Genomic DNA, 55972 nt, shown 5'->3' with positions numbered 1-55972 from the left:
GCCCCCCCAACCCCGGCGGGGGGGGGGCCCGGGGCCGCCCCCCCCCCCCCCCCCCCCGCGCCCGCGCGCGCCGCGGCGGCCGGGTCCCGCTGCTGCAGGGCGTGCTTCACGAGCGTGACGAGCACCTTCTTGCTGGAGTCCCGGTCCCGCGCGTCGCAGAACAGGATCGGGGTCTCCGGTCCCATCGCGGCGGCGGTGCGGACCTCCTCCTCCGTGTACGAGAACTCCGTGTTGTCGAAGCAGTTCACCGCCACGACGAACGGGATCCCGCGCCGTTCGAAGAAGTCGATGGACGGGAAGCCCATCGCCAGCCGCCGGGTGTCCAGCAGCACCACCGCACCGATGGCGCCGGTGGACAACTCCGTCCACAGCGAACCGAACCGCGCCTGCCCCGGGGTACCGAACAGGTACAGCACGATCTCCTGGGAGATCGTGATGCGCCCGAAGTCCAGCGCGACCGTGGTGGTGCGCTTGGTCTCGGTACCGGTGAGGTCGTCGACGCCGACGCTCGCCTCGGTCATTTCCTCTTCTGTGCTCAGCGGCGTGATCTCGCTGACCGACCCGATGAAGGTCGTCTTGCCGACGGCGAAGCCACCGGCGACGACGAGCTTCACCGAGTCCGGCATCACGGGCGTGGCGCCGTCAGAGCCTGTTGAGTCCGGCAAGCACTGCCTCCAAGATGTCGCGGTCGCGCGGCTGCACCATGCGGGAACGCGCGAGTGAGCCGTGTTCGAGCAGGTCGGAGCAGAGCACCCGGATGACGCCCAGCGGGAGGCCCAGCCCGGCGGACAGCTCCGCCATCGACTGCGGAGCGCCGCAGCGCTCCAGGATCGCCTCGTGCTCGGGCGTCGCGGCGGCGCTGCGGCCGGTGTCGGCCAGCGTCGCCACGACCTGGGTTGCCCGGTCCAGGTTGATGGCCGCGTCAGGGGTGCGGCCGCCGGTCAGCGCGTACGAACGCACCATCCGGCCAGCGTCGTCGTCGTACCACGCGTCGGGATCGGGGCCGGTCAATGCTTCTCCGCACCGATGGGGTTGCGCGCGCCCTTGCCGAGCCGCTCACCCACGTTCTTGATCAGGCGGCGCATCTCGTACTGCAGCTGTTCGGCGTCGACGCTGCGGCCCGCGACGACGAGCACGGAGTTCCGCGGGTCGACGGCCAGCACGTACATGGACATCGTCTCGGTGGCGAGCAGGTTCATGTCGATGTCCCCGCCCTCCAGCTCGTAGCTGAGCGCCTTGCTGGTGGCGCGCAGCGTGCCGCAGGCGGCCGAGATCTTGTCCGCCTGGTCCTGGTCGAGGTTCTTGGAGAACGCCGCCGGCAGGCCGTCATGGGTGAGCACCAGCGCGTGCAACGTGTCCGGCACGTTGTCCAGCATCTGATCGAGGAGCCAGGCCAGGTCCAGGTCCGGCTTCCGGGAGTTCATCAGTTCGTTCACGCTTTCCTCACTGCATGTCGTCGTCGGAATCGGGCTTGTTGCCGGACTCGTCGCGCGAGCGCCGGTCGGCGTTGAAGAAGGTCATCAAGCCCGGGGCGAACTCGGGAGCGCTCTGCCGGTCGGTCGGCTCGTCCTCGCCGAAGCCGACGGGCAGATCGGCGTAGGGAACCCGCTGCGGCAGCGGCGGTCGTTCCATGTCCTTGCCTTCCGTGCTCGCGCTGGGGGCCGCGTCGGGTTTCGGCTGCCGCACGGCCGGTTCGGCGACGGCGGTGCTCGCCGAGGCCGACGGCACCCGGGTGGGCAGCGGCTGCGCCGGAGCGCCCGCCTTGGCCACCGGCACGTCCCCGCTCCACGAGTCGCGGCGCTCCTCGTCCTCATCGGTGACGATGTGGGCCTGCGGGATGAAGATCTCGGCCCGCACGCCCTGGTAGATCGAGGTGCCGAACTCGACGACCCACTCGTTGCGCTCGGCGAGCTGGGCGACGGTGAACAGGCCGAGCTGCTCGCCGCGGTCACCGAGCTTCACCAGCGAGGCGAAGCCGGGCGGGTTCTTCATGGTCTCGTTGGCGTTGCTGCGCGCCTCCGGGGTCATGCCCACGCCGCGGTCGGAGATCTGCACGACGAGACCGCTGCCGACGGAGACTGCTTCGACGTGCACATCGGTGCCGGGCGGCGAGAACGACGCCGCGTTCGCGAACAGCTCCGCGAACATGCGCAGCATGTCGCCGATGACGCCCGGGGTGACGCTGACGTTGGGCACGTGGCCCAGCCGCAGCCGGTCGTGGTGCTTGGTCTCCGCGGCGGAGGCCCGGAGGATCTCGGTGAGGTCCCGCGGCCTGCTCCAGCGGCGGCCGGGGGCGGCACCGCAGAGCACCAGCTGGTTCTCCACGACGTGCCGGGCCTGCGTGACCGATTCGTCGAGCGCGAACAGGGCGCCGAGCCGGTCCGGGTCCTCCTCGTTCTGCAGCAGCGCGTCGAGGCGCTGCGGCAGCGGGCCGAGCGCGGACTGCACGCGCCGGGTCTGTCCGATGTAGAACGTGAGGGCGCCCTGCTGGGTGTCGGCCTCGTTCACCGCCGCCTGCAGCGCTTCCTGCTGGAACGCGCGGAAGGCGTCGGCGACCTGGCCGATCTCGTCGCCGCCGTAGCCCTGCAGCGAGGTGGACTCGACCTGGACCCGTTCGCCCGCGCGAACGCGGGACATCATCGAGGGCAGCGTCTTCTCGGCCAGTTCGCGGGCCTCCGCGCTGAGCCGCTGCAGACGCGGCAGCAGCGAGCCGTCGATGACGGAGCGGTACCGGCGACGCGTCCAGAAGAAGAAGCCGAGGGAGAACAGACCGGCGGCGATGGCACCGGCGACGGCGATCGTGATCGCCTGGTCACCGTTCTCGACGGTCTCCGCGGACAGCAGGTCGACCTGCTCGCTGGTGATCGAGGTGAGCTCGCGGTTGACCGCTTCGGTGAGCCGCTGCCACTCCTCCAGCGAGACGCCCGCTTCGGTGAGGTCGGCGCCCGGGCCGCCCTGCATGAGGGAGTTCTCGATCGAGACGAGCCGGGCCCAGTCCGGGTTCTCCGTGATGAGCTTCTGGTACCGCGCCTGCACCGAGGGCTTCAGGTACGCGACGTTGTTCTCGATCTCGGAGTGGTACGAACCGTTGAGGCGCAGCAGTTGCAGGTGCTGCTCCGGCGTCAGCTGCCCGGCGGTGAGGCCACTGGAGATCAGCGCCGCTTCCCGGGACATCAGGTCGGTCGAGCGGAACAGCGCGGTACCCGCGATGCCGCCCTGCGCCGTCGTCGAGTCCGGCACCAGTCGGGACTGGGTGTCGAACAGGTCGGTGGCGATGTCGAAGACGTTGTCGTAGTAGTCGGTGACCTCGCCGGCCGAGATCTGCCCGTTCGCGAGCCTGCCGCGGATCTGGTCGAGCTTGCCCAGCTCGCCGCTGAGCTCGTCGACCGGGCCGGCGATCTCCGCCGGGGCGGTGCTCATCGCGGCTTGGACGGCCTCGTTCATCCGGTCCAGCAGGACGTCGGTCCGGGCCTGCTGCTCGCTCAGCTCCGCCTGGTCGGTTGTCCCGCCGGAGGCCAGGTCCTGGCTCAGCCGCCGTTCGGACTGCAGCGCGTCGAGCGCGGCCACCGCGGGCAGGGAGACCTGCCGGACGCCGGAACCGATCACCCGGGTGTAGACGCCGTCGGTGACGAACGTCGCGCACCAGACCAGCCACAGCACCAGCACGACGATCCAGGGGATCGTGACCGCCAGCGTCAGGCTGGAGCGGATCGATCTTTCCGAGGTGCTCTGCGGCTCACCAGGTGGCTTGGTGACGTTGTCGGGATCTGTTGTACTCACAGCGCTCCACGTTGTCGGTCATCTGACGTGGTGTGTTGCGGGAACGCGCGCGTCCCGGCGGGCGCGGCCTGGGCCGCTGGACTCGTCCGCCCGGATGGCAACGGGCAGGAGGTCTCGCCGATGGATGGCCTGAACAGGCGTCTTCCCGGGGACACGGCTCCTTCCACACACCGTCGTCTTCCGCTCTTGCCGAGCACGAGCGGAAGTGCATTCCCCCCCTGCGCGAGACACTTTAACGGAAGATGATCAGGGCACCGGTGTTCGGCCCCGGAGTCGTCCACCATTTCCGCGCCGACCGACGTCACGCTCCGCTTTCGGTTGGCAGCGCGGCGAAAACCCCCTACCGCACCGGGCGCGCGAAAAGCGGTCCCGGACCCGTCGAGAACCCGGGACCACCACCCGGTCCGCGACCACCGTCGCTCGGCCCACCCTTCCGGCGGAGCCGGACACGGAATGCACATCCGGAAAGGAAGCGGGTCGTGCGGCCCATTTCCGCATTCGGCCCAACGGAATGCGTCCCACTATTTCACCCGTACGGCCGCAGCCGGCTTCGCACGATCGGTGGCAGGGAGCCGGCGCGCCGCCATTCCGCCACGGGCTCCGGCGCAGCGGCGCGCGCGGCAGCGGCGAGGTACCCGTCCGGACGAACCAGGAGCAGTCCGGGCCCCGCCGCGAGTTCGCGGACGGTCGCTGAATCGGTTCCGCGCCGCTCCGGCTCCACCGCGATCGCACCGCCGTCGACGGGCACGTGGTCGCAGATCTCCTGCAGCTTCCCGTTCTCCGGCGGGCGGCGCCCGCGCGGCATGGCCGGCTCCTCGGCACACGAGTCAACCGTTGGCGACTTGCTCCGCAGCCACGCCACCCGAACCAGGTCAACGCGCGGTGACTTAGGCTGGGGGCATGGCCGCACCGCGTTCCCGCAACGCCGAGCAGACCCGCGCCGAGCTGCTGGCCGCCGCCCGCGCCCGGTTCGCCGCCGACGGCTACGAGCGCACCACGCTGCGGGCGGTGGCCGCCGACGTCGGCATCGACCCGGCGCTGGTCATCCGGTACTTCGGCGGCAAGCAGGAACTGTTCGCGGCCGCCGCCGACTTCACCCTCGACCTGCCCGACCTCGCCGGCCTCGCCCCCGACGAGCTGGCCGGGGCGCTGCTGCCCCGGTTCTTCGCCGAGTGGGACCGGGACGGCACCTTCCTCGCGCTGCTGCGCGCCGCCACGACCAGCCCCACCGCCGCGGAGAAGATGCGCGAGGTCTTCACCGCGCAGGTGGCCCCGCGGCTGACCGCCATCGCCCCGGACCACCCGCGGCAGCGCGCCGGGCTGCTCGGCGTCTTCGTCATCGGGCTCGCCACCAGCCGCTACGTGCTGGCCGACCCGGGCGTCGCCGAGATGGGCCACGAGGAGCTCACCGCCTGGGCCGCGCCGATCGTGCGCCACGTCCTCACCGGCCCCGCGCCGGTCGGCTGATCGAGCGGGTACCCGCGGTCAGCGGCGGAAGGGCTGCACGTCCCACCAGGTGAAGCAGCGCCAGGCCCATTCGAGGGGTCCCTGCCGGAACCGCGCGAGCCAGAACCGGCTCCACAGCAGCTGGAGCAGCAGGATGCCGGTCGCCAGCAGCGCCATCGCCCCGTACGCGCTGGACCCGTGCAGCCCGGCCACCTGCCCCAGCGGGATCAGCAGCAAGGTCGCGGTCACGTAATTCGTCAGCGCCATCCGCCCGAGCGGCTCCAGCACCGCCCCCAGCACCCCGCGCAGCGGCGTGCGCAGCAGCAGGAGCAGCCCGGTCGCGTACGCGGTGGCCAGGCAGATCCCGGCCACGCCGGAGGGGGTGGCGAACCCGGCCATCAGCGGATCCCGCTCCTGCACCGGCAGCGCCACCGCCGCGCCGAGCACCGCGAGCGCGAACACGGCGCCGATCCACCCGCCGAGCCGCGGCAGCGCCTCCGGGACCCCGAGCTGGGCGAGGGCGAAACCGAGCACCAGCAGCCCCGGGATCAGCGGCAGGCCCCCGCCGAACAGCACCAGCGCGGTGCTCAGCCCGCCCAGGCCGAGCACCAGGTTCACCCACCGGTTCGCCCAGCTCAGCGGCAGCAGGAACACCAGCCCGAACAGCGCGTACGGCGTCAGCGCCTCCCCCGGGTGCAGCAGGGAGTGCAGCAGGCCGACGGCGAACAGCGCCAGCAGCCTGCGGACCAGCAGCAGCCGCGGCCGCGGGTGCCGGGAACCCGCGCCGCGCAGGAACAGCCCGAAGCCGACGCCGAACAGCAGCGAGAAGATCGGGAAGAACCGCTCCTGCACGAACAGGTCGAGGACGTGCCGCCCGGGCAGCACCTGCTGGTCGACGATGCCGCTCATCTCCATGATCGGCGGGATGTTCACGAAGAGGATCCCGCACAGCGCCAGGCCGCGCACCGCGTCGATCTCGCCGATCCGCCGGCGCGGCGCGGTGCTGGCAGGTGGGGCGGTGCGGGTGGGAGAGGACATCGTGGTTCGCCTTCGGGGTGCGCAGCGGGTGCCGGGAGACCCCGGCTCACCATCGAGCGTCACCCGGGCGTCCGGTCGGGCGGATCGGCCATCCGGGCCGGGGGGGGCGGGGGGGGGGCCGGGCCCCCCCCCCCCCGGGGCCGGCGTTGGGGAGGTGGTTATGGGGGGCGCCCCCCGGGGGGGGGCCCCCCCCCCCGGGGGGGGGGCCCCCCCGGCCCCCCCCGCGCCCCCCCCCGGGGGGGCGGGGGGGGGGCCGCGCCCCCCGGGGGGGGGGGCCGGGGGGGCCGCCGGAACCCCCCCGGCCCGGGAGCCGTCATTCCGATGTGGACTTCGGCGGCCTGCCGCGCTTGGCGGGCCCGCCCGCGTCGGAGGGCAGCCGGCCCGCGTCGGCGAGGGCGCGCCGCAGCAGGAACTCGATCTGCGCGTTGGTGCTGCGCAGCTCGTCCTGCGCCCAGCGGGCGAGCGCGTCGTGGATCGCCGGGTCCAGCCGGAGCAGGAAACCCTTGCGTGCGGCCATGTTCCCGCCTTCACCTCTCTCGCCCGTCCGAGGGTTCGGGCCGCACCGGCGGCCCCGCGCCCGATCAGTGGTAGAGCGAACCCGTGTTGACGACGGGCTGGGTGTCGCCGCAGAGCACGACCAGCAGGTTGCTGACCATGGCCGCCTTGCGCTCCTCGTCGAGCTCGACGACCTCGCGTTCGGACAGCCGCTGCAAGGCGAGGTCGACCATGCCGACGGCGCCTTCGACGATGCGCTGCCGGGCGGCGACGACGGCTCCGGCCTGCTGCCGCTGCAACATGGCCTGGGCGATCTCGGGGGCGTAGGCGAGGTGCGTGAGCCGGGACTCGACCACGTCGACCCCGGCGGCCCGCACCCGGGCCGCGATCTCGGCGGAGAGCTTGCCGGTGATCTCGTCGGCGTTGTCCCGCAGCGAGAAGGGCTGCTCCCCGTCGCCGTCGTAGGGGTAGCTGGTGGCGATGTGGCGCACGGCGGTCTCGGTCTGGGTCTCGACGAACTCGACGAAGCTGTCGACCGCGAAGGTGGCCTGCGCGGTGTCGGCGACCTGCCACACCACGACGGAGGCGATCTCGATCGGGTTGCCGTCGGAGTCGTTGACCTTCATGACGGCGGTCTCGTGGTTGCGGATCCGGGTGGAGACCTTCGTCTTGCTGCTGAACGGGTTCACCCAGTGCAGCCCGGCCGGGCGCACGGTGCCGGTGTAGCGGCCGAGGAACTGCAGCACCCGCGCCTCACCGGGCGCGACGGCGACGAGCCCGCCGGAGAGCACCAGCCCGACGACGCCGAGCACCACCCCAGTGGCGATCAGGGCGGCGGCTTCGTCCGCGAGCCCGGGGACCAGCACCCCGGCACCGCCGAGCACCAGCACGAGCGAGAGCACGGCCATCAGCACGCCGGGCAGCCGGAACGCCTGCTGTTCGACGACCGGGGATTCGGGCATCCGCACCGGCCTGGTCTCCGTCTCGCGGTCTTCGAGTTGAACGGTCATGAGTCCCCCTGACGTCGGTGATCGTTCTCCTGGCAACACGGTAGCACAGTGATATCACTTTTCACCGGCACGGGCCCCCGCCCGATCCGATCCACAATGGACGAACACCGGAATCCCCCATCCCCACGGGGATGCCCGAGACGGCCAGTTCCCGGGAGCGTCGTACCGGCTCTGCCTGCGGCGAAGCCGCTGAGCCGCCGACCACCCGATCAACCGGGCCGTCCGCGGGTTCTCAGCGAGGGCAGCGCCGCCGCCGAAGCGGAACCACCGCTGACAACGATCTCGCAGCGAGGAAGTGGCCTCAGCCCTCCAGGGCCAGCTTCGCCTCCGGACGGGGCGTGCTCCAGGCCTCCCACAGCCGCGCGTAGTGCCCGCCCGCGGCGAGCAGCTCGTCGTGCGCGCCGGACTCGACGACGCGCCCGTCGTCCATCACCAGCACCCGGTCGGCGATCGCGGCCTGCCGCAGCCGGTGCGCCACCACGAGCCCGGCGCGGTCGCGCAGCACCGCGGCCGCGGCGTCCTCCAGGCGGCCGGCTTCGCGGCTGCTCGCCTCGGCCGTCGCCTCGTCCAGCAGCACCACGGCCGGGTCGGCGAGCAGCGCGCGGGCCAGCGCCACCTGCGCGACCCGGTCCGGGCCGAGCGGGTGGCCGAGCTCGCCCACGGCGGTGTGCACGCCCTCGGGCAGCTCCTCGATCCAGTCGGCGCCGACGACGTCCAGCGCGTGCCGGACCTCCGCCTCCGTCGCGTCCTGCCGGGCCAGGCGCAGGTCCTCGATCAGCGGGCCGCTGAACACGTGCGCCTCCTGCGGCACCAGCAGCACCGCGCCCGTCCCGGCCACCGGGCTCCCGCCGAAGGTGACGGTGCCCTCGTCCGGCGCGACCAGTCCCGCCAGCAGCGTCGCCAGCGTGGACTTGCCCGCACCGCTCGCGCCGACCAGCGCGATCGTCTCCCCCGGCTCGATCCGCAGCGACACCTCGTGCAGCACCGGCTCCGCCGAACCCGGGTAGCGGTAGGTCACCCCGTCGGCGACGAGCGCGGCGGGCGCGCCGTCGTGGGTCCCGGCCGGCCGCTCGTGCGGGATGCCGAGGACGCCGACGATGCGCTGCAGGCTCGCGAACGCGGACTGGACCTGGTCGAAGCTGGCCACCAGCAGGCTCAGCGGGTTGAACAGCCGGTGGAAGTACAGCGCCGCCGCGGTGACCGCGCCGACGGTCGCCGCACCTACGTCGACCAGCACGAACCCGGCGACGACGATGGCGGACAACCCGACGAGCTCGGCGATGTTCATCCACTTGCCCCAGCGGGTGGAGAACCACACGACGCTGCGGGACAGCCCGCGCGCCCGGTCCGAGGACTGCTCCACGAGCCCGACGTGCTCGGCTTCGGCGCCGTAGGCGCGCAGCGTGGGCAGCCCCTCCAGCGCGGAGACCAGCGACTCCGCCCGGTCGGCGAACGCGGCCCGCTCCGCGGAATAGCGGCGCGCGGCGCGCGGCAGGTACCAGCGCAGCGAGAACCCGTACACCGGCAGCGCCAGCATCCCCGCCACCATCAGCCACGGGTCGAGCGCGAACAGGCCGCCCATCGTCAGGGCCACCGTCAGCAGGGCGGTGATCCACGGCGCCAGCAGCGCGGCGACGACCTGGCTGATCACCGCCACGTCGTCGCCGACGCGGCTGAGCAGGTCGCCGCGGCCGGAGCGCTCGATCACCGCGGACGGCAGGTGCAGCGCGGCGGAGACGGTGTCCTCCCGCATCCGGGCCAGCACCCGCTGCCCGAGCTTCGCGACGAGGGCGGCGCTGACCGCGGTGAGCACCGCGCTGAGCAGGCCGGCGACGGCGACGACGGCGGTGCGCACGACGATCTCCGCCGGCGTGGTGCCCGCCAGCACCCCGTCCACCAGCCCGCCGATCGCCCACGGCGCGACCAGCCCGGCGAGCGCCGCGAGCACGGCCGTCGCCACCATCGCCGCGGACAGCCCGCGGTGCGGGCGCAGGTAGGCGGCGACGGTGCGCCGCACCTCGACGGCGCCGGCGAGCGGAAGTGCGCGAGTGGTCCCGCTCATCCCACGACCTTTCGGTAGTAGTCGGCGTGCTCGTCCAGCAGGGTCCGGTGCTCGCCGGTGACGACCTCCCCGCCCGCGGTGAGGAACCGCACCCGCTCGGCGCGCGCGAGCAGCACCGGGCTGGTGGTGATCAGGACGGTGGTGCGGGGTTCGCCGTCGCCGTGGCGCAGCGCGTGCAGCCCGTCGGCGACGGCCTCCTCGGTCACCGAGTCGAGCGCGGTGGTCGGGTCGACCAGCACCAGCACGTCGGGGTCGGCGTGCAGCGCGCGGGCGAGCGCGAGCCGCTGCCGCTGCCCGCCGGACAGGCTCAGCCCGCGGGCCCGCACGTGCTCGTCGAGGCCGTCGGGCTGCGCGTCGACGAACGGCGCCGCGCCGGAGGCGACCAGCGCGGGCCGGGGTTCGCCCGCGGTGTCCCGGCCGAGCGCGAGGTTCTCCGCGATGGTCCCGGTGAACAGCTGCGCCTGCCGCGGTTCGACGTGCACCGCGTCCGGTTCGCCGCCGGTCCAGGTGACGGTGAGCCCGTTGCGCGCGCCCGCCGGGTCGCCGCGCAGCACTTCGAGGATCCGCTCGACGTCGCGGCCCTCGGCGACGACGCCGGTGCAGCCGCCCCGGTCCAGCCGCAGCTCCACGCGCGGTCCGGTCGCGGGCCCGGTGTCGCCCGCCGCGTCTTCCTGCTCGTCGAGGACGGCGTCGACGCGCCGACCGCTGGCCAGCGCGGCCGCTCCGATCTGCAGGTACATCCCGGCGGCGGAGAGCGGTTCGGCGATGAACTGGGCCGCGCCGACGGCGGCGACGAAGGACCCGACGGTGATGACCTGCTCGACGGCGAGCAGCCCGGCGGCGCCCACCGACACCGCCAGCACCAGCGTCCCGGCCAGCACCGTCGCCCCCAGCTGCAGCGACCGCCCGACGCCCGCGCGGATCGCGGCGGCTTCCGCGCGCCTGCTGACCTCCCGGTACCGGGCGACGGCGCCGTCCTGCGCGCTGAGGCCGCGCACCACCCGCATCCCGGTCACCAGGTCGGTGGCGAGCGCGGAGGCGGCGGCGAGGCCGTCCTGCTGCCCGGAGACCCGGCGGGACAGCATCGGCGAGACCATGTTCAGCCCGAGGGTGGTGACCACCGCCGTCACGATCAGCAGCGCGCCCAGCCGCACGTCGATGCCGAGCAGCACGACGCAGCTGACGCCGAGTGCCGAGATCGATCCGGCGAGTCCGGCCACCCAGATCACCGCGCGGGAGACCTGGTCGGCGTCGGAGGAGGCGATTGCCAGCAGCTCGCCGTGCCTCCGGCGCGTCCCGGAGCCCAGCAGCGACCGGCCGGCCAGCTGGACCCGCAGCGCGTGCGACTCGTCGATCGCCGCGGCCCGGCCGAGCCGCGCGAACCAGCGGTAGCAGGTGGTCAGTACGGTGAACAGCAGCACCAGCCCGCACACGCACCGGACGAGCGCCCACGGTTCGCCGGTGGCCACGGCCTCGTCCACGGCGAGCCCGATCGCCAGCGGGACCAGCGCCTCGCAGGCCTGGTGCCCCATCAGCAGCAGGGAGGCGATGAGCACCCGCACCCGTTGCCTGCGCAGCACGAGGCGGCGTGCGCGCGACGTCCCTCCGCGTTCCTTCGCGTCCACGCTTGCGGTCCCGATGATCGGCCCCCTTCTCACGGCTAGTAAGGCTTACCTAATTCGGACGCGGAACGCCAGGTATCGCTGATCACACGTCCGTGGAACTCGTCTCAGCGGGGGCGCACGGCGTCGAGCACCAGGTCGAGCACCCGGTCGGTCCGCTCCGGCGCCCCTTCCGCGACGGCGGAGTGGAAAGCGCCGAGCAGCATCGCGAGGACGTCCTCGGCTTCGACGTCCGCGCGCAGCGACCCGTCCCGCGCCCCGGCTTCGAGCAGGGTCGCGAGGGCTCCGGTGATCCGCTCCCGGGTGGTCGACACCGACATGCTCCCGGCGGACCAGCTCGCGGAGAGCGTGTCGAACATGCCCCGCTTGGTGGCGACGAAGGCCGCGTACCGCCGCATCCAGGCGCGCAGCGCCGCGTCGGGCGGGAGTTCGGCGAGCAGTGCGGCGGCACTGCCCGCGACGTCGTCGAGCTCGGTGGCGTAGACGGCCTCGACCAGTGCTTCGCGGGTCGGGAAGTGGCGGTAGAGGGTGCCGATCCCGACTCCCGCCTCGCGGGCTACCGCTTCCAGGGAGACGGTGCCACCGGCAGCGAAGGCGGCGGACGCGGCCGCGAGGAGCTTCTCGCGGTTGCGGCGCGCGTCGGCGCGGGCGGGTCTCTCGGATCCAACCAAAGCGGAGGCTCCTCCGGTCGTGCTACGGTCGCCATACCGGAGGCCCCTCCGCCTCCGTCCCCCCATCTTCCCACACGGACAGGAACCCCCATGTCAGCGTCCACACCCACCCCCGGCGGCCGCGCCGAACTCGCCGGCCGCACCGTGGCCCGGGTCGGCTACGGCGCGATGCAGCTCGAACGATTGCACGACGACCGCGCTGCGGGCCGTGCGGTGCTGCGCCGAGCGCTCGAACTCGGCGTCGACCACATCGACACCGCCGAGTTCTACGGCCACGGGCTCGCCAACGAACTCATCCGCGACGCGGTCGGCGACGGCGCCTTGGTCGCCAGCAAGGTCGGCGCCACCCCGGACGCGGACGGCCCGCTGCCGCTGCGCCTCGCGCAACGCCCCGAGGAGCTGCGCGACGAACTGGAGGCGAACCTGCGCGGCCTCGGGCTGGAGCAGATCGCCCTGGTCAACCTGCGCCGCGCGGAGACCGGCCCCGGCCTGCGCGCGGAGGGCGACCAGCGCGTCGACCTCGACGACCAGCTCGCGACGATGATCGCGCTGCGCGACGAGGGCAAGATCGGCTCGCTCGGGATCAGCAACGTCGGCCTCGACGAGCTGCTGCGCGCGCTACCCGCGGGCATCACCTGCGTGCAGAACGCCTACAGCCTGCTCTCCCGCGGCGACGAGGAACTGCTGCGGCTGTGCCGGGCCGAGGGCATCGCGTGGGTGCCGTACTTCCCGCTCGGCGGCCCGTTCGCCGGAATGCCGAAGGTGACCGAGGAGCCCGCCGTCCTCGACGCCGCCCGCGCCCTGGGCGCCACGCCCGCGCAGATCGGCCTCGCCTGGCTGTTGCAGCACGCGCCGAACGTGCTGCTCATCCCCGGCACCGCCACCCTCGCGCACCTGGAGGAGAACGTGGCCGCCGGATCCCTCGTCCTCGACGAGCAGACCGTCGCCGCGCTCGACGCGATCCCCAGCCGGTCCGGCGACATCGTCGTCGACTGACCGCCCCGGCCGGTACGGCCCCTGCCCGCGGGCCGTGCCGGTCCGGTCACCGGGCGCTAGCGTGGCCCGAGGGGGCCGGACGTCGTCCGCGGTGGCACGTCCGCGCAGGTCGCGGGCCCCCCGAGCCTCCACTTCCGCGAGGGAACGGAGGAGCCGTGGCCAGGATTCCGACCGCGCTGCGCGACCCGCTGCACAACCGCGGCACCGCGTTCACCCCGGCCGAACGCGCCGAGCTCGGGCTGACCGGCCGGCTGCCGTCGGCGGTGGAGACCCTCGACCAGCAAGCGGCCAGGGCCTACGCCCAGCTCGGCAGGCAACCCACGGACCTGGCGAAGTACATCTACCTGGACACGTTGCACGACCGCAACGAGACGCTGTACTTCAAGCTGCTGGTGGACCACCTGCCGGAGCTGCTGCCCGTGGTCTACGACCCGACCGTGGGCGAGGCGATCCAGCAGTGGAGCCGCGACTACCGCCGGTCCCGCGCGGTGTACCTGTCCATCGACCGCCCGCAGGACGTGGCGGCCTCCTTCGAGAACCTCGGGCTGGGGCCGGAGGACGTCGACCTCATCGTCGCCTCCGACGCGCAGCAGATCCTCGGGATCGGGGACTGGGGCGTCAACGGCACGGACATCTCCATCGGCAAGCTCGCCGTCTACACGGCCGCCGCGGGGATCCACCCGGGGCGGGTGCTCGCGGTGAACCTCGACGTCGGCACCGACAACCAGCTGCTGCTCAACGACCCGATGTACCTGGGGAACCGGCACGCCCGCACGACCGGCCAGGCCTACGACGACTTCATCGAGCTGTACCTGTCCACCGCCACCGAGCTCTTCCCGCGCGCACTGCTGCACTTCGAGGACTTCGGCCCGGCCAACGCCCGGCGCATCCTGGTGGACAACGCGAGCACCCGCCGCATCTTCAACGACGACCTGCAGGGAACCGGCGCCATCGTCCTGGCCGCCGTACTCTCCGCGCTCCAGGTGACCGGGCAGCCGTTCGCCGAGCAGCGGCTCGTCGTCTTCGGCGCGGGCACCGCGGGCACCGGCATGGCCGACCAGATCTCGGCCGCGATGGTCCGCGACGGCCTCACCCCGGAACAGGCGAGAGCGCGCGTGTGGCTGGTCGACGAGCACGGCCTGGTCACCGACGACATGGCCGGCCTGCCCGAGCACCAGTCCGCCTACGCCCGGCCCGCGGAGCAGGCGCGCGACTTCGACCGCGTCGACGGCGAGATCGACCTGCTCAGCACGGTCCGGCAGGTCCGGCCGACGATCCTCATCGGCACCTCCACCGCCCACGGCGCGTTCACCCGCGAGGTCGTCGAAGCGCTCTGCGCCGGGGTCGACCGGCCGATCCTGCTGCCCCTGTCCAACCCCACCTCGCGCATCGAGGTGCTGCCGCAGCAGGCGATCCCGTGGTCCGGGGGCAAGGCCCTCATGGCGACCGGCATCCCGGTCGACCCGGTCACCTACGAGGGCACCACCCACACCATCGGGCAGGCCAACAACGCGCTGCTCTACCCGGGCCTCGGGCTGGGCACCGTCGTGGCCCGCGCCGGGCGCATCACCGACGGCATGCTGCTGGCGGCGGCGAAGGCGGTCGCCGACCAGACCGACGTCTCCGAACCAGGCGCCTCGCTGCTGCCCCCGGTCCGGAACCTGCGCGCCTCGTCGGCCGCCGTCGCCGTCGCGGTCGCGGCGGCGGCCGTCCAGGAGGGCGTCGCCACCACCGAACCCGACAACCTCGTCCAAGCCGTGCAGGACGCGATGTGGCAGCCCACCTACGGACCGCCGGTGACCCGCTGATCCCGCGCGGCACCGGCCCGGACTCCACCGCCCGGCCCGAAGCAACCATCCGACCTGGAGTGACGACGTGAGCGAGCGCAGGCACGGTCCGTGGACGGCGTTCCGGAACTCGCCGTTCCTGCCCGCGACCGTCCTGGTCCTCATCCTCGCCGCCGCGGCCGGCCTGTTCGCCGGGACGTACACGTTCGCCATGGCCGATCCCACTCCGCACCGCATCCCGGCCGCGGTGGTCGACGGCCCCGCCCCGCCCCCGCAGGCCGGGTTCGTCGCCGGGATGGAAGACGCGCTGGACGCCGGGATCGAACTCCACCGCTTCGCCTCGCACGCCGAGGCCGTCGCCGCCGTCGAGCAGCAGAAGGTCCTGGCGATCCTCAGCGGACAGGACGGCGGCATCCGGCTCGACGTCGCCGGCGCCGCCGGCTCGACGGTGGCGCAGGTCCTCGCCGGCGCGGGACCCCGGGTCGGCGCGTCGATCGGCGTGCCGGTCACGGTGGTGGACCTCAAGCCGCTGCAGCGCGGCGATCCGCGCGGGCTCGCCCTCTTCTACGTGTCGCTGGCCGCCGTCATCATCGGTTTCGTCGGGGCAATCCAGCTCAGCGTGCACGCGCGGCGGCTCGACCCGCTCGAACGGATCGGGTTCACCGCGGCCTACGCGTTGCTCGGCGGCTTCTCGATCACGGCGACCGTGGACTGGTTGCTCGGCGCGGTCTCGTTCCCGTTCGTGGAGTCGTGGTTCATCCTGGCGCTCACCATGTTCTCGTCCGGCATGGTGTTCACGATGTTCAACACCCTGCTGGGGCGCTGGGCCATGCTGCCGACCTGGGGCCTGATGGTGCTGATCGGCAACCCCTCGTCCGGCGGGGCGGTGTCCTGGCCGCTGCTGCCGTCGGTCCTCGGCTGGATCGGCCGCTGGCTGCCGCCGGGCGCCTCGGTCAACGCCCAGCACACCGCCGTCTACTTCGGCGAGTACCAGCACGCCCAGCCCTTCCTCGTGCTCGCGGCGTGGGCGCTGGTGTCCTGCGCGGTCTTCTGGACGTGGCGCCACCGCCACCCCGGCGGGCGGGACACCGCCGACGCGACCGACCGCGAGTAGTCCCCCTGAGCACTCCGCGCCCGAGGCCGGGGCGCCCGGGCGTGCGAAAGCCCCTGCCGGTGATGACCGACAGGGGCTCGGAACCGCTGGTGCGCGCTACGGGAATCTGGTGCGCGATACTGGGATTGAACCAGTGACCTCTACCGTGTCAAGGTAGCGCTCTCCCACTGAGCTAATCGCGCGAGGCGGAGGCGGGAATCGAACCCGCGTACAGGGCTTTGCAGGCCCTTGCCTAAGCCACTCGGCCACTCCGCCGGGTTGGGGCGCTGGGCCGGACTCCGAGCGACCGGGTGCCGATACCCGGAAACCCGAGTTCGACCCGATCGGTTTCCCAGAGCGGATGACGGGACTCGAACCCGCGACCCTCACCTTGGCAAGGTGATGCGCTACCAGCTGCGCTACATCCGCGTGCACCGCGGTGAACTCTCCGGCTCGGCTCCGGAGTCACCGCCGCGTTGCACGGAGAACTTTAGACCACGCCGCCCCCGGCGATCAAAGGGGGGTCGATCGCCGCCCGCGCCGGTCCGCGCCGAGCCGGACCGCGCAGGTCACGGGCGTGATCGTCAGGACAGGTCGTGCGGCAGCAGCCGGGTCAGCGCGTCGTCGACGTTGACCCACAGGTTCTCGTTCCCGGGGACCACGACGTCGTAGGTGCGGTCCAAGAAGTCCGCCAGCTCCTGCGCCGAGGCCTCGAACACCGCGTGCCCCGACGGCGAACTGAGCTCGATCGCGACGACCTCGGGGTCGTCCACCGCGGGCCGGATGCTCACATCCCCCTCACCGGCGTGCGCGATGAGCCCGTCCGCGAGCAGGTCGCGGGCGAACACCCACTCGACCCAACCGGCACGACCGGTGCGGAACGCGGCCACGACCGCGTAGGGGTCGCGGGTGTCGTAGCGCAGTTCGACCTGGACCGGCACGGCCGGCGTCTGCGGGGCCAGCAGATCGAACACCGCCGTCGAACGGAGTGTCACGTGATCGTTTCGCATCGTCCTCGCCTTCCTAACTCCCTCCCGGTCCGCTTATCGACCGAGCAACACAGTTGTGACGCCTCTGCGGGGTCATCTGCTCGCCACCGGGCCTTACATCACCCGGTCGGGGCATACTGAACTTCGGAACGCGGTCGGTGAACTGCGCAGCGTGGCCACATCGCACCCCCCGATCGAACATCGGTCCGAGTCATCGGCACCGGTTCCCGGCGCCGTCCGGAGCACCGGTCGGACCATCCCCACAACGCTTCCGGCACCGTCGTCGAACTCCCGCTCCGCCGCTGCCGGGCACGGTTTCCAGGATAGGCGATGAGCCTGCGCCCACAGGGGTTTCCGCGGGTCGTGCTGAGACACTCGCCACGAGCGTTCGCCGAGACGGACTAACCCCGACATCCGGACGCGGAAGCCCTCACGCCTGGCCGCCACCCGGTCGAGGAGAGCGGTGCCACAGTGTGACCAGGCTCGAAGCGGCGCGGCCGATCCCGGTGCCAGAACTGGGAAAAACCACGTCATGACGCACGTCACATTCTGTCGGCCCGCGCAACCCTTCTCGGACCTGCGCCGACCGGGCCGCCGGGAGCACGGCCCGTATCCTGGTCCCGCGACCCGGCGCCGCGCCGCATCCGCGGACGCGCTGCGGCGAACCCGCAGATCACAGCCCCGCCGGGCCGCGCAGGCGCCCGACACGACGTGGCAGGTGGACTCTGAGCAGGACAGCCGAACCGGGAGCGAGCGAGACCGACGTGGCCCGAGCCGACGACTCCCCGCGCGATGCCCCGCAGCCCCGCCGCAGGCTCCACCGGCTGCGACGTGCGCTCCGCGCCCGCCGCGAACGCATCCGCGCCAACCCGACGCTCAACACGACCTACCGGGTCGGGCTCGGCGCCTTCGGCACCCTGGTGCTCATCGTCGGCATCATCGCCATCCCCTACCCCGGTCCCGGCTGGCTCATCGTGTTCGCCGGGCTCGGCATCCTCGCCACCGAGTTCCACTGGGCGCACCAGGTGAACGTCTTCACCAAGCGCCATTACCGCCGCTGGAGCAACTGGGTCTCCCGCCAGCACTGGACCGTCAAGCTCGGCATCGCCGCCCTGACCGGCATCGTCGTCGTCCTGACCCTCTGGTTGCTGGGCATGTACGCCACCATCGGACGCTGGTTCGGAGTCGACTGGCCGTGGTTGACCTCCCCCCCTGCTCGGGCCCTGAAACGGGTGTTGTAGAGTTCTCCATGTCGCCGGGAACGGCGGCACCGGGCGATTAGCTCAGGGGGAGAGCGCTTCGTTCACACCGAAGAGGTCACTGGTTCGATCCCAGTATCGCCCACAAGAAAACGGCCAGGTCAGAGACCCGAAAGGGAATCTCGGACCTGGCCGTTTCGCTTTGCCCGGCCCGAAGGGTCAGCACGCGGTCAGCGAGGCCCGAGCCCGTCGTCAGCCTCATCGGTGAGCGCACGCAGCATGCGATCCCCTCCATCCGTCCGCCGGGTGTAGAGGTCCGGGGTGGCCGAGGACCGTTCATGTCCCAGGACGCGCTGAACCATGTTCACCGGAACACCGTCGTCCACCAACCAGGTCGCGTAGGAGTGCCGCAAGTCGTGGAAACGCAGTCCCTCCCCGGCATTCGCGGCAGCGACCTTCACGGCCTGGCTATGTGTCCGGCGCTTCTCCGTACGCCCCTCCCCTGCCGCGTCCAGCCAAATCGCGACGAAACCGCCGTCCTCCTCGGTGACTTGACCGAGCAGTCCTGCCAGCACGAGCGAAGGCCGCCGCACCCGGGAGCGGAACAGCGTCCGCCGATGCGGTTTTCCCGCCATGTTCGCGAAAACCGGTGCACGCTCACTCGATGGAGGCCACTCCCGCAAGTGGTCGCGACTATGCCGGGCCGGCCAAGGAGGCAACGGCACCGATCGCCTTCCCGCGCTGGACTTCGGGAACGGCTTGAACGAGGTGTTCCGGCTGACCTCCACCACCGTCCGGATCACGCTCAGCGTTCCCGCTTCCAGGTCAAGAGCGTCCGGGCAGAGACCGACGACCTCGCCCCACCGAAGCCCAGCACCACCGGCCACAGCGACGAGGGAGCGATAGTAGTCGGGCACCGCGGGCACAGCTTCCGGCGGAAGTCCTCCCGGCTGATGATCTGCTCAGCGGTCTCCCGCTTGCGCCGGCGACGTCATCGCCAAGCTGCACCAGCTCTAGTCCCAAGCCAGTGCCCCAGGGTGCTCGTGTTCAGAGTTTCTTTTCTTCATCAAGGGCGGCCCCTGCGGGGCCCCCTGCCAGCTGTATGCGAGCCCCCGGCCAAGTCGGGGGCGCAGAAGGAAGGCAGGCGGCCGGGAACCGCGCAGGGGTCGTCGAAGAGATCGGTCACGAGCATCCGTCGCCCGGGCAATGGCGGGCTTGGGACACATTTCCAAAGCCGGTGTGGCTGGGAGGACAGGGTGGTCGCCTTGGCCACTCCCGTGGGCAGGGGCCCGTCACCGGGCGTCGTGGCTCGCCTGCTGGTGGTTGCGTCTCACAGAAGGCCGGGAAGTGACGTCTCGTTGCGCTGGCTCGGTGGATTTGGCCGTGGTTGATCGTGTGTTGCGGCACACTGATCGGCGTGGTGGAGGACGCGAAGACCCGCAACGACTTCAGCGGCACCGGCGAAAGCGTGGTTCAAGCCGGCCAGGTGCGGGATGTCTACCAGACCACGCAAGTCCACCCGACCGAGCCGGTGGCGTGGCCGTGCCGGGTGGGGGTGGTGCCGCTGCCGGCGGACTGTTTCCAGTATCGGGCGTCGAGTGCGGAACTGACCGATGTCGCCGGGGCGGGCGAGACCACGGTGCTCACCCAGGTGTTGGCCGGCCTCGGCGGAGTGGGCAAGACGCAGCTGGCCGCGCAGTTCGCCGAACATCACTGGGCTGCCCAGGGGTGTATCTACTGGCGTGGATCACTGCGAGCTCCCGCGAGGCGATCGTGTCCAGCTACGCCACCGCCGCGACCAAGATCGGACTCACTCGCGGAGACGGCGATGAGGACCGTGCGAGCCAACGGTTCCTCGAATGGCTCGCGGAAACCGACCGGCCCTGGCTGATCGTGCTCGACGATCTCCACGACCCCGGCGACCTCCGTGATCTATGGCCGCCGCAACGCTTCATCGGCCGAGTCGTGGTCACCACCCACCGCCAAGACGCCAGCCTCGCCGCTCATCATCGTCACCTGATCAAAGTCGGGCTGTTCACTTCGTCCGAAGCTGTCGGCTACATCCGTGCGAAGCTCACCGACAGGCCGGAACTAGCCGAGGGGGCGGCGGAACTGGCCGATGATCTCGGTTACCTGCCCCTCGCACTGGCCCAGGCCACGGCGTACCTTCTCGACCGGAATCTCACCTGCGCCGACTACCGGCGACGCCTAGCCGACCGCCGTCGGCAACTGGCCCAGTTGCTGCCCGAAACCGGCAGCCTCCCCGATGACCACCAGGACACCGTGGCCGCTACATGGTCACTGTCCCTCGACTGGGCCAACCAGCTCAGCCCCGCGGGACTGGCCCGTCCGTTGCTGCAACTGGCGGCGGTGCTCGATCCCAACGGCATTCCAGGGGACGTCTTCACCACTGCTGCGGTGCAAGCCCACCTCGCTGACGCGTTAGAGGACCCGGGCGCTGTTGAGGCGGATCGCGTCGCCGACGCGCTGCAGAACCTCCGGAGACTCAGCCTGGCCGATATCGACCACACCGACCGCTACCGCACCGTGCGAGTCCACGCTCTCGTGCAGCGCGCCACCCGCGAGACCTTCCCCGAAGACCACAGCGCAACGCTCGCCCACGCCGCCGACGCACTGCTCGAAATCTGGCCCGAAATCGAACGCGATACCGCTCAAAGCCAGGCACTCCGCGCCAACACCGACCACCTCCACACCCACACCGTCGCCCATCTGTGGCACCCAGACGCCCATAGCGTCCTCTTCCGCGCAGGCAGCAGCCTTGGCGAAACCGGGCTTGTCGCCCACGCCGCCACCTACTTCCACCACCTCCACGATCAAACCCACCACACACTCGGCCCCGACCACCTGGACACCCTGACCACCCGCAACAACCTCGCCTCCTGGCAAGGCGAAGCAGGAGACCCGACCGGCGCAGCACACGCCTTCGAAGAACTACTCACCGACTACACCCGGATACTCGGCCCCGACCACCCGGACACCCTGGGCACCCGCAACAACCTCGCCTCCTGGCAAGGCAGAGCAGGAGACCCGACCGGCGCAGCACACGCCTTCGAAGAACTACTCACCGACTACACCCGGATACTCGGCCCCGACCACCCGGACACCCTGACCACCCGCAACAACCTCGCTTTCTGGCGAGGCGAAGCAGGAGACCCGACCGGCGCAGCACACGCCACCGAAGAACTGCCTGGCTCCTAGTCGTGTTCTTGGAGCACATGCGGCTCGGAGGTGACCGAAGACGACGGCAACTGACCGGTGGTTCATGGCTGGCCGCCCCCGGTACTCGTGTCGAACAGGCCCCGTCGTCCCGGAAACTCCGGCTTCAACGCGACCGACGGGGTCGGCAGCAGATCAGCGGCGCCCCGAAGCGCTGTAGGGTTCCGGTGGGAGTTCGAGGGGCGCTGCAGCGGGTTCGGCCTGTCACGCTCGGGTTCCTGTTTCCGGCCAAGGGCGTCTTCCGTGGTGGAGGAGACCGCTGTGGCACTGCGCTCGAACGAGATCACCTACTCCGCTCCCGAGGTCGGCGAGCACGCGGCGTTGCGGGCGATGGCCCGGGAGTCGTTCGCCGCGACGTTCGGGGCGCGGTACGACGCGGGGCCGTTCGGGGTGTTCCTCGACGAGGCTTACGGGCCCGGTGGGTCGATGGATCGGGATCTGGGGAACCCGGACGTGCGGTGGCTGGTGGCGTTCCACCGGTCGGCGCCCGTCGGGTACGCGAAGGTGACGCCGTTGCGGGCGCCCGCGGTGGACCCCGCGCCGGGCGCCGTTGAGCTGCAGCAGATCTACGTGCTCGCGGAGTGGCACGGTCGCGGGGTGGCCGTCGAGCTCATGGAGTGGGCGTTGCGGACCGCCGCCGCGCGGCGGGCTCCGGAGATCTACCTGACGGTGTTCGACCACAACGAGCGGGCGAAGCGGTTCTACCGGCGGTACGGGTTCGCGGAGGTCGGGCGCTGCACGTTCACGCTCGGCGACCGGGTCGACGACGATCGGATCTGGCGGCGCGAGCTCTGACGTCCGGGCCGGGCTGCGGGGGTAACGCACGACCGAGCGGAGCGGCCGGGGAAACGCGCCGCCGAGCCCCTTCGCGACTCCGACCCCGGCTCGACCGAGGCTCCGCCCGCTACTCCGAACCCGGCTCGACCGGGGCTCCGACCCCGGCTCGACTGAGCCGCCGCGATTCCCCCGGCGCGGCCCGGCCTCCGCCTGCGATCCCGGATCCGGCACGACCTGACCTGCACCCGCGATCCGGTGCTGCCGGGCCGGGCCCCGTTCGCCGGGGCTCGTGCCGATGGGAGGAAGGGCGGGCCGCGGACCTGCACCGAGCGTGCTCACCGATCCAATCCACGCATCACTCGATGCGAAACAAGTCTTGGACGGGATCGGTCGCTGCTCCTTACGCTCACCTGCAATCGCAGTCCGCTGTCAGCCAGGAGGAACGCACATGCCGGCCATCGCTCCCAGCGAGCTCGCCCACCGCCTCGGTTCGGGGCTGTTGTCGTTCCCGGTCACCCACTTCACCGATGATCTCGAGTTCGACGAGGCCGCGTACCGGGACAACATCGCCCGGTTGGCGAAGTACGACGTGGCGGGGTTGTTCGCGGCGGGCGGCACCGGCGAGTTCTTCTCGCTCACCCCGTCCGAGGTCGGCCGGGTCGTGCGCGCCGCCGTCCAGAGCGCCCCGGAGAGCACCCCGGTGCTGGCCCCGGCGGGGCACGGCACCGCTCAGGCGGTGGCGTTCGCCGAAGACGCGGAGGCCGCCGGGGCGGACGGCGTGCTGCTGTTCCCGCCCTACCTGACCGAGGCGTCCGCGGCGGGCCTGGTGGCGCACGTGCGCGCGGTGTGCGCGGCGACCTCGCTCGGCGTGGTGATCTACAGCCGGGCGAACGCGGTGTACACGGCGGAGGCGGTCGCGGAGCTCGCCGACAGCTGCCCGAACCTGATCGGGTTCAAGGACGGCGTGGGAGACCTGGAGAACATCACCCGCATCCACTCGCGGCTCGGCGACCGGCTCGTCTACATCGGCGGGCTACCGACCGCGGAGACGTTCGCGCTGCCCTACCTGGAGCTCGGCGTCACCACCTACAGCTCGGCGATCTTCAACTTCCTGCCGGAGTTCGCGCTGGCCTTCTACGCGGCGGTGCGCGCGGGCGACCGCCCGCGGGTGCGGCGGCTGCTCGACGAGGTCGTGCTGCCGTACACGGCGATCCGGGACCGCAGCCCGGGCTACGCGGTGAGCATCGTGAAGGCGGGCCTGGACCTGGCGGGCCACCCGGCGGGCCCGGTGCGGCCGCCGCTGACCGACCTGGACGAGCAGGAGCGCGCGCTGCTGTCCGAGGTGATCGCGGTGTCGCGCACGCTCGCCCCCTGAGCCGCGGGGCCGGGCGTCGACGCGGAACCCGGCCCTGCCCCCGCTCCGTGCACCTTCCAACGCTGTGAGGAACGCATGACTCCACCCCCGCCCCCGGAGACCGGCCGGTCCGTGCTCGACCCGCCCGGCACGGGGCGCCCCGATCAGCACGAACGGGGCGCCCCCGACGCCGCACCCGCGCGGCGCCGCCGCGGCCCGGACCGGGAGTCCGTCCTGGCCGCCGCGAAGGCCGTCGCGGGCATCGTCGGGCTGTTCGCGCTGTGGGAGATCGCCGTGCGGGTCTTCGACCCGCCGGAGTACCTGATGGTCGGCCCGCTCTCCGCGTTCGTGGAACTGGCCGAACGCCCCGGCTACTTCGCGGAGAACACGTTCATCACGGTGCAGGAGGCGCTGGCCGGGTTCGCGCTCGGCACCGCCCTGGGCGTGCTGTGCGGGGCGGCGCTGCACTACTCGACGACGGTGCGCAGCTTCCTGTACCCGGCGCTGATCGCGATCGACACGGTGCCGAAGGTGGCGCTGGCGCCGCTGTTCATCGTGTGGTTCGGCTTCGGCTTCGAGTCGAAGGCGTTCGTGGCGATGGCCATCGCGTTCTTCCCGCTGGTGATCAACACCTACGACGGGTTGCGCTCGGTGCCGCACGAGCTGCAGGAGCTGGCGCGGATCAACAAGGCCTCGCAGTGGAAGAAGATGACGAAGATCGAGTTCATCCACGCGATCCCGTCGATCCTCTCCGGCGCGAAGATCTCCATCTCGCTGGCCGTCGGCGGCGCGGTCGTCGGCGAGTTCATCGCCGGGTCGAAGGGCCTCGGCTACGTGATCATGCTGGCGAACAGCCAGATCGACCTGCCGTCGATGTTCGCCGCGTTCATCGTGCTGGCCGCGATCGCGCTGGTGCTGTTCTTCCTGGTCGACCTCGCCGGGCGCAAGCTCGTCCCGTGGAAGCAGCACACCCGATGAGGCCGCGGACGCTGCTCGCGCTGGGCTCGGTGCTGGCGCTGCTGACGCTGGTGTCCTGCGGCGCCGACACCGGGCGGGAGCGGATGTCGCTGATGCTCGACGTCAGCTGGCTGCCGAAGCACGCGCCGTTCGTGTCCGCCGTCGAACGCGGCTTCTTCGCCGCCGAGGGCATCGACCTGGAGGTCATGCCGGGCTCCGGCTCCACCAACACCGTCACCGCCGTCGACACCGGCAAGGTCGACTTCGGCTGGGCCGACTACGGCTCCTCGGTGCTCAGCCAGGGCCGGGGCGCCGAGGTCAAGCAGGTCAACCTGGTGCAGGCGCGCTCCGCCTACGCGGTCATCGCGCTCGCGGGCACCGGCATCGACGACTGGCAGGACCTCCGGGGCAAGACCGTCGCCACCGAAGCGACCGGGGCGATGACCGCGATGTGGCCGTACGCGCTGAGCAAGCTCGGCATGGCCGTCGAGGATGTGAACGTCGTGCACGCCACCGGGGCCGCGAAGATGCCCGGCCTGGTCGCCGGGCAGTGGGACGCGAACCTCGCGCTCTACGTCTCCGACCAGCCGACGCTCGACGCGCTGGACCGGGAGGCCACCGTGCTGAAGTGGTCCGACCTGGGCATCGACCTGTACGGCAACGGCATCGTGGCCTCCGACGAGAAGCTGCGCACCCACCCGGACCAGGTGAAGCGGTTCAACCGCGCGATGCAGCGGGGTTTCCTCTGGGCGTGCGACCACCCGGAGCAGGCCGCGCAGGACTTCGGCGAGGAGGTCAGCGGGTACGAGGACCGCACCGTCGTGCTCGCCATCGACGAGCAGTGCGAGCTGAACTGGGGCGCGGGCGACGCCTACGGCGAGATGGACGACGCGGGCGTCCAGCAGATGATCGACGTCGCGCGGGACTTCCTCGGGCTCAGCCCGGACTCGCACCTCACCCCCGCCGACGTCTACAGCAACGACTACCTCGAACCGCTGCACCGCGGCCAAGCGATCCCAACGCCGTGACGGAGAGCCAGATGAGCCACGAATACGCGATTTCGGTGAACGACGTCGGCAAGACCTTCCGGTCGCGGGACGGGCAGCACAACACCGTCCTGCGCGGCATGGACTTCCGCGTGCGGCCAGGGGAGTTCGTCTCCATCGTCGGCCAGTCCGGCAGCGGCAAGACGACCCTGCTCAAGACCATCTCCGGGCTCCAGGACCCCACCGAGGGCGAGATCCTGGTGAAGGGGCGCCCCATCAAGGAAGGGCTGGAGGACATCGCGATGGTGTTCCAGAGCCCGGTGCTGCTGCCCTGGCGCAACAACCTCGACAACGTGCTGCTGCCGCTGGAGTTCCGCGGCACCCGCGATCGCGCGGCCGAGGACTACGCGCGGGAGCTGCTGGAGATGGTGGGCTTGGGCGACCGCGCCACCCGCTACTCCTACGAGCTCAGCGGCGGCATGCAGCAGCGCGTCGCCATCTGCCGCGCCCTCGTGTCGCGGCCCGAGCTGCTGCTGATGGACGAACCGTTCGGCGCGCTCGACGCCATGACCCGGGACTCGATGAACTTCGAGATCCAGCGGATCTGGCGCAACACCGGGTGCAGCGTCCTGTTCGTCACGCACAGCATCCCGGAAGCGGTGTGGCTGGCCGATCGCGTCGTCGTGGTCGGCGGCAAACCGGGCCGCATCGTCGCCGACGTCGACGTCGACCTGCCGCGGCCGCGCGGCAAGGAGCACCGCTTCTCCCCCGCCTTCTCCGAGTACGCGACCGAGATCGAGTCGCACATCGGCGTCACCACCGGCATCAGCTGATCACCACCCAGGAGGAACACATGTTGCACCTCACCGCGGACGAGGCACTGGTCGAGCAGCACTACGGGCTCGACGCCCGGCGCAGCCTGCTGTTCTCCGCGATCCGCCTGGACTCGCACCCGCTGGTGAGCCCGCTGATCGCCGAGCGCGACGGCGAGCGCCACCTGCTGGTGCGCCAGCAGGAGCAGGGCAACGCGCTGTCGGCGGGCGTGCCCGCGGAGCAGATCCGCTTCTACGCCCCGTGGGTGACGATCGATCCGCGGGTCGTCGAAGGCACCCGGGTGGCGGGTTCGCTGCCGGAGCTCGTCGCCGAACTCGCCGGGGACGGGCGGGTGCACCTGGCCGCGGACGTCGTGCTGGCCCACCACCGGGCGTTCACCGCCTCCGGTGCCCTGGAGGTCACCGTCGACGCCACCACGCCGCGACCGGTGGTCGCCCACGAGGTGGACACCGCATCCGTGCTGGCCCGGTTCGCCGAATGGCGGTCCGAGGGCGCGCGGGTCGCGGAGAAGCTCATCGACGGGGTCGAGCACCTCGACGGGCTCGCCGCGGAGATCCCCGACGGCACGGACACCCGGTACGCGGCGCTGACCGAACTGGCCACCGAGCGCGCGCTGGACGCGGTGCTGCTGGCCGCCACCCCCAACCACACCGAGGTCACCGGGCACGAGCAGCCGGCCGGAGCGGTCGCCGTGTGGCTGCCCGCCGCCGGGCGCCTCCTCGTGCTCGCCCCGGAAGGCACCTCCGGGCTGCCCGGCACGCCCGTCGGCCGGTACGACTCGTTCGGGGCCGCGGTCGCCGAGCTGAGCCCCGGCCCGCGCGTCGGCGTCGAGGAGGAGTTCGTCGGCATCGGCTTCGCCCAGGAGCTGGAGCGGGCGGGCAGCGAGCTCGTCGGCGTCTCCGCGGCGCTCGGGCACTGGCGCGACGTCCGGGACCACGAGGACCTCGCGTTCCAGATCATCGCCGCGCGGACCAGCGTGTTCGCCATCGAAGCCGCGCTGGCCTGGGCGGAGCGGGGCATCGAGGAGGGCCGCGAGTTCACCGAGCTCGACATCTACGCCGTCTACCTCGACAAGATCGTCGAGTTCCGCACCGAGCGCGACATCCCGTTCGGCATCGAGCCGTACTTCACCAACCTGCACTCGTCGAACCGGATGCTGTTCCCGGGGCCGCCGGTGGACTTCCCGATCAACCGGGACACCACCTGCATCCAGCTCGACGCGGGCGTGCGGATCGTGGCGGGCGGCGTCACCGTCGCCACCTCCGACATGGCCCGTTCGCTGCCGCGCACCGCGGGCGCGAAGGAGGCGTACGCGTTCTTCTTCGACGTGGTGCGCGAGGGCATCATCGGGCAGCTGCGCCCCGGCGTGGTGTGCCAGGACGTGCACGAGGGCACGTTGGAGTACTTGGCGCCGCACCTGGACCGGATGCGCGAGATCGGCGTGCTCGGCACCGAGGTCGACTTCAACACCGAGTACCGCAAGCGCAACGTCGGGCACCTGATGGGCAAGCAGGAATCGTTCGCGAACGAGCTGCGCCCCGGCTACGAGCACGTGCTGCGGGTCGGTTCGTTCGGCGCCGCCGAGATCCCGTGGCGGTACGACGACGTGGCCATCGGCACCGAAGACCTCTGGTACATCGGCGCGGACCGGACCTACGTGGTGAGCAAGTGGTGAGCGCCGTCCGCAGCAGGCTCGCCGAGCTGTCCCTGGAACTGCCGGTGCTCGGCCCGCCGAAGTACGCCTACGAACCGGCAGTGCTGTCCGGGGAACTGCTGCACGTGTCCGGGCAGATCTCCCGCACCGCCGCCGGCGAGGTCCTCGGCGGGCGGCTCGGCGCGGACGCCGACGTGGCCGCCGGGGTGGCCGCCGCTCGGGTCAGCGCGCTGAACCTGCTGGCGCGGGTCGACGACGCGGTGGGGCTGGAGAACGTGGTGCGGGTGCTCAAGCTGAACGCGTGGGTGAACAGCACCCCGGACGCGATCCAGCAGCCCGAGGTGGTCGACGGCGCCTCCCGGCTGCTGATCGACGTGCTCGGCGACGCGGGCAGGCACGCCCGCACCGCCCTGCCCGCACCGACGCTCCCGCAAGGGGCGCTGGTCGAACTCGACGCGGTCATCACCGTCCGCTCCTGATCGCCCGATCCACACCCGAGGTCCGGTTCGGGAGGCGGAATCCCGCCCCTGGGCCGGACCTCGGCGCGTCCGTCCACGATGGACACCCGATCCGCCGGACGCGGGTCCGCGTTCAGTCCTCCGCTGCCGGGGCCGGGGCCGGGTGCGCCGCCCGGCGTCGCCCGGTGACGAGCCGCGGGCGGGTTCCGGGCGTCGGGGCGGTGAGCACGACGAGGCAGCCGAGGACGAGGGCGATGCCGACCCAGCCCGCGGCGGGCAGCCGTTCCCCGACGACGAGCACGGCGAGCACCGCGGCGACCGCCGGTTCCAGCAGCGACAGCGTGGTCGCGGTGCTCGCGGCGATGTGCCCGAGCCCCCAGCCGAACAGCAGGTAACCCAGGAACATCGGCACCAGCGCCAGGTAGACCCCGACCGCCGCGTTCGTCGCCGACGCGAGCAACGGCGCCCCGGTCGCGACCAGCACCGGCAGCAGCAGCACCCCGCCGAGCCCGAAGATGCCGCCCATCGCCACCGCGGACGAGACACCGCCGCTGATCAGCCGGTGCGCGGCCCACGAGTACGTCGCGTAGGTGCCCCCGGCCACCAGGCCGAGGACCACGCCCAGCGCGCTCCCCCACCCGGGCGCGACCGCGGCCGCGCCGCCTTCGGCGGCACACAGCAGCACCGTCCCGGACAACCCGAGCCCCGCGCCGAGCAGCCAGCGGCGGCTCAGCCGCCGCCCGTCGACCACGCGCTCGACCAGCGCGGACGCCAGCGGCGCCGACCCGATCGACACCACGGTGCCCGCGGCGACCCCGGCCAGGTGCATCGAGCTGTAGAACGCCAGCGGGTAGACGGCGACCGCCACCGCGCCCAGCAGCACCGGTCCCGGCCGGGCGCGCAGCAGCCGGGCCCCGCGCACCAGGCGCGGGCCGGCGACCAGTGCTTGCAGCAGGCCGCCGGTGCCCATCGCGACGGCCCCGATCGCCAGCGGCCCCACGTCGGGTGCGAAGCTCGCCGCGGTCCCGGTGGTCGCCCACAGCACCGAGGCGAGCAGCACGGCCACCACTCCGAGCGAGCTGCCGTTGCGGCTCACAGCCGGCCCACCAGGTCCGCCGCCATCGTCCGCGCGTGCCGCAGCCGTTCCCCGTCGCCTTCGAGCCCGGCGCGGGCCATCGCACCTTCGAGCAGGAACGCCAGGTGTTCGGCGGCGGCGCGCGCGTCCTCGGGCCGGTCGGGCAGCTGCTCGCCGAGGGCGTCGGAGAGCAGCGACTCGACCTCTTCCTTGTGCCTGCGCACCACCGCCCGGCCGTCGTGCCCGGCGGGCAGCTCGGCGGCCGCGTTGAGCAGCCCGCAGCCGCGGAACCCGTGCTCGTGGGCGAGTTCCGCGTGGTCCGCGTACGCGTCGAAGACGGCGAGCACCCGGCCGCGCGCGTCCGCGGCCCGCGCCAGCCGCCGCCGGTGCAACTCCCGCCACTCCTCGTGCCGCGCTTCGAGGTAGGCGCGCACCAGGTCCGCCTTGGAGGAGAAGTTGTTGTACAGGCTCATCTTCGCGACACCGGCTTCGGTGGTGATCGCGTCGATCCCCGTCGCGGACACCCCGTCCCGGTAGAAGCGGCGCGCCGCCGCCGCGAGCAACCGCTCGCGCGCGCTCTGCCGAGCACCCGCATCGACCACCGCAACCTCCTCGCCACCGCGACTGGGTAGACCAGTCTACCTAGCCAGCTGCCGAGGACCAGCTCGCCCCGGACGGCCGAGCACTCGACCGGACGACCTCGCGACGACCCGGACGATCGGCGATCAGCACAGGTCGTAGCGCGGGATGGTGCCGAGCAGGTGGGTCAGGTCGGTGCCGGGCGCGAGGTCCCGCGCCGGGGCGCGGCGGGTGAACAGCCGGGCCGCGTCGGCGCCGCCCAGCTCGGCGCGGCGACCGCGGACCCGCAGCCAGGCTCCTTCCCGCAGGGCGAGCACCGGTACGTCGTTGTGCTCCAGGAACTCGGCGAGGCGCTCGTCGCGGCTCTCGCCGCGGTGCGTGCTCGCCGGGTCCGGCGGCAGGTAGTGCGGGTTGATCTGGAACGGCACCAGGCCGAGCGCGGCGAACGAGGCCGGTTGCACGATCGGCATGTCGTTGCTGGTGCGCAGGCTCGGGCAGGCCAGGTTGGTGCCCGCGCTGGAACCCAGGTACGGCACGCCCGCCAGCACGGCGCGGCGCAGCGCGCGGACTAGGCCCTGCCGCTGCAAGGTCGCGAGCAGCCGGAACGTGTTGCCCCCACCCAGGAACACGGCTTCCGCCGACGCGATGGCGCGCACCGGATCGGTGGCGCGGTGCAGGCCGTCGACCTTGATCCCGGCGGAGCTGAGCACCGAGTGCGCGATGCGTGCGTAGTCGTCGAAGTCGCGGCGGGCGTAGGGGATGAACAGCATCCGCTCCCGGCCGGCCATCAGCTCCGCGATCGCGGGCAGTGCGTGCCCGAGGAAGCCCGGCGACCCGTGCACCCGTGAGCTCGACAGCAGGAGCAGCTGCACCACGGCATTCCCTCCCCGCACCCGTGAACCGGAGCGAACCCTACCGCCGCCGCTGGAACCGGTGGGGCGGGACGGGCAGGATGACCGGCATGGCCGGAGACGAGGACGTGACGATCATCGGCGGCGGCATCGTGGGCCTGGCCACGGCGCGGGCGCTGGTCCGCGGGGGCGCGGCCGGGCGGATCGTGGTGCTGGAGAAGGAGCCGGCCGTGGGCGCGCACCAGAGCGGCCACAACTCCGGCGTGCTCCACAGTGGACTGTACTACCCGCCGGGCAGCGCGAAGGCGCGGTTCGCCCGCACGGGAGCGGAAGCGATGCACCGGTTCTGCGCCGAGCACGGGGTTCCGGTGCGGCGCACCGGCAAGCTCGTCGTGGCCACCCGGCCGGAGCAGCTGCCGCGGCTGGCCGAGCTCGCCCGCCGCGGCACCGCCAACGGCGTTCGCCTGTCCGAAGTGGATGGTTCGGCGATCGCCGAGCGGGAACCGCAGGTGCGCGGGCTGCGCGCGCTGCTGGTGCCGGACGCGGGGATCACCGACTTCGGCGCCGTCTGCGCGGCGCTGGCCGCGGACCTCGCCGCCGACGGCGTCGAGGTCCGGGCCGGCTGCGAGCTGCGCTCGGTGCGCCGCGACGGCGACCGGCTCGTGCTGGGCACCAAGACCGGCGAGGTGCGCACCCGGTTCGCGGTGAATTGCGCCGGGCTGCACAGCGACACCGTGGCGGAGCTCGCGGGCACCCGGCCGGCCGCGCGGATCCTGCCGTTCCGCGGCGAGTACTACGAGGCCGCGCCGGGGCGCCGCGACCTGGTGCGCGCGCTGGTCTACCCGGTGCCGGACCCGGCGTTCCCGTTCCTCGGCGTGCACTTCACGCGGATGGCCGACGGCGGGCTGCACGTGGGGCCGAACGCGGTTCCGGCGCTGGCCCGCGAGGGCTACGACTGGCGGACCTGGTCGGCACCGCACCTGCGGCGGCTGCTGCGCGATCCGGCGTTGCGGGCGCTGGCGAAGCGCTACTGGCGGACCGGTGCGGCGGAGATCGCGCGCTCGGCGGTGAAACCGCTGTTCGTGCGGGCCGCGCGGGAGCTGCTGCCGGGGTTGCGCGGGACGGACCTGGTGCCCGCGCCCGCGGGGGTGCGGGCGCAGGCGGTCCGCCCGGACGGCACCCTCGTCGACGACTTCCTGGTGCACGAGGACGACCGCTGGGTGCACGTGCTCAACGCGCCCTCCCCCGCGGCGACCGCGTCGCTGCGCATCGGCGAGGACATCGCGGACCGGGTCGGCGCCAAGCTCGCCTAGGCCCGGCCCGCCGGACGCGTGCGGATCAGTAGTAGCCGCGGTCCCGGTAGTCGCGGTACTCGCGGTACTCGCGCTCCCGGTTCTCCGCGGCGTTGATGCTGATCCGGCGCACCACGCCGTGCAGCACGCTGCTGACGATCGTCACGACCAGCGCGCCCCAGAACGCGGCCCAGAACCCGTCCACGTGGAACGGCATGTTCAGCTCGCCCGCCACGTACCCGGCGAGCCAGAACAGCAGCGCGTTCACCACCAGTCCGAACAGCCCGAGCGTGACCAGGTACAGCAGGCAGCCGAACGTCTTCGCGATCGGCTTCAGCACCGCGTTGATCACGCCGACCACGACCGCGACCACCAGCAGGGTGACGATCTTCGTTCCGGCGTCCGTGCTCGCGTCGCCGAGCTCGATGCCGGGCAGCGCGGTCGTCGCCCACACGGCGACCGCGGTGATCAGGATGTGCAGCAGGACCGTCACGAAGTGGCCTCCCGAGTTCGCCGTGGAGCCTTGCACGCTACCGTTCCGGCCCCGCCCGGGAACCGCCCACCGCGAGACGCGGGGATGCACCTGTTCAGGCGAACATCTCGTCGGTCAACCGGCGGATCGCCTCGGCGCGGGTGCACTGCCCGGCCCGCTCGTAGGCCTCGACGAAGCGGAAGACGAGCCCTTCGCGCAGCCCCCACGGGCACAGGTCGATCTCGTCGACGCCGAGGGCGCGCAGCAGCGAATCAGCGGTGATCGCGCCGGCGAGGATGCGCCGCGCCCTGCTGCGGGAGACGCCGGGGAGCTTGGCGCGCTCGGCCTGGCCGAGTTCGGCGAGCTGCGGGATCCACCGGGTCAGGTTCGTGCGCGCCAGGGTGTCCGGGTGCCGCACCAGCCGCTTCGACGAGCTCGCGGCGAGCACCGCCAGCTGCCGCAGCACCTTCGACTGGCCGACGGGCTGGCCGAGCCTGCGCCCGCGGAACGGGGCCAGCTCGACCGGGGCGACCGCTTCGACGGCCGCGTACAGGGCGGCGACCTGCTCCGGCGGCGGCGGGTCGGCGGGCAGGTGTTCGCGGGTGAGCCGGGCGGCACCCAGCGGCATCGACACCACTTCGTCCGGGTAGGGACCGGATCCGGTGGCGACCTCGGCGGTGCCGCCACCGATGTCGATGGTGGTCAGCGGGGTGTCCTCGCGGCCGTGCCAGCGACGGGCCGCGTGGTAGCAGAGCGCGGCTTCGGCGTGCGGGGTCATCGAGCCGATGCGGGTGCCCGCGGCGTCGGCGAGGCGGGCGCGCAGCTCGGTGCCGTTGGTGGCGTCGCGCACCGCGGCGGTGCCGAACGCGACGAGCGGTCCGCGCAGGTCGGTGCCGACGGCGCGCACGCAGCCCGCGACGGCGCGAGCGGCCTGCTCGATGCCCTCCTCGGTCACCGAGCCATCGGCGAGGGTGTTCTCGCCGAGGCGGGTGCGCTCCTTGTGGCTCCAGGAGGCGCGGGGCAGCCTGCCGCGGTCGAGGTCGACCAGTTCCAGCCGCGCCGCGGTGGAACCGATGTCGAGGAGTCCGAGCTTCATACCACCCTCACGTGTAGTCCGGACGGGCCTTCGAGGCGTAGGACGTACCTCCAGGAGCAGCAGCGCAGAACCATCGGCATGGCCGAATCATGCCGTATGCACAGGTTTTGTTCATCGCCCGTTCGGACTTTCTTGATCCGTAATTGATGTCACTGGTACATGAGCACTTCCGATGTCACACCAGGTGGTGTTACAAAGGAGTCACCCCTGACCGCTACCAAGCGGTAACCTCGGGGCGACCAGGTGCTGCGGCTGGAACGCGAGGTGCGCCCACCCGGCAACGTCAGCGACGGAGAGGACCACCATGCGCATCGGGATGCCGCTGAACTACAGCGGAGGCTTCAAGGAGACCGTCGACGAACTGGCCACCTACGAGAAGGCCGGACTCGACATCGTCTACGTAGCCGAAGCCTACTCGTTCGACGCGGTCAGCCAGATGGGCTTCATCGCCGCCCGCACCGAACGGCTCCAGATCGCCTCCGGGATCCTGCAGATCTACACCCGCACGCCCACCCTCACCGCGATGACCGCGGCCGGGCTGGACTTCGTCTCGGACGGCCGGTTCACCCTGGGCATCGGCGCCTCCGGGCCGCAGGTCATCGAAGGCTTCCACGGCGTGCCCTACGACGCGCCGCTGGGCCGCACCCGCGAACTGGTCGACATCTGCCGCCAGGTGTGGCGCCGCGAACGCGTGCAGCACGACGGCAAGCACTACCAGATCCCGCTGCCCGAAGGCCAGGGCACCGGGCTGGGCAAGCCGCTGAAGCTCATCAACCACCCGGTGCGCCCGAACATCCCGATCATGGTCGCGGCGATCGGCCCGAAGAACGTCGCGATGGTCGCCGAGATCGCCGAGGCGTGGGAACCGATCTTCTACGTCCCCGAGAAGGCCCACGAGGTCTGGGGCGAATCGCTGGCCGCCGGCAAGGCCAAGCGCGACCCCGAGCTCGGCGAGCTCGACGTCGTCGGCCAGGCCCCGCTGGCCATCGGCGACGACGTGGACGCGCTCGTCGACTCGATGCGCCCGATGCTCGCCCTCTACATCGGCGGCATGGGCGCCAAGGGCAAGAACTTCTACAACGACCTCGCCCGCCGCTACGGCTACGAGGCCGAGGCCGAGGAGATCCAGGACCTCTACCTGGACGGCAAGAAGGACGAGGCCGCGGCGAAGGTGCCGGACGAGCTGGTCGCCGCCAGCACCCTCATCGGCTCCGAGGGCCACGTGCGGGAACGCCTCGCCGCGTTCAAGGAGTCCGGCGTGACCACGATGAACGTGACGCCGCTCGCCGGGTCCTTCGAGGAGCGCACCAAGCTGATCGAGCAGATCCGCGGCATCGCCGACGACCTCTGATCCGCCCCGCGGCCGGGCGCGCCCGCCCGGCCGCGGCCCGGTCAGCCGTTGAGCACCCGCACCGGCGCCCCGTCCAGGAAGGCGCGCACGTCGGCCACCGTCTCGGCGTAGAACGTCCGGTAGGTGCCCTCGGTCACGTAGCCGACGTGCGGGGTGAGCACGGTGCGCGGCGTGGTCCGCCACGGGTCGCCTGCGGGCAGCGGCTCGGTCCCGTAGACGTCGAGGCCCGCCCCGGCGAGCCGTCCCGCGTGCAGCGCCTCGCGCAGCGCCACCTCGTCCACGATCGGCCCGCGCGAGGTGTTCACCAGGTACGCGGTGGGCCGCATCAGCGCCAGCTCCGCCGCGCCGACCAGCCCGCGGGTGCGCTCGCTGAGCACCGTGTGCACGGTGAGCACGTCGGAGCCGCGGAACAGCTCCTCCTTCTCCACCCGGCGCGCCCCGGCCTCCGCGGCGGCCTCCGCGGTGAGGTTCCGGCTCCAGGCGATGACGTCCATGCCGAACGCGGCACCGACCTTCGCGACCTGGCTGCCGAGCCTGCCCAGCCCGAGCACGCCCAGCGTGCGCCCGGCCAGCTCGAACCCGACGCCGCGCTGCCAGCCGCCGTCCCGGATCGCGCGGTCCTGCTCCGGGATCTGCCGGGTGACCGCGATGATCAGACCCCAGGTGAGCTCCGCCGTCGGTCCCCACGCCCGGTCCGGCGCGGCACCGCTGCCCGTCCCGCACACGGTGATGCCGAGCTCAGTGGCCGCGTCCAGGTCGATCGACGCGTTCCGCATGCCGGTGGTGACCAGCAGCTTCAGCTGCGGCAGCGCGGCCAGCACCTCCCGCGGGAACGGGGTCCGCTCCCGCATCGCGGCGATCACGTCGAACGGGGCGAGCCGCCGCAGCAGCTCCGCGCGGTCGGCGGGGGTGTCGTGGAAGAACTCGACCTGCGCGGGCAGCGAGTCCCAGTCCGCGTAGTCCCGCGCGACCTCCTGGTAGTCATCGAGCACCGCGATGCGCATGCACTCCTCCTTCGACGGCGTCCGGCGCGATCGTAGTGCGGCCGCCCGGCGGGGTGATCGACCCGCGGGGCGGGGCGCGCGACCTGACAACGCGCGGTGCGGACAGGCAGACTGCCGACGTGACTCGATCCAGACTGCTGCACCTGCTGCCGTTGAGCGCGTTCCACGCGGCCGCGGACCACATCGGCTCCCCCTCGCTGGAGACCGACGGGTTCGTGCACTGCTCGCCGGACATGGCCACGGCGCTGGCGGTCGCCAACGCGCTGTACGCGGACGCGGACGAGCAGCTGGTGGCGCTGGAACTCGATCCGCGGCGGCTGTCCGCTCCGGTGCGCTGGGAGGCGGCGGCACCGCACCCGCCGGCCGGGGTCGCCGCCGACGTGCTGTTCCCGCACGTCTACGGCTCGCTGGAGCGCTCGGCGGTGATCGGCCTGCACTACGCGCGGCGCGACGTGCGCGGCCGGTTCGCGGCGCTGGAGACGCGCAGCCGCACCGCGGAGGAGCTGAACCTGCTGCCGCACCCGGAGGGCGGCTGGTTCCGGCGGACCTGGACCAGCGACGTCGAGGTGACGCCCGACGAGCGGGGCACCCGGCCGACCGCGACGGCGATCTACTACCTGCTCTCCGCCGGGCACACCTCGGAGTGGCACCGGATCGGTTCGGCCGAGCTGTGGCTGTGGCACCGGGGCGGCCCGCTGACGCTGGTGCTGGGCGGGGACGGCGACGCGCCCGCCGAGCAGCCGCGCAACCACGTGCTGGGCGCGGGTGCCGGGCAGGACCCTCAGGTCCTGGTGCCCGCCGGGACGTGGCAGCGGGCGGTGGCCTCGGCGACGGTGGAGTCGCTGGCGACCTGCGTCGTCTCGCCCGGGTTCGACTTCGCGGACTTCAGCACGCCCGGCTGAGGCTCGGCGGCGGCCTGCGCGGGCACCCGCTGCTCCGGTTCGGGCCGCAGCACGGCGACCCGTTCGGGCGTGGTCTCGGCGGGCTCCGGTTCGACGCCGAGCCGGCGGTCGGGCACCGGACGCGGTCGTCCCCCGAGCAGGCGTTCCTCGAACCAGCACAGGGCGATCAGCGATCCGATGATCGTTCCGATGGCCACCGAAGCCACCAGCGCGAAGACCGCCAACGTGTTCAGCACCGACCTCACCCCCGAGAGAAACGCGTGCACGGCACCGGGTTCCCGTCCGGCGCGCGCCGGCGACGAGGACCTCGCCGGAATTCACCGTAGGGCGGGGCCCCGAACGGTGCCGGACGCCGGACCGGGTGCCCTCCGATCGAGGGAATTCAGTGCCGGGGAGGTGTCGGGCGCGCCCCTGTCCCGAGCGATCAGACGAACGTGGCGAACGCCCTTGATCAGGCAATTCGACCATAGGCGGCGCTACTATCGGGTGAAGGTGCGCGCCCCGCGGTGCCGCGGCGACCCGTAGTCACCGCTTCCACCCGAAGTCGTGATCGTTGCGCGGTTCGGGACAACGGGAACCGGGTGGCGCGCGTGCGCACAGTGGTCGCCACGATCGGACAGCAACGCGTCGGGAGGTAACGGTGAAGGGCTACGCGGTGCACCTGCTCTTCCACGCGCTCGCCGTGCTCTGCGGCGCGGCGCTGGGGATCGCCGGCACGTTGTGGTGGGTCGGCGGCGCCCCGCCGGTGCTGTGGGCGGCGCTGGCCGCGCTGGTGCTCGGCGTCGTGGTGCTGGTGGTGCAGGGCCGCCAGCTCGCCGCCGAGCCCCGCACGGCCCGCCGCCCCGCGCCGGAACCCCGGCCGCGGCAGGGCACCCGGCCGGAGCTGGCGGCGACGGCCGTTCGCGACCCCGACGACCGCTGGCGCGGCTGACCCGGCACCGTTCCGCACGAGGTGCCGGCCCGACCGACCGCGGAGCCGGCGGGCCGCCCACCCGCGCGGTGGATCAGCGCAGCGGGGCGCGGGCCCAGCCGACGGCGGTCTTCACCCCGTCCACGTTCTCCACCCAGACCTCGCTCTCCAGATGCCGCTGCCCCTCGTGCTCGATGGCGCCCAGCACCGCGCCGCGGGCGGTGACCTCCTCGTCCACGTAGAACGGGTGCACGAACTTCACCGCCAGGTGCCCGCCGTCGATCCACGCGCCGCCGTGGAACGCGGTGAGCATCTCGGAGAGGTAGCCGACCTGCTGCATCGCCTGGGCGACGGTGCGGTCCATCCCGGAGCGCCGCGCGCCCGCCGCATCGGTGTGGATGTTGGAGAACCCGCGGCCGCCCCAGGAGAAGACGTACATCTGCTCCTGCGAGATCTTCTTGCGCACCGGCCGGATCGGGGTCCGCTCGTCGAGGTCCCCGCTCGCCGCGGCGGCCGGGGCGACGTCGAGGAGCTCGCCGGTGACCAGCCGGGACGGGGCCGGCGCGGTGCTGCCGCCCACCACGTCGGCGGCGTGCACCCGCATGATCTCGGTGCCGCGGTGGCGCAGCAGCAGCCTGCCGTCGGCGCCTCGGGCTTCGGCCTCCATCACGACGTAGCCGTTGCCGCGCCGCACCTCGGTGTGCACGTACCGGCCGCTGAGGGTGACGGTCTCGCCGATCACGACCGGCGAGTGCAGCGAGAGCTCCTCGTGGGTGTGCAGCCCGCGCGCCGTGTTGCCGTCGTAGGCGGCGTAGAACAGGAACAGCAGCTCGTTGGACAGCACCGCGGGACTGGCCGCCGGTCGCCCGTCCGCGGCGGTGAGCCGCCCGGCTCCGTCGTCGTCCTGGGCGAAGGCGTAGTTGCGCACCATCCGCTCGTCGACGACCACGTCGAACGGGCCGAACACCTCCGGGACCTCGATGTTCTCGAAGATCGCTTCCTTGGTTCCGGTCCACCACCGGTTCATGGCCAGCTCCTCTGGGCGTGGGGCATCGCCGTCCCGCGGCGGGCGGGACGTGGCGACGGGGTGCGCGGCTCGTGCCGCGAGGGGTCAGGTGTCGAGCCGGACGACGAACGGGAATTCCGGCCGGGTCCAGCTCCGGGCGTGCTCGACGGCGCGCCCGGTGTCGTCGTGCGTGGTCCGGTGCGCCTCCACCAGCGGGGCGCGCACGGCCACCTCCAGCAGGCCGGCGAGCTCCTTCGTCGCGGCGCAGGCGGTGATCTCCTGCTCGGCCCAGCTGACCGCGACGCCGCAGCGCTCGGCGAGGGTGCGGTACAGCGAGCCCGCGACCAGCTCGGCGCGGGCGAGTCCGGGGGCGGCGGCGACCGGCACCCAGGACTCCTGCACGGCCGCGGGCGTTCCGTCGACGGTGCGGAGCCGGACGAGCCGGACCGCTTCCGCCGCATCGTCGAGGTCGAGGACCTCGGCGATCTCGCCGGGCGGGACGAGCACGGCGCGGCGGATCTCGGTGGTGACCACGTCCTCGGTGACCTCGTCGCCGAAGGGCACCAGCCGGTTCAACCGCCGGGACCGGGCGCGCCGCGGGGCCACGAAGCTGCCCGCGCCGCGCCTGCGCACCACCAGCCGTTCCCGCACCAGCGCGTCGAAGGCCTGCCGGACCGTCATGCGGCTGACGCCGTAGCGCTCGGCGAGTTCCTTCTCGCTCGGCAGCCGGCTCTCGGGGGCGAGCGCGCCGGTGTTGATCCGGTCGAGCAGGTCGTCTCGGATGACCTCGTACATCGGGCGCGTGGCCACGGCGGGGAACTCCTCGGGGTGGTGTGATCGGCTCTCAGGGTATCCGCCCGGTGCGGACGCTCAGGTCCGCCGCGGGGCGGTTTCGGGGGCTTCGGCGCGCGCCCAGCCGACGGTGCTGAGCTTGCCGTCGGCGCGGCGCACCCACACTTCGACGTCGATCGCGAGGCGCCCGGGGCCCGCTTCCTGCACGGCCGTGACGGCACCGCCCACCTCCAGGGGTTCGAAGACCTCGACGGGGTTGATGAACTTGACCCGCAGCCATCCACCGGTGAACAGGTCGGCGCCGAAGAAGCGGGTGAGCATCCCGGTGATCAGCCCGCACTGCTGCTGTCCCTGCACGATGGGGATGCGCAGCCCTGCCTCCCTGGCCACGGCCAGGTCGCTGTGGGTGTTGCGGACGTACTCGCCGCAGCGGGAGAACACCGACGCCTGCTCCTGCGTGATCGTGACGTGCAGCGGCGGCAGCGGCGCCCCGGGCCGCACGGTCGGCGTTCCGGCGACCGCGGTGGGGGCGTCCGGGTCGAAGGTGCCGTCGACGGTCCCGGCCGTGCCGCCACCACCGGTCCGGTTGCGGCCTGCGACGTCACCGGGCCGGGTGCGCAGTATCTCGACGCCGCGGTGCCGCAGGATGCCGCGTCCGTCGGCGGCGGTGGCGCTCGCCTCCATCACCACGTAGTCCTGGCCGCGCCGGGTGTAGGAGTCCACGTAGGACCCGGCCAGCACCACCTCCTCGTCGAGGTGCGCGGGCCCGTCGAACCACAGCTGCTCCTCGGTGTGCAGCCCGACGGTGCGGCTCGCCCGGTAGGCGGTGGTGAACAGCTGCACGAGGTCGTTGGACAGCAGCCCCGCGTGCGCGATGCGGCCGCCGAACGGGCTCGGGCCGAAGTGCCACGGGTGGTGGTCGTCCTGGGTGAACGCGTACCGCTTGATCTTGTGGTCGTCGACGAGGACGGTGACGGGCCCGAAGTGCTCGGGGATGCTCAGGTTCTCGAAGACCGGTTCCTTGAGCCCGGCCTCGTGGTCCACGCCGTGGGCGACCGCGCGCGGATCGGTCAGATCTCGCCAGGTCATGCGGTTCTCGCTTCCTGTCGGGGGTCAGATCACGCCGTCGGCGCGCAGCGCGGCGAGCTCGTCGGCGTCCAGGCCGAGCAGCCGCGGGTAGACCTCGGCGTTGTCCTCGCCGGGCAGCGGCGGTGCTTTGCGGACCGAGCCGGGCGTGCCGCCGAGCTTGAGGGCGAGCCCGGGCAGCACGAGGGTGCCGAGCTCGGGGTGCTCCACCTCGATCATCATGTCCCTGGCCCGCACCTGCGCCGAGTCGGTCGCCTCGGCGACGCTGTTGACCGGGGAGTACGGCACGCCCGCCGCGGCGAGCAGCTCCCCGATCCGCTCCGAGGTGTGCCGCCGGGTGAAGCCGCGCACCACGTCGTCCAGCGCTTCGACGTGCACCAACCGGGCTTCCTGGTCGGCGAACCGCGGGTCGCCGGTCAGCTCGGGCATCCCCATCGCGGCGGCGAGCCGCGGGAACAGCGCGTCGGTGCCCGCGTGCAGGTACAGGTACCCGTCGGCGGTGGGATAGGCGTTGGCGGGCACCGTGATGTGGTCCCGGTTGCCGGTGCGCCCGACCTCCTCGCCGAGCATCCGCCAAGCCGCGGGCAGCGTGCCCATGCAGGAGAACAGCGCGTCCAGGCAGGAGATGTCGACGTGCTGGCCGTCTCCGGTGCGGGCACGGGCGGCGAGCGCCATCATCGCGCCCATCACGCCGTGGAAGGCGGCGATGTGGTCGGCGACGAACGCCCCGGCCATCGTGGGCGGGCCGTCGGGCGTGCCGGTCATGCTCATCAGCCCGGAGGCGGCCTGCGCGATCGCGTCGAACAGGGCGCGGTCCCGGTTGGGGCCGGTCTGGCCGAACCCGGAGATCGACACGAGGACGGCACGCGGGTCGAGCTCGTGGATCCGCTCCCAGCCGAGGCCCATCTTCGCGAGCGTTCCGGGCCGGAAGTTCTCCACCACGACGTCGCTGCCGCGCACGAGTTCTTCCAGCACTCCCAGCGCTTTCGGGTGCCGGGTGTCGAGGGTGATGCCGTGCTTGCTGCGGTTGTAGTTGAGCGTGTAGAGGCTGTGCCCGCGGTGGTGCGGCACGTTGCGCCGCGAGTCCTCGCCGCCGGGCCGCTCGACCTTGATGACCTCGGCGCCCATGTCGCCGAGGATCTGGCAGCACAGCGGTCCGGCGATGAACCGGGACAGGTCGAGCACCCGCAGCCCGTCCAGCGGTGGCGCGGTCATCGCACTCCTCCCCCGTCGACGGCGGGTGCGGCGGCGGGTGCGTCGGTGCCACCGGTGCCGTCGATGTCGAGCCTGCTGGTCTCCGGCGCCAGCCACGCGCACACCAGTCCGATGAGGACGAATCCACCGGTGATCGCGGCGACCGGCCACGGATCGCCGCCGGTGGCCAGCAGCAGCGCGGTGGAGGCGGCGGGCCACAGCCCGATCAGGATGCCGGGCAGCTGCGCGGCCAGCGAGATGCCGGTGTAGCGGACCTTGGTGCCGAACAGCTCCGCGAAGAACGCCGGTTCCACGCCGTACATCGGCCCGACCGAGAGCACGTAGAAACCCACGTAGACCACGAACATCAGCGCTACCGACCCGGTGTCGAGCGCCCAGAAGAACGGGAACACCAGCACCAGCCCGGCGACCGCGCCGAACGCGAACACGGCGCGCCTGCCCCAGCGGTCGGAGGCGAGCCCGGAGGCGCCGTAGCCGAACAGCGCGAGCACCGCGGCGACCGTCCCGGCCAGCAGCACGTCGGTCTCGGGCAGGTCGGTGTAGCTCGTGGCGTAGGCCAGCCCGATGGTGAGGATGAGGTAGCCGGCGAAGACCTCGCCGAGCCGCATCCCCATCGCCAGCAGCAGCGGCCGCCGGAAGTGCCGCAGCACCTGGCCCAGCGGCGGCTTCTCCGCCGCGTCGGCGTCGGCGTCGAGGCTGCGCTGCGCGGCCTGGAAAGCGGGCGTCTCGGTGAGCTTGAGCCGGATGACCATGCCCAGCGCGATCAGCACCCCGCTGAGCAGGAACGGCACCCGCCAGCCCCAGGACATCAGCTGCGGTTCGGGCAGCGTGGACACCCAGGCGAAGACGCCGGTGCTCAGCACGAGTCCGACGGCGTTGCCGATCTGCGGGAAGGTGCCGTAGAGGCCGCGCTTGCCCGGGGGCGCGAACTCGACGGCGACCAGCGAGGCCCCGCCCCACTCGCCGCCGACGCCGAGCCCCTGCACCAGACGGCACAGCACCAGCAGCACCGGTGCCCAGATCCCGATGACCGCGGCGGTGGGCAGCAGCCCGATGAGGAACGTCGCCGTCCCCATCATCAGCAGCGTGGTGACCAGTGCGGCCTTCCGGCCGATCTTGTCGCCGAGGTGCCCGAACACGATGCCGCCGACGGGGCGGGCGAAGAAGCCGACGCCGAACACCGCGAACGCGGACAGGGTGCCGACGACCGGGTCGTCGCCGGGGAAGAACAGCGTGCCGAACACCAGCGCGGAGGCGGTGCCGAAGATGAAGTAGTCGTACCACTCCACGGCGGTCCCGACGAGGCTGGCGAACGCCGCGCGCCGCGTCAGCCGCCGCCGGTCGGGGGCGTGCTCCGGTGGGGAGGTGGGTGGTGGGCCACTGACCATGTGCTGACTCCGTTGTCGCTGTGGTTCAGGTGTCGTCGGCCGGTCCGGTCGCGGCAGGTGCGCGCGTCCGGCGCCTGCGCCGCGGAGCGCGCCGGGATCTCCGCTGGTCGTGCGCGGGGTGCTCGACGATGCCCGGTCATCGCACCGAACAAAAGACTAGACAACTAGCCGTTTCGAGCTACAGTAAAGCCCGACGCACCGCCCCGGTCAAGGGGCGACCCGCCCGGCGCGAGCCGGCCGAGGAGGAACCCCGCGCACCCCCTGGAGATCCGGACACCGGCCGGGGCGGAGCCGGGACGCGAACCCGCCGCGCGCCACCGGCGGACCTGCCCAACGCGAAGTGAGGATGCACGGATGTCGGACAAGCCCACCGGCGGTCAGCTCGTCGTGACGATGCTCGAATCGCTCGGGATCACCCACGTCTTCGGCGTGGTCGGCGGCCAGACCCTCGCGATCACCGACGCGCTCATCGACACCCCGTCGATCGAGTTCGTGCACACCCGGCACGAAGGCGCCGCCGCGGTCATGGCCGACGCGCACGGCCGCCGCACCGGGCGGCCCGCGGTCGCCATCGCCACCACCGGCCCGGGTGCCACGAACCTGCTCACCGGGGTCGGCGGGGCGTTCCGCGACTCCAGCCCGGCGATCATCATCACCTGCAACAACAACGGCGAGAACATCCACAAGGACGACGCGCAGAACGCCGATCACGTGCAGATCTTCGCGCCGTTCACCAAGTTCTCCCGCCTCGTCGCGCACGACTCCTCGATCAAGCAGGCGATGGAGGAGGCCTACGTCAACGCCATGACCGGCAATCCCGGGCCGGTGCACCTCGACTTCGCCCGGGACACCATCGAGCAGGTGCTCGCCGACGCGCCCGAGGTACCCGCGGTGCACCCGGCGCGTTCCTGGGTCGAGGACCGGCCGGTCGCCTCCCCCGCCCGCATCGCCGAGATCGCCGAACGGGTGCTCGCCGCGGAACGCCCGGTGATCTGGCTCGGCAACGGCGGCAACCGGTCCCGCGGCGGCGCCGAGGTGCTGGCGCTGGCCGAGGCGCTCGGCATCCCCGTCGTCACGACCTTCAACGGGATCGGCGCGGTGCCCACCACGCACCCGCTGGTGTTCGGCGCGCTGTCCCGGATGGGCACCAACCTCAGTTCGCGGGTCGTCGCCGAGTCGGATCTGGTGCTGGCGCTGGGCAACAGCCTCAACGCGGTGTCCACCGGGCGGTGGCGGCTGCGGCTGCCGCAGGTCGTCCAGGTGGACGTGGACCCGGCGATGATCGGGCGCTACTACGCGGAGAGCACCACCGGCGTCGTCGGCGATCTCGCCGCGTTCAGCCGCGACCTGCGCACCGCCACCGCCGACCGCGCCGAGCAGGCCCGCGCCGGACGCGTCGGCTGGCTCGACGAGCTGCAGGGCGCCGAACGCGAGTGGTGGGCGCGCTCGGAATCCCGCGCACCGGTCACCGCCGGCACCATCGCGCCCGCCGCCGCGGTCCGCGCGCTGCGCGAGGTCGCTCCCGCCGAAACGGTGCTGATCCCGGACGCGGGCAACCCCGGCGTGTGGTCGTTCCTGTGGGAGATGGACCTGCCGCACCGCTACCTCAAGCCCGTCGGCTTCGGGAACATGGGCTTCGCGCTGCCCGCGGCCATCGCCTGCGCCGCCGCCGACCCGGAATCCCCGGTGCTGGCGCTGATCGGCGACGGTTCGCTGGGCATGAGCCTCGGCGAGCTGGAGACGCTGGCCCGCACCGGCGGCCCGGTCGTGCTGGTCGTCCTCAACGACTCCAGCTACGGCAACATCCGACAGGAGCAGGAGCTGCACTTCGACGGCCGCACCACCGGCGTCGACTTCGGCGACGTGGACTTCGCCCGGGTCGCCGTCGGGATGGGCGTCGCCGCCGCGCGCGTCACCGAGGTCGACGAGCTCCTGACCACCGCGAAGGACGCGTTCGCCACCGGCCGCCCGTTCCTGATCGACGTGGTGCTGGACCGCGCGGCCAACGCCTGGACCTATCCCGCGTTCACCCCGCACCGCCCGCAGAGCTGAGCCGATCGGACTTCGCGCTCGCTCCGCGCGGCGGAACCACCGCGCGCACCGCGGCGCACCATGGGAACGCCGGGCGACGCGGCCCGGCGGCACGAGGAGGAGGGCGACGATGCCATCCGGATCACCCGGCCCGCTCGACGGGCTGAAGGTCCTGGACCTGTCCCGGTTCATCGCGGGGCCGATCTGCGCGCAGATCCTGGCGGACTTCGGCGCGGAGGTCGTCAAGGTCGAACGCCCCGGCGGTGAGGACGCGCGCCACCACGAGCCCTACTACGAGGGCGAGAGCGTCTACACGATGCTCTACAACCGCAACAAGCACGGCGCCACCCTCGACACCCGCCACCCCGAGGCGCTCGCCGTGCTCGAAGACCTGGTGCGCTGGGCCGACGTGGTGGTGGAGAACTACCGGCCCGGCACGGTCGAGCGGATGGGCCTCGGCTACGAGCGGATGGTGGAGCTCAAACCGGACGTCGTGCTGGTGTCGATCTCCGGCTACGGCCAGACCGGGCCGCTGTCCCAGCGGGCGCTGTTCGACGCGATCTCGCAGGCCTCCTCCGGGCTGATGTCCATCACCGGGGAGGCCGACGGGAAACCGACGCTGACCGGCACCTACATCGCCGACTACGTCACCGGCTACCAGGCGGCGATCGGCGCGTTCGCCGCGATCGCGCACCGCAAGGCCACCGGGGAGGGCCAACGAGTCGACGTGGCCTCGCTGGACTCGATGTTCGCGACGCTGGGCACCCGGTTGATCGCGCACCTGATGCTGGACCTGGACATGCCGCGCAGCGGATCGCGCGACCTGCTCACCGCACCGGTCAACGTGTATCCGGCGCTCGACGGAGACGTGTACGTGCAGGCGGGCACCAACGGCCTGTTCCCGAAGCTGTGCCGCGCCATCGGCCGGGAGGACCTGCTGGAGGTGCCCGAGTACCGCACCGTCGCGGGCCGGATGGCCGATCAGGAACCGCTGGAGCGGGCCGTCGCCGAGTGGGCGGCGCACCGCAGCTGCGCCGAGATCGGTGCGGTGCTCGGCGACGCGGGCATTCCCTGCGCCAAGGTGGCGACCGTCCCCGAGGTCGCCGCCTCCCCGCAGATCGCCGCCCGCGACATGGTCGTGGACGTCGAACACCCGGAGCTGGGACGGCTCCGGCTGCCCGGCAACCCGGTGAAGATGGACAAGAGCCCGCCCACCACCCGCAAGGCACCGCCGACGGTCGGCGAGGACAACGACTACGTCTACCGGGAACTGCTCGGTCGCAGCGCCGAGGAGCTGGCGCGGCTGCGGGACGGCGGTGCGGTGTGAGCGGGCGCCGATGAACCGGGGTGCGCGCTGCGTCGTCGCCGTCGACGTGGGCACCTCCGCGATCCGCGCGGCCGCGGTCGACGCGGAGGGGGCGATCCGCGGCCGCGCTCGGGTGGAGCGGCCGGCGGGGAGCGGTGAGCGGTTCGACGCGGAGCGCTTGTGCGCCGACGTGGCCTCGACGCTCGCCGCCCTCCCCCGCTCGCCGGTCTCGGCGCTGGTGGTCTCCGCCCACCTGGGCGTGGTCGCGGTGGACGAGCGGCTGCGGCCGGTGGACGAGGCGGGCGGCTGGTCGGATCCGCGCGGGCTCGACGAGCTGCGCGCGGTCGACCCGGGGCTGCGGGACGCGCTGCTGCGGGCGGCGCGGCGCCCGGCGATCACCGGTGGCGCGCTGGCCCGCGCGCTCGCGCTGCGCCGCGATCCGGCGGTGGCCTCCCGGGTGCGCCACCTGCTGAGCCCGAAGGACTTCCTCGTGGCCCGGTTGACGGGCCGGGTCGGCACGGACCCGGTGCACGCCGCGTACACGCTGCTCGCCGACGTGCCGGGCCGGACGTGGAACGTGCCCGCGGTGGAGGCGCTGGGCATCGACCCGCGCTGGCTGCCGGAGCAGGTCCGGGCGGCCGACGTCCTCGGCGAGGTGCACCGGGAGGCCGCAGCGCGCTGCGCGCTGCCCGCGGGGACCCCGGTGCTGGCAGGCGGGCCGGACGGGTCGATCGGCATCGGCTTGCTGCTCGGGTCGCACGTCGGGGGCATCGCCGACGTCGCGGGCACCACCGATGTCGTGGGGCGGCTGCTCGACGACACCTCGGCTCCACCGTCGGCGCTGCTCAACCCGGCGCTGCTCGGGGATCGCTGGGTGGCCGGGGGCGCCACCGGCATGACGGGCGGTGCGGTCGCCGGGTGGCGCGAGCTGGTCGGGCCGGTGGCGGACGAGGACGTGGCCGCGGTGCCGCCCGGCGCCGACGGGCTGCGGATGCTGCCCGCGACCACCGGCAGCCGGTTCCCGCGCTGGCGGCCCGAGGAACGTGGCGCGCTGCTCGGTCAGGAACCGGCGCACTCGGCGGCGCACCTGGTGCGCGCGGCCCAGGAAGGCGCCGCGTTCGCGGTGCGCGAGGGCGTGGACCTGCTCGACCCGCCGGAGTCCGGGCGGCTGCCGGTGCTGCTGGCCGGTGGCCTCACCCGCTCACCGGTGGCGACGCGGCTGCGCGCGGACGTGCTGGGGCGGCCGGTGCTGGTGTGCGCCGAACCGGACGTGACGCTGCTCGGGGCCGCGGCGGTGGGCCTGGTCGGCACGGGCGCGACCGCCGACCTGGACGAAGCGCGGTCGCTGCTGGGCTGCGAGCTGCGGCGGGTCGAGCCCGATCCGGTGCGGGCGCGCCGGTACGAGGAGCTGTTCGCCGGGTGGCTCGCCGACCGGGAGGGCACACCGAGCTAGCCGACGCGGCCCGCTCACCCGGTCGGCACCGGCTCGGCGGTGAGGGCCCGCGCGGTCTGCCGCGCGATCTCCAGGTCCTCGCGGGATTCGACGACGACGCTGCGCACCCGGGCACCCGCCTCGCCGATGTCGGCGTCCGCGTCGGCCGCCGCGTTGCGCTCCGGGTCCACCGCCACCCCGAGGAAGCCGAGCCGGTCCGCGACCTCGGCGCGCAGCCGCGGCTGGTGCTCCCCCACGCCGCCGGTGAACACCAGCAGGTCCAGCCCGCCCATCGCCGCGACCATGGCGCCCGCGTGCCGCACCAGCGAGTGCACGTACACGTCGTAGGCGAGTTCGGCGTCCTGGTCGCAGTCGGCGCTCGCGGTCAGCACGTCCCGCAGGTCGCCGGACCCACCGGCGAGCCCGGCCAGCCCGGACCGCGTCCGCAGCGCGGTGCACAGCTCGTCCACCCCGACCTTCCCGCTGGTCAGCAACCACTCCAGCAGTCCCGGATCGACCGAACCGCTGCGGGTCGCCATCACCAGTCCCTCGTCCGGGGTGAAGCCCATGGTGGTGTCGACGCAGCGCCCGTCGCGCACCGCCGCCAGCGACGCGCCCGCGCCGAGGTGGCAGCTGAGCACCCGCCCGCCGGTGAGCCCGGCCAGTTCGGCGCCGCGCCGGGACGCGTAGCCGTGGGAGAGGCCGTGGAAGCCGTACCGGCGCAGCCCCCACCGCTCGTTCCACTCCTTCGGCAGCGCGTAGGTGCGGGCCGCCTCCGGCAGCGTGGTGTGGAACGCGGTGTCCACGCACGCCACCGCCGGGGTGCCGGGCGCGCACTCGGCGGCGGCGCGGATCGCGTCGAGCGCGCGCGCCTGGTGCAGCGGCGCGAGCTCGGTGAGCTCGGACAGGTAGCGCAGCAGCGCCTCGTCGAGCACCGCGGGCCCCTGCAGCTTCGGGCCGCCGTGCACCACGCGGTGCCCGATGGCCTGCGCGCCGTGCTCGTGGAAGAAGTCCCGGACCGGGTCCGGCTCGCCCCGCCAGTGCTGCACGTCGTGCCCGGCGACCTGTTCGTCGTCGTGCAGCAGGCGCAGCTTGAGGCTGCTGGATCCGGCGTTGACCGTCAGCACCCGCATGATCAGCTCCACTTCCAGTCGCGGACTTCCGGCAGGTCCTCGCCGTGCGTGGTGACGTACCGCCGGTGTTCGACGAGCTTGCCGAGCAGTTCCTCCCGCGCGTGCGCCGCCCGGTACCCGAGTCCGGGGACGCGGTCGATGACCTCGATGGCGAGGTGGAACCGGTCGATCTCGTTGAGCACGCACATGTCGAACGGGGTCGTGGTGGTGCCCTCCTCCTGGTAGCCGCGCACGTGCAGGTTCGCGTGGTTGTGCCGCCGGTAGGTCAACCGGTGGATCAGCCACGGGTAGCCGTGGTAGTCGAAGATCACCGGCTTGTCGGTGGTGAACAGCGCGTCGAACTCCACATCGGACAGCCCGTGCGGGTGTTCCCGCGCGTCCTGCAACCGCATCAGGTCCACCACGTTGACCACCCGCATCCGCAGCTCGGGGAACCGGCGGCGCAGCAGGTCCACGGCGGCGAGGGTCTCCATCGTCGGCACGTCCCCGGCGCAGGCCAGCACCACGTCCGGTTCGCCGTCGCGGTCGGTGCTCGCCCACTCCCAGATGCCGATCCCCTTGGTGCAGTGCACTTCCGCGTCGTCCACGCCGAGGTACTGCGGGGCGGGCTGCTTGCCTGCGACGACGACGTTGATGTAGTCCCGGCTGCGCAGGCAGTGGTCGGCGACCGACAGCAGCGTGTTGGCGTCCGGGGGCAGGTAGACCCGCACGATCTCGGCCTTCTTGTTCACCACGTGGTCGATGAACCCGGGGTCCTGGTGCGAGAAGCCGTTGTGGTCCTGGCGCCACACGTGCGAGGTGAGCAGGTAGTTCAGCGAGGCGATCGGCTGCCGCCACGCCAGCCCGGTGCTCACCTTCAGCCACTTCGCGTGCTGGTTAAGCATCGAGTCCACCAGGTGCGCGAACGCCTCGTAGCAGGAGAACAACCCGTGCCTGCCGGTGAGCAGGTAGCCCTCCAGCCAGCCCTGGCAGGTGTGCTCGGACAGCACCTCCATCACCCGCCCGTCCGGGGCGAGCGAGTCGTCGCCCGGGTCGGGCTCCCCCATCCACGCGCGGGAGGTCGCCGCCAGCACGGCGCCGAGCCGGTTCGAGTTGTTCTCGTCCGGGGAGAACAGCCGGAAGTTCGCGGCGAGCCGGTTGCGGGTCAGCACGTCCCGCAGGAACTCGCCGAGCACCCGGGTCGCCTCCCCGCTGGTGGCGCCCGGTTCGGGCACCGGTACGCCGTGCTCGCGGAAGTCCGGCAGCCGCAGCCCGCGCAGCAGCAGGCCGCCGTTGGCGTGCGGGTTGGCGCTCATCCGCCGCGTGCCGCTCGGGTTGAGCCGCCGGATCTCCTCGACCGGCGCGCCGTCGGCGGTGAACAGCTCCTCCGGCCGGTAGCTGCGCAGCCAGTCCTCCAGCTGCCGCAGGTGGTCCGGGTCGCCGCGCGGGTCGGAGAGCGGGATCTGGTGCGCCCGCCAGGTGCCTTCGACCTGCTGCCCGTCCACCACATCGGGCCCGGTCCAGCCCTTCGGGGTGCGCAGCACGATCATCGGCCAGCGCGGGCGCTCCACCACGCCCTCGTGCCGGGCGCGGTAGCGGATGCGGTCGATCTCGTCGAGGCAGCCGTCGAGGGCCGCGGCGAAGGACCGGTGCATCACCGCCGGATCGGACCCGGACACCACGCGCGGTTCGTAGCCGTAGCCGCGCAGCAGCTCCAGCAGCTCGTGCTCGGGGATGCGGGCCAGCACCGCCGGGTTCGCGATCTTGTAGCCGTTGAGGTGCAGCAGCGGCAGCACCGCGCCGTCCCGCGCCGGGTCGAGGAACTTGTTGGAGTGCCAACCGGCCGCGAGCGGCCCCGTCTCCGCCTCCCCGTCGCCGACCACGCAGGCCACCGTCAGATCCGGGTTGTCGAACGCGGCGCCGTAGGCGTGCGCCAGCGAGTAGCCGAGTTCGCCGCCTTCGTTGATCGACCCGGGCGTCTCCGGTGCGGCGTGGCTGGGAATGCCGCCGGGGAAGGAGAACTGGGTGACCAGCCGCTGCAACCCCGGCACGTCCTGCGCGACGTCCGGGTAGATCTCGCCGTAGGTGCCTTCCAGCCAGGTCGCGGCGACCACGCCCGGCCCGCCGTGCCCCGGGCCCGTCACGTAGATCATGTCCAGGTCGCGGCGGCGGATGGCGCGGTTGAGGTGCGCGTACAGGAAGGTCAGTCCGGGCGTGGTGCCCCAGTGGCCGAGCAGTCGCGGCTTGACGTGCTCGGGTCGCAGCGGTTCCCGCAGCAGCGGGTTGCCCATCAGGTAGATCTGCGCCGCGGACAGGTAGTTCGCGGCCCGCCACCACTGGTCGACGCGCTGGAGTTCGCGCGCGTCGAGGTCGGCGGGTGCGTCGGCGGTGAGGGTGGCCATCCGGAACCTCCGGGGAACGCCGTGCGGGATCGCTTCACCCCGCAGCGTTCCCAGCCCGCCGCCGCCGCAATCCCCGCTCTCGCCGGAGATCGATCAGGACTGTCGGGCCGCGGTCCGGTCAGAGGTGCACGACTCGGCCTTCGGCGGCGGAGCGGCGGGCCGCTTCGATGATCTCCAGCCCGGTGATGGCGTCGGCCGGGTCCACCGGCGGTGCCGAACCGTCGCGCAGCGCGGTGACCAGCAGGTCGTAGAACTCCGGGTAGGCGCCCGGTTCGGTCGGCACCCGCCGCGACTCCTCGACGGTGCCGAGCTCGCCCCACAGCGACTCCGCTTCGACACCCCAGTCCGCGCCGGGCAGCGCCCCGCTCTTCAGCGCCGCCTCCTGCGGGTCGAGCCCGTACTTGGTGTAGCCGGCGCGGTCACCGAGCACCCGCAGCCGCGGGCCGTGCTGGGCGCTGAACTTGCCGACCCACAGGTGCGAGCGGACGCCGCCGGTGTGGGTCAGCGCGAGGAAGGTGTCGTCGTCCACCGCGCTGCCGGGGCGGCGCGCGTCCACTTCGGCGTAGACGCTCGCGACCGGGCCGAACAGGGCCAGCGCCTGGTCGATGAGGTGGCTGCCCAGGTCGTAGAGCACGCCGCCCGCCTCCTCGGGCCCGCCGGATTCGCGCCAGCCGGTCTTCGGCGTCGGCACCCAGCGCTCGAACCGGGACTCGAAGCGGTGCACCGCGCCGAGCTCCCCGGCGTCGATCAGCCTGGCGAGGGTGCGGAAGTCGTTGTCCCACCGGCGGTTCTGGAACACGGTCAGCAGCAGGTCACGGCGCCGCGCCTCGGCGACGAGCTCCCGCGCCGCCGCCGCGGTGGGTGCGAACGGCTTGTCCACCACCACGGGCAGCCCGGCGCGCAGCACCTCGGTGGTGTGCTCGACGTGCAGCCGGTTCGGGCTGGCCACCACCACGAGGTCGAGCCCACCGCGGTCGAGCAGCGCGGGCACGCCGTCGACGACGGCGGTGCCGGGGTGCGCGGCGTCGAGCGCGCCGCGCCGCTGCGGGTTCCGGGTGACCACAGCGGACAGTTCGAGCCCCGGGTTCGCCGCGATCAGCGGCGCGTGGAACACCGCCCCGGCGATGCCGTACCCGACCAACCCCACCCGCAGCGCAGCACTCATCCCCCCATTACACCCCGCGGCAGCGGTGACGCGGCGCCCGGGCCGGACACCCCCGCCATTCGGAGCAGAGGACAGGCCGGATTTCAGACGGGGGCTTCTGGGCCGTTCACTTGGCCTGGGGAGACCAACCCGGTCTCATAAGCGGTGATCACCAGCTGGGTCCGCGAGCTCAGGTGCAGCTTCTGCATCACGTGGTACAGGTGCGATTTCACCGTCAGCTCGGCCAGCCCGAGGTTCCGCGCGATGTCGGCGTTCGAGCCGCCGCGCGCGACCTCCAGCAGCACGTCCAGCTCGCGGTTGGTGAGCCCGCTGAGCTCGGTGGAGGCGTCCCGGACGCCGAGCGAGGCGAACCTGGTCAGCAGCCGCCGCGTCACGCGCGGCGCCAGCAGCGCCTCCCCGGCGGCGACGGTGTGCACCGCGCGCACCAGTTCTTCCGGTGGGGCGTCCTTGAGCAGGAAGCCGCTGGCCCCGGCGCGCAGCGCCGCGTACACGTACTCGTCGAGGTCGTGCACGGTGAGCATGATGACCGAGGTCCCGCCCTCGGTGGCGGTCATGATCTCGCGGGCCGCGCTGATGCCGTCCATCCCGGGCATCCGCACGTCCATCAGCACCACGTCGGGGCGCCGCCTGCGCACGGCGGCCACCGCGGCGGCACCGTCCTCGGCTTCGGCGAGAACTCGCAGGTCGGGCTCGGCGGACAGCAGCGCCACCAGTCCCGCGCGGATCATCGCCTGGTCGTCGGCGACGAGCACCGTCGTCTCCGCGGGGTGCTCCACCACGGACCTCCTCGGTTCGGGCCGCCGCGCACCGGCCGGAACCGGCTTCAAATACGGGTCAGGCAAGGTCCGAATTTTCCGGGCACGGTAGCACGGCCGCCAAGTGGAACCCGTTCGAAACCGGGTGCGCGGTGAACGTCCCGCCCAGCAGCGCGACGCGTTCCCGCAGGCCGATGAGCCCGCGGCCCGATCCACCGCCGCGCACCGGGGACAGTCCGGGCACCTTCTCGGCGAGTCCGCGCGCGAAGCTGTCCGGCCCGGTGGCGTGGTTGGTGACCTCCAGGCGCAGCGCGCCGCTGCCGTAGTCCAGCAGGACCCGGGCGTAGCCGCTGCCCGCGTGCTTGAGCACGTTCGTCACGGCTTCCTGCACGATGCGGTAGGCCGCCATCTCCACGCCGGGCCCGAGTTCGCGCACCTCGCCGCGGCGGTCCAGCCGCCACACGACACCGGTGCCGCGCACCGACTCCACCAGGTGGTCCACCCGGTGCAGGCCGGGTGCGGGATGCCGGCCGGGATCGTCGCCGGAAGCGGCGCCCTGCTCCGCGGGTTCTTCGCGCAACCTGCCGAGCAGGCCGCGGAGTTCGCCGAGCGCGGCCCGCGAGGTGTGCTCCAGTTCGCGCAGCGTCTGCTCCGCGTGCCCCGGATCCCGGTCCACGAGCGCCCGGGCGACGCCGGCCCGCAGCGCCACCACGGACAGGTTGTGCGAGACGATGTCGTGGAACTCGCGGGCGATGCGGGCCCGCTCCCCCGCGACCGCCTCGGCCGCGAGCTGGTCCCGCGCCTGGTCGAGCAGTTCCACGGTGTGCTCCAGCTGGGCGGCCCGCTGCCTGCCGAAGCGGACGGCGTAGGCGAGCCCGACGACCATGAACAGGTCGATGGACGCCATCACGGTGCTCACGAACGCGGACAACGGCGGGTCGTACCACGAGTACAGCACCGGCCAGAGCATCGCGAGCACGGTGGCCGTCACGGCCCCCACGGTCCCACTCCGCTGGCAGACCGAGTACACGCCCACCAGGATCGTGAAGTTCAGCGGGTTCTCCGGAACCCCCACCAGGGTCAACGTGGTCGCCGCGGCCAAGCCCGCCAGCAGCGACACCCACGGCCACCTGCGCCGCACCAGCAGCAGCGCGAAGGCGGGCACGGTGACCAGCATCATCGACCACCAGGGCCGCCCGGGCGGCCCTGGTGATTCGAGATGCAGGATCAGGGCGTGCATGACGGTGAACAGCACGACCATGGCGAGGTCGAGCAGGAACGCTCGTTTCACCAACGCATTCGGCACGCCCCGCAGTATGCGCACACCGAGTGCCCGAAATCAGTAGCCGCGGGCGACCCATTCATCGAACTGGGGCAAAACCTCGGCAATCGTCGTGCTCTCTCCGTGACCGGGGTGCACGGTGGTCACCTCGGGCAGCGTGAGCAACCGGTCCCGGATGGACTCGACGAGCACGCCGAAGTCCGAGTAGGACCGTCCGGTGGCGCCGGGCCCGCCCGCGAACAGGGTGTCGCCGGTGAACACGGTGCCCAGGTCCGCCGAGTACAGGCACACCGAGCCGGGCGCGTGCCCCGGGGTGTGCAGCACCTGCAGCCCGGTGCCCGCGACGCCGATGACCTGCCGGTCGGCGAGGGTGCGCTCGGGTTCCCGGTCCGGGTGGGTGAGCTGCCACAGCACCTGGTCGTCGGGGTGCAGGAAGATCGGGGCGCCGACCTCCGCCGCGAGCTCGGGCGCCTTGCGCACGTGGTCGTCGTGGGCGTGGGTGGCGAGGATCGCCAGCACGGTGCGTCCGTCGATCAGCTTCTTGATCGCGTCGACGTCGTGCGGCACGTCGATGACGACGCATTCCTGGTCGTCGCCGACGACCCACGCGTTGTTGTCCACCTGGTGGGTCTCGCCGTCGAGCGAGAAGGTGCCCGACGTCGTGGTGTGGTCGATGCGGGCGCTCATCAGAACACCACCACCGAACGGAGGACCTCTCCGTCGTGCATCTTGGTGAAGGCGGACTCGACCTGGTCCAACGAGATCTCCTCGGTCACGAACTTCTCCAACGGCAACCTGCCCTGCAGATACATCTCCACCAGCATGGGGAAATCACGACTCGGCAGGCAATCCCCATACCACGACGACTTCAACGCACCACCCCGGCCGAACACCTCCAGCAACGGCAACTCCAGCCTCATCTCCGGAGTCGGCACCCCCACCAGCACCACCGTCCCGGCCAGATCCCGCGCGTAGAACGCCTGCTCATACGTCGCAGGCACCCCCACCGCATCGATCACCAGA

The 55972-nt window shown here is 72.5% G+C and carries 51 protein-coding genes and 4 tRNA genes; 21 read left to right on the top strand and 34 right to left on the bottom strand.

What is annotated here, in order from left to right:
* From LCD33_RS06885 to LCD33_RS06865, 5 genes are all read right to left on the bottom strand, one after another.
* Positions 1 to 626 (bottom strand): ATP/GTP-binding protein (locus tag LCD33_RS06885; RefSeq protein ID WP_374228427.1); only part of this gene is annotated, 626 nt, incomplete at its 3' end.
* Positions 627 to 642: 16 nt separating this feature from the next.
* A complete protein-coding gene (locus LCD33_RS06880) occupies positions 643 to 963 on the bottom strand; it encodes a DUF742 domain-containing protein (protein WP_224956226.1) in 321 nt (106 codons plus the stop codon).
* 44 nt (positions 964 to 1007) lie between these two features.
* Positions 1008 to 1436: a roadblock/LC7 domain-containing protein gene (locus tag LCD33_RS06875; protein WP_224956227.1), complete on the bottom strand. Its 429-nt coding sequence runs from the start codon at positions 1434 to 1436 to the stop codon at positions 1008 to 1010.
* Positions 1437 to 1443: 7 nt separating this feature from the next.
* On the bottom strand, positions 1444 to 3780 hold the full coding sequence (locus tag LCD33_RS06870; protein WP_224977629.1) for a nitrate- and nitrite sensing domain-containing protein: 2337 nt from the start codon (positions 3778 to 3780) through the stop codon (positions 1444 to 1446).
* Positions 3781 to 4306: 526 nt separating this feature from the next.
* Positions 4307 to 4585, bottom strand: a complete 279-nt coding sequence (locus LCD33_RS06865; RefSeq protein ID WP_224956229.1) for a hypothetical protein — start codon at positions 4583 to 4585, stop codon at positions 4307 to 4309.
* Between the two features lie 95 nt (positions 4586 to 4680).
* Between LCD33_RS06865 and LCD33_RS06860 the strand changes: the two genes are divergently transcribed.
* The gene (locus LCD33_RS06860; protein WP_224967350.1) at positions 4681 to 5247 is read left to right on the top strand and encodes a TetR/AcrR family transcriptional regulator; all 567 of its coding nucleotides are present in this window, start codon (positions 4681 to 4683) and stop codon (positions 5245 to 5247) included.
* Between the two features lie 18 nt (positions 5248 to 5265).
* Here the strand turns inward: LCD33_RS06860 and LCD33_RS06855 are convergent, their stop codons facing one another.
* The 6 genes from LCD33_RS06855 to LCD33_RS06830 form a co-directional block, all read right to left on the bottom strand.
* On the bottom strand, positions 5266 to 6264 hold the full coding sequence (locus LCD33_RS06855; protein ID WP_224956231.1) for a DUF418 domain-containing protein: 999 nt from the start codon (positions 6262 to 6264) through the stop codon (positions 5266 to 5268).
* Between the two features lie 313 nt (positions 6265 to 6577).
* Positions 6578 to 6781, bottom strand: coding sequence for a hypothetical protein (locus tag LCD33_RS06850; protein ID WP_224967351.1), 204 nt, complete (start codon positions 6779 to 6781; stop codon positions 6578 to 6580).
* A 64-nt stretch (positions 6782 to 6845) separates the two neighbouring features.
* On the bottom strand, positions 6846 to 7769 hold the full coding sequence (locus LCD33_RS06845; protein WP_224956232.1) for an SPFH domain-containing protein: 924 nt from the start codon (positions 7767 to 7769) through the stop codon (positions 6846 to 6848).
* A gap of 301 nt (positions 7770 to 8070) precedes the next feature.
* Positions 8071 to 9831 carry an ABC transporter ATP-binding protein gene (locus LCD33_RS06840; RefSeq protein ID WP_224956237.1) on the bottom strand — a complete coding sequence of 587 codons (1761 nt, stop codon included), beginning with the start codon at positions 9829 to 9831 and terminating at the stop codon, positions 8071 to 8073.
* Entirely contained in the window at positions 9828 to 11456 is a 1629-nt protein-coding gene (locus LCD33_RS06835; RefSeq protein ID WP_224956238.1) for an ABC transporter ATP-binding protein, read from the bottom strand. Before LCD33_RS06835 ends, LCD33_RS06840 begins: the two co-directional genes overlap by 4 nt.
* Before the next feature lie 104 nt (positions 11457 to 11560).
* Positions 11561 to 12124 carry a TetR/AcrR family transcriptional regulator gene (locus LCD33_RS06830; RefSeq protein ID WP_224977628.1) on the bottom strand — a complete coding sequence of 188 codons (564 nt, stop codon included), beginning with the start codon at positions 12122 to 12124 and terminating at the stop codon, positions 11561 to 11563.
* A gap of 90 nt (positions 12125 to 12214) precedes the next feature.
* Here LCD33_RS06830 and LCD33_RS06825 point away from each other — a divergent pair, with 90 nt between their 5' ends.
* The 3 genes from LCD33_RS06825 (at position 12215) to LCD33_RS06815 (ending at position 16021) form a co-directional block, all read left to right on the top strand.
* Positions 12215 to 13120 carry an aldo/keto reductase gene (locus LCD33_RS06825; protein WP_224956239.1) on the top strand — a complete coding sequence of 302 codons (906 nt, stop codon included), beginning with the start codon at positions 12215 to 12217 and terminating at the stop codon, positions 13118 to 13120.
* Positions 13121 to 13275: 155 nt separating this feature from the next.
* A complete protein-coding gene (locus tag LCD33_RS06820; protein WP_224956240.1) occupies positions 13276 to 14928 on the top strand; it encodes an NAD-dependent malic enzyme in 1653 nt (550 codons plus the stop codon).
* Between the two features lie 67 nt (positions 14929 to 14995).
* On the top strand, positions 14996 to 16021 hold the full coding sequence (locus LCD33_RS06815; RefSeq protein WP_224956241.1) for an ABC transporter permease: 1026 nt from the start codon (positions 14996 to 14998) through the stop codon (positions 16019 to 16021).
* Between the two features lie 107 nt (positions 16022 to 16128).
* Here LCD33_RS06815 and LCD33_RS06810 read toward each other — a convergent pair.
* The 4 genes from LCD33_RS06810 to LCD33_RS06795 form a co-directional block, all read right to left on the bottom strand.
* Positions 16129 to 16203: transfer RNA gene (locus LCD33_RS06810), tRNA-Val, on the bottom strand.
* A 1-nt stretch (position 16204) separates the two neighbouring features.
* Positions 16205 to 16276: transfer RNA gene (locus LCD33_RS06805), tRNA-Cys, on the bottom strand.
* A gap of 80 nt (positions 16277 to 16356) precedes the next feature.
* Positions 16357 to 16429: transfer RNA gene (locus LCD33_RS06800), tRNA-Gly, on the bottom strand.
* 155 nt (positions 16430 to 16584) lie between these two features.
* The gene (locus LCD33_RS06795; RefSeq protein ID WP_184478055.1) at positions 16585 to 17010 is read right to left on the bottom strand and encodes an SsgA family sporulation/cell division regulator; all 426 of its coding nucleotides are present in this window, start codon (positions 17008 to 17010) and stop codon (positions 16585 to 16587) included.
* A 743-nt stretch (positions 17011 to 17753) separates the two neighbouring features.
* On the opposite strand from LCD33_RS06795, the gene LCD33_RS06790 reads away from it, so the two are divergent.
* Positions 17754 to 18230 (top strand): TIGR02611 family protein, encoded by a 477-nt coding sequence (locus LCD33_RS06790; RefSeq protein ID WP_224977627.1) that lies wholly within the window; start codon positions 17754 to 17756, stop codon positions 18228 to 18230.
* A gap of 31 nt (positions 18231 to 18261) precedes the next feature.
* Positions 18262 to 18333 (top strand) — tRNA-Val (locus LCD33_RS06785).
* An 85-nt stretch (positions 18334 to 18418) separates the two neighbouring features.
* Here the strand turns inward: LCD33_RS06785 and LCD33_RS06780 are convergent.
* Positions 18419 to 19105, bottom strand: a complete 687-nt coding sequence (locus LCD33_RS06780) for a site-specific integrase (RefSeq protein ID WP_224966843.1) — start codon at positions 19103 to 19105, stop codon at positions 18419 to 18421.
* Between the two features lie 856 nt (positions 19106 to 19961).
* Between LCD33_RS06780 and LCD33_RS06775 the strand changes: the two genes are divergently transcribed.
* The 8 genes from LCD33_RS06775 (at position 19962) to LCD33_RS06740 (ending at position 28466) form a co-directional block, all read left to right on the top strand.
* Positions 19962 to 21407 (top strand): tetratricopeptide repeat protein, encoded by a 1446-nt coding sequence (locus LCD33_RS06775; RefSeq protein WP_224977626.1) that lies wholly within the window; start codon positions 19962 to 19964, stop codon positions 21405 to 21407.
* A gap of 279 nt (positions 21408 to 21686) precedes the next feature.
* Positions 21687 to 22220 carry a GNAT family N-acetyltransferase gene (locus LCD33_RS06770; RefSeq protein WP_224956246.1) on the top strand — a complete coding sequence of 178 codons (534 nt, stop codon included), beginning with the start codon at positions 21687 to 21689 and terminating at the stop codon, positions 22218 to 22220.
* Between the two features lie 430 nt (positions 22221 to 22650).
* Complete coding sequence (gene kdgD, locus LCD33_RS06765; protein WP_224956247.1) at positions 22651 to 23577, top strand: 5-dehydro-4-deoxyglucarate dehydratase; 927 nt, start codon at positions 22651 to 22653, stop codon at positions 23575 to 23577.
* 75 nt (positions 23578 to 23652) lie between these two features.
* Positions 23653 to 24534 (top strand): ABC transporter permease, encoded by an 882-nt coding sequence (locus tag LCD33_RS06760; protein WP_224966845.1) that lies wholly within the window; start codon positions 23653 to 23655, stop codon positions 24532 to 24534.
* The gene (locus tag LCD33_RS06755) at positions 24531 to 25541 is read left to right on the top strand and encodes an ABC transporter substrate-binding protein (protein ID WP_224956249.1); all 1011 of its coding nucleotides are present in this window, start codon (positions 24531 to 24533) and stop codon (positions 25539 to 25541) included. Before LCD33_RS06760 ends, LCD33_RS06755 begins: the two co-directional genes overlap by 4 nt.
* A gap of 11 nt (positions 25542 to 25552) precedes the next feature.
* Positions 25553 to 26332, top strand: a complete 780-nt coding sequence (locus tag LCD33_RS06750) for an ABC transporter ATP-binding protein (RefSeq protein WP_224956250.1) — start codon at positions 25553 to 25555, stop codon at positions 26330 to 26332.
* A 20-nt stretch (positions 26333 to 26352) separates the two neighbouring features.
* Positions 26353 to 28008, top strand: coding sequence for a M24 family metallopeptidase (locus tag LCD33_RS06745; RefSeq protein WP_224956251.1), 1656 nt, complete (start codon positions 26353 to 26355; stop codon positions 28006 to 28008).
* Positions 28005 to 28466, top strand: coding sequence for a RidA family protein (locus LCD33_RS06740; RefSeq protein ID WP_224956252.1), 462 nt, complete (start codon positions 28005 to 28007; stop codon positions 28464 to 28466). Before LCD33_RS06745 ends, LCD33_RS06740 begins: the two co-directional genes overlap by 4 nt.
* Positions 28467 to 28578: 112 nt before the next feature.
* On the opposite strand, the gene LCD33_RS29330 is transcribed toward LCD33_RS06740, so the two are convergent.
* The 3 genes from LCD33_RS29330 to pepE all read right to left on the bottom strand — a co-directional run bounded on the left by LCD33_RS29330 (position 28579) and on the right by pepE (position 30974).
* Positions 28579 to 29541 (bottom strand): DMT family transporter, encoded by a 963-nt coding sequence (locus LCD33_RS29330; RefSeq protein WP_224956253.1) that lies wholly within the window; start codon positions 29539 to 29541, stop codon positions 28579 to 28581.
* Entirely contained in the window at positions 29538 to 30122 is a 585-nt protein-coding gene (locus LCD33_RS06730) for a TetR/AcrR family transcriptional regulator (protein ID WP_224966846.1), read from the bottom strand. The genes LCD33_RS29330 and LCD33_RS06730 overlap by 4 nt, the downstream gene beginning before the upstream one ends.
* A gap of 123 nt (positions 30123 to 30245) precedes the next feature.
* Positions 30246 to 30974 carry a dipeptidase PepE gene (gene pepE / locus LCD33_RS06725; protein WP_308011234.1) on the bottom strand — a complete coding sequence of 243 codons (729 nt, stop codon included), beginning with the start codon at positions 30972 to 30974 and terminating at the stop codon, positions 30246 to 30248.
* 86 nt (positions 30975 to 31060) lie between these two features.
* Here pepE and lhgO point away from each other — a divergent pair, with 86 nt between their 5' ends.
* On the top strand, positions 31061 to 32263 hold the full coding sequence (gene lhgO, locus LCD33_RS06720; protein WP_224977625.1) for an L-2-hydroxyglutarate oxidase: 1203 nt from the start codon (positions 31061 to 31063) through the stop codon (positions 32261 to 32263).
* Between the two features lie 25 nt (positions 32264 to 32288).
* Here the strand turns inward: lhgO and LCD33_RS06715 are convergent, their stop codons facing one another.
* Positions 32289 to 32735 carry a phage holin family protein gene (locus tag LCD33_RS06715; protein ID WP_224966848.1) on the bottom strand — a complete coding sequence of 149 codons (447 nt, stop codon included), beginning with the start codon at positions 32733 to 32735 and terminating at the stop codon, positions 32289 to 32291.
* 94 nt (positions 32736 to 32829) lie between these two features.
* Positions 32830 to 33810, bottom strand: coding sequence for a Ppx/GppA phosphatase family protein (locus LCD33_RS06710; RefSeq protein ID WP_224956257.1), 981 nt, complete (start codon positions 33808 to 33810; stop codon positions 32830 to 32832).
* A 304-nt stretch (positions 33811 to 34114) separates the two neighbouring features.
* On the opposite strand from LCD33_RS06710, the gene LCD33_RS06705 reads away from it, so the two are divergent.
* Positions 34115 to 35161, top strand: coding sequence for an LLM class F420-dependent oxidoreductase (locus LCD33_RS06705; RefSeq protein WP_224956258.1), 1047 nt, complete (start codon positions 34115 to 34117; stop codon positions 35159 to 35161).
* Between the two features lie 41 nt (positions 35162 to 35202).
* Here LCD33_RS06705 and LCD33_RS06700 read toward each other — a convergent pair whose 3' ends face one another.
* Positions 35203 to 36165 (bottom strand): D-2-hydroxyacid dehydrogenase family protein, encoded by a 963-nt coding sequence (locus LCD33_RS06700; protein ID WP_224956259.1) that lies wholly within the window; start codon positions 36163 to 36165, stop codon positions 35203 to 35205.
* Between the two features lie 119 nt (positions 36166 to 36284).
* Between LCD33_RS06700 and LCD33_RS06695 the strand changes: the two genes are divergently transcribed.
* Positions 36285 to 37067 (top strand): cupin domain-containing protein, encoded by a 783-nt coding sequence (locus tag LCD33_RS06695; RefSeq protein WP_224956260.1) that lies wholly within the window; start codon positions 36285 to 36287, stop codon positions 37065 to 37067.
* Positions 37068 to 37707: 640 nt separating this feature from the next.
* Positions 37708 to 37998 carry a hypothetical protein gene (locus tag LCD33_RS06690; RefSeq protein ID WP_224977624.1) on the top strand — a complete coding sequence of 97 codons (291 nt, stop codon included), beginning with the start codon at positions 37708 to 37710 and terminating at the stop codon, positions 37996 to 37998.
* Positions 37999 to 38071: 73 nt separating this feature from the next.
* On the opposite strand, the gene LCD33_RS06685 is transcribed toward LCD33_RS06690, so the two are convergent.
* The 5 genes from LCD33_RS06685 to LCD33_RS06665 all read right to left on the bottom strand — a co-directional run bounded on the left by LCD33_RS06685 (position 38072) and on the right by LCD33_RS06665 (position 43464).
* The gene (locus tag LCD33_RS06685) at positions 38072 to 39004 is read right to left on the bottom strand and encodes a MaoC/PaaZ C-terminal domain-containing protein (protein ID WP_224956262.1); all 933 of its coding nucleotides are present in this window, start codon (positions 39002 to 39004) and stop codon (positions 38072 to 38074) included.
* 84 nt (positions 39005 to 39088) lie between these two features.
* Positions 39089 to 39793 (bottom strand): GntR family transcriptional regulator, encoded by a 705-nt coding sequence (locus LCD33_RS06680; RefSeq protein ID WP_224956263.1) that lies wholly within the window; start codon positions 39791 to 39793, stop codon positions 39089 to 39091.
* Positions 39794 to 39853: 60 nt separating this feature from the next.
* Complete coding sequence (locus tag LCD33_RS06675; protein ID WP_224956264.1) at positions 39854 to 40864, bottom strand: MaoC family dehydratase; 1011 nt, start codon at positions 40862 to 40864, stop codon at positions 39854 to 39856.
* Positions 40865 to 40888: 24 nt separating this feature from the next.
* Positions 40889 to 42076, bottom strand: coding sequence for a CaiB/BaiF CoA-transferase family protein (locus LCD33_RS06670; RefSeq protein ID WP_224956265.1), 1188 nt, complete (start codon positions 42074 to 42076; stop codon positions 40889 to 40891).
* Positions 42073 to 43464, bottom strand: coding sequence for an MFS transporter (locus LCD33_RS06665; protein WP_224977623.1), 1392 nt, complete (start codon positions 43462 to 43464; stop codon positions 42073 to 42075). Before LCD33_RS06665 ends, LCD33_RS06670 begins: the two co-directional genes overlap by 4 nt.
* Positions 43465 to 43818: 354 nt before the next feature.
* Here LCD33_RS06665 and LCD33_RS06660 point away from each other — a divergent pair, with 354 nt between their 5' ends.
* The 3 genes from LCD33_RS06660 (at position 43819) to LCD33_RS06650 (ending at position 48254) form a co-directional block, all read left to right on the top strand.
* Positions 43819 to 45516 (top strand): thiamine pyrophosphate-binding protein, encoded by a 1698-nt coding sequence (locus LCD33_RS06660; RefSeq protein WP_224968291.1) that lies wholly within the window; start codon positions 43819 to 43821, stop codon positions 45514 to 45516.
* Positions 45517 to 45625: 109 nt separating this feature from the next.
* Positions 45626 to 46822, top strand: coding sequence for a CaiB/BaiF CoA-transferase family protein (locus tag LCD33_RS06655; RefSeq protein WP_224956268.1), 1197 nt, complete (start codon positions 45626 to 45628; stop codon positions 46820 to 46822).
* Between the two features lie 10 nt (positions 46823 to 46832).
* Positions 46833 to 48254, top strand: coding sequence for an FGGY-family carbohydrate kinase (locus tag LCD33_RS06650; protein WP_224968293.1), 1422 nt, complete (start codon positions 46833 to 46835; stop codon positions 48252 to 48254).
* Positions 48255 to 48268: 14 nt separating this feature from the next.
* On the opposite strand, the gene LCD33_RS06645 is transcribed toward LCD33_RS06650, so the two are convergent.
* From LCD33_RS06645 to LCD33_RS06615, 7 genes are all read right to left on the bottom strand, one after another.
* Complete coding sequence (locus LCD33_RS06645; protein WP_224956270.1) at positions 48269 to 49366, bottom strand: acetate/propionate family kinase; 1098 nt, start codon at positions 49364 to 49366, stop codon at positions 48269 to 48271.
* A 2-nt stretch (positions 49367 to 49368) separates the two neighbouring features.
* Positions 49369 to 51747: a phosphoketolase gene (locus LCD33_RS06640; protein WP_224956271.1), complete on the bottom strand. Its 2379-nt coding sequence runs from the start codon at positions 51745 to 51747 to the stop codon at positions 49369 to 49371.
* A gap of 118 nt (positions 51748 to 51865) precedes the next feature.
* On the bottom strand, positions 51866 to 52912 hold the full coding sequence (locus tag LCD33_RS06635) for a Gfo/Idh/MocA family oxidoreductase (protein WP_224977622.1): 1047 nt from the start codon (positions 52910 to 52912) through the stop codon (positions 51866 to 51868).
* A gap of 83 nt (positions 52913 to 52995) precedes the next feature.
* Positions 52996 to 53688 carry a response regulator transcription factor gene (locus LCD33_RS06630; RefSeq protein WP_224956273.1) on the bottom strand — a complete coding sequence of 231 codons (693 nt, stop codon included), beginning with the start codon at positions 53686 to 53688 and terminating at the stop codon, positions 52996 to 52998.
* 58 nt (positions 53689 to 53746) lie between these two features.
* Positions 53747 to 54973, bottom strand: coding sequence for a sensor histidine kinase (locus LCD33_RS06625; RefSeq protein ID WP_224956274.1), 1227 nt, complete (start codon positions 54971 to 54973; stop codon positions 53747 to 53749).
* A 33-nt stretch (positions 54974 to 55006) separates the two neighbouring features.
* Positions 55007 to 55636 carry an MBL fold metallo-hydrolase gene (locus tag LCD33_RS06620; protein ID WP_224956275.1) on the bottom strand — a complete coding sequence of 210 codons (630 nt, stop codon included), beginning with the start codon at positions 55634 to 55636 and terminating at the stop codon, positions 55007 to 55009.
* The coding region (locus LCD33_RS06615; protein ID WP_374228426.1) for a zinc-binding dehydrogenase at positions 55636 to 55972 on the bottom strand (337 nt) is incomplete at its 5' end. The genes LCD33_RS06615 and LCD33_RS06620, both read right to left, overlap by 1 nt.

It is taken from the genome of Saccharopolyspora sp. 7B (genome assembly GCF_020177435.1).
Taxonomy (GTDB): domain Bacteria; phylum Actinomycetota; class Actinomycetes; order Mycobacteriales; family Pseudonocardiaceae; genus Saccharopolyspora_C; species Saccharopolyspora_C gregorii.
Note: the sequence above shows the minus strand (reverse complement) of the source record. Positions and strands in the feature narration are given on the sequence as shown.

Coding starts and splice junctions, on each gene's coding strand:
- LCD33_RS06880 (WP_224956226.1), bottom strand. CDS start 963: ATGGTGCGTTCGTACGCGCTGACCGGCGGCCGCACCCCTGACGCGGCC.
- LCD33_RS06865 (WP_224956229.1), bottom strand. CDS start 4,585: ATGCCGCGCGGGCGCCGCCCGCCGGAGAACGGGAAGCTGCAGGAGATC.
- LCD33_RS06860 (WP_224967350.1), top strand. CDS start 4,681: ATGGCCGCACCGCGTTCCCGCAACGCCGAGCAGACCCGCGCCGAGCTG.
- LCD33_RS06855 (WP_224956231.1), bottom strand. CDS start 6,264: ATGTCCTCTCCCACCCGCACCGCCCCACCTGCCAGCACCGCGCCGCGC.
- LCD33_RS06850 (WP_224967351.1), bottom strand. CDS start 6,781: ATGGCCGCACGCAAGGGTTTCCTGCTCCGGCTGGACCCGGCGATCCAC.
- LCD33_RS06845 (WP_224956232.1), bottom strand. CDS start 7,769: ATGACCGTTCAACTCGAAGACCGCGAGACGGAGACCAGGCCGGTGCGG.
- LCD33_RS06840 (WP_224956237.1), bottom strand. CDS start 9,831: ATGAGCGGGACCACTCGCGCACTTCCGCTCGCCGGCGCCGTCGAGGTG.
- LCD33_RS06825 (WP_224956239.1), top strand. CDS start 12,215: ATGTCAGCGTCCACACCCACCCCCGGCGGCCGCGCCGAACTCGCCGGC.
- LCD33_RS06795 (WP_184478055.1), bottom strand. CDS start 17,010: ATGCGAAACGATCACGTGACACTCCGTTCGACGGCGGTGTTCGATCTG.
- kdgD (WP_224956247.1), top strand. CDS start 22,651: ATGCCGGCCATCGCTCCCAGCGAGCTCGCCCACCGCCTCGGTTCGGGG.
- LCD33_RS06760 (WP_224966845.1), top strand. CDS start 23,653: ATGACTCCACCCCCGCCCCCGGAGACCGGCCGGTCCGTGCTCGACCCG.
- LCD33_RS06755 (WP_224956249.1), top strand. CDS start 24,531: ATGAGGCCGCGGACGCTGCTCGCGCTGGGCTCGGTGCTGGCGCTGCTG.
- LCD33_RS06750 (WP_224956250.1), top strand. CDS start 25,553: ATGAGCCACGAATACGCGATTTCGGTGAACGACGTCGGCAAGACCTTC.
- LCD33_RS06745 (WP_224956251.1), top strand. CDS start 26,353: ATGTTGCACCTCACCGCGGACGAGGCACTGGTCGAGCAGCACTACGGG.
- lhgO (WP_224977625.1), top strand. CDS start 31,061: ATGGCCGGAGACGAGGACGTGACGATCATCGGCGGCGGCATCGTGGGC.
- LCD33_RS06710 (WP_224956257.1), bottom strand. CDS start 33,810: ATGAAGCTCGGACTCCTCGACATCGGTTCCACCGCGGCGCGGCTGGAA.
- LCD33_RS06705 (WP_224956258.1), top strand. CDS start 34,115: ATGCGCATCGGGATGCCGCTGAACTACAGCGGAGGCTTCAAGGAGACC.
- LCD33_RS06700 (WP_224956259.1), bottom strand. CDS start 36,165: ATGCGCATCGCGGTGCTCGATGACTACCAGGAGGTCGCGCGGGACTAC.
- LCD33_RS06685 (WP_224956262.1), bottom strand. CDS start 39,004: ATGAACCGGTGGTGGACCGGAACCAAGGAAGCGATCTTCGAGAACATC.
- LCD33_RS06675 (WP_224956264.1), bottom strand. CDS start 40,864: ATGACCTGGCGAGATCTGACCGATCCGCGCGCGGTCGCCCACGGCGTG.
- LCD33_RS06670 (WP_224956265.1), bottom strand. CDS start 42,076: ATGACCGCGCCACCGCTGGACGGGCTGCGGGTGCTCGACCTGTCCCGG.
- LCD33_RS06665 (WP_224977623.1), bottom strand. CDS start 43,464: ATGGTCAGTGGCCCACCACCCACCTCCCCACCGGAGCACGCCCCCGAC.
- LCD33_RS06660 (WP_224968291.1), top strand. CDS start 43,819: ATGTCGGACAAGCCCACCGGCGGTCAGCTCGTCGTGACGATGCTCGAA.
- LCD33_RS06655 (WP_224956268.1), top strand. CDS start 45,626: ATGCCATCCGGATCACCCGGCCCGCTCGACGGGCTGAAGGTCCTGGAC.
- LCD33_RS06650 (WP_224968293.1), top strand. CDS start 46,833: ATGAACCGGGGTGCGCGCTGCGTCGTCGCCGTCGACGTGGGCACCTCC.
- LCD33_RS06645 (WP_224956270.1), bottom strand. CDS start 49,366: ATGCGGGTGCTGACGGTCAACGCCGGATCCAGCAGCCTCAAGCTGCGC.
- LCD33_RS06640 (WP_224956271.1), bottom strand. CDS start 51,747: ATGGCCACCCTCACCGCCGACGCACCCGCCGACCTCGACGCGCGCGAA.
- LCD33_RS06635 (WP_224977622.1), bottom strand. CDS start 52,912: ATGAGTGCTGCGCTGCGGGTGGGGTTGGTCGGGTACGGCATCGCCGGG.
- LCD33_RS06620 (WP_224956275.1), bottom strand. CDS start 55,636: ATGAGCGCCCGCATCGACCACACCACGACGTCGGGCACCTTCTCGCTC.